This is a genomic window from Desulfosudis oleivorans Hxd3, from assembly GCF_000018405.1.
In the GTDB taxonomy this organism is placed as follows: domain Bacteria; phylum Desulfobacterota; class Desulfobacteria; order Desulfobacterales; family Desulfosudaceae; genus Desulfosudis; species Desulfosudis oleivorans.
This window is the reverse complement of sequence record NC_009943.1, coordinates 287333-344399: the sequence shown is the minus strand read 5'-3', so window position 1 is coordinate 344399 and position 57067 is coordinate 287333. Positions and strand designations below refer to the sequence as shown.

Annotated in this window: 54 protein-coding genes and 1 tRNA gene (1 of these 55 only partly in view); 14 read left to right on the top strand and 41 right to left on the bottom strand. The window is 51.4% G+C overall.

The window, feature by feature from the left end; all coding sequences use genetic code 11:
- Positions 1–98 precede the first annotated feature (98 nt).
- Positions 99–947, bottom strand: coding sequence for an AmmeMemoRadiSam system protein B (gene amrB, locus DOLE_RS01505; protein ID WP_012173728.1), 849 nt, complete (start codon positions 945–947; stop codon positions 99–101).
- Positions 948–987: 40 nt separating this feature from the next.
- Positions 988–1656 carry a hydrogenase nickel incorporation protein HypB gene (gene hypB, locus DOLE_RS01500; RefSeq protein WP_012173727.1) on the bottom strand — a complete coding sequence of 223 codons (669 nt, stop codon included), beginning with the start codon at positions 1654–1656 and terminating at the stop codon, positions 988–990.
- Positions 1657–2217: 561 nt separating this feature from the next.
- Between hypB and DOLE_RS01495 the strand changes: the two genes are divergently transcribed.
- From DOLE_RS01495 to DOLE_RS01480, 4 genes are all read left to right on the top strand, one after another.
- Positions 2218–2997: an FkbM family methyltransferase gene (locus tag DOLE_RS01495; protein ID WP_167320826.1), complete on the top strand. Its 780-nt coding sequence runs from the start codon at positions 2218–2220 to the stop codon at positions 2995–2997.
- Between the two features lie 28 nt (positions 2998–3025).
- Complete coding sequence (locus DOLE_RS16930; RefSeq protein WP_012173725.1) at positions 3026–3820, top strand: thioesterase family protein; 795 nt, start codon at positions 3026–3028, stop codon at positions 3818–3820.
- A 36-nt stretch (positions 3821–3856) separates the two neighbouring features.
- Positions 3857–4888, top strand: a complete 1032-nt coding sequence (gene nagZ, locus DOLE_RS01485) for a beta-N-acetylhexosaminidase (protein WP_012173724.1) — start codon at positions 3857–3859, stop codon at positions 4886–4888.
- Positions 4889–4983: 95 nt separating this feature from the next.
- Complete coding sequence (locus tag DOLE_RS01480) at positions 4984–5232, top strand: hypothetical protein (RefSeq protein WP_153304327.1); 249 nt, start codon at positions 4984–4986, stop codon at positions 5230–5232.
- 141 nt (positions 5233–5373) lie between these two features.
- Here the strand turns inward: DOLE_RS01480 and tsaD are convergent, their stop codons facing one another.
- Positions 5374–6384, bottom strand: coding sequence for a tRNA (adenosine(37)-N6)-threonylcarbamoyltransferase complex transferase subunit TsaD (tsaD, locus tag DOLE_RS01475; RefSeq protein ID WP_041280288.1), 1011 nt, complete (start codon positions 6382–6384; stop codon positions 5374–5376).
- A 410-nt stretch (positions 6385–6794) separates the two neighbouring features.
- Complete coding sequence (purM, locus tag DOLE_RS01470) at positions 6795–7835, bottom strand: phosphoribosylformylglycinamidine cyclo-ligase (RefSeq protein WP_012173722.1); 1041 nt, start codon at positions 7833–7835, stop codon at positions 6795–6797.
- A gap of 374 nt (positions 7836–8209) precedes the next feature.
- Here purM and DOLE_RS01465 point away from each other — a divergent pair, with 374 nt between their 5' ends.
- From DOLE_RS01465 to DOLE_RS01445, 5 genes are all read left to right on the top strand, one after another.
- Positions 8210–9379 carry an aminotransferase class I/II-fold pyridoxal phosphate-dependent enzyme gene (locus DOLE_RS01465; RefSeq protein WP_041280715.1) on the top strand — a complete coding sequence of 390 codons (1170 nt, stop codon included), beginning with the start codon at positions 8210–8212 and terminating at the stop codon, positions 9377–9379.
- Between the two features lie 9 nt (positions 9380–9388).
- Complete coding sequence (locus DOLE_RS01460) at positions 9389–10705, top strand: homoserine dehydrogenase (protein WP_012173720.1); 1317 nt, start codon at positions 9389–9391, stop codon at positions 10703–10705.
- A 22-nt stretch (positions 10706–10727) separates the two neighbouring features.
- Positions 10728–11333: a bifunctional phosphoserine phosphatase/homoserine phosphotransferase ThrH gene (gene thrH / locus DOLE_RS01455; protein WP_012173719.1), complete on the top strand. Its 606-nt coding sequence runs from the start codon at positions 10728–10730 to the stop codon at positions 11331–11333.
- On the top strand, positions 11334–11645 hold the full coding sequence (locus tag DOLE_RS01450; protein ID WP_012173718.1) for a DUF167 domain-containing protein: 312 nt from the start codon (positions 11334–11336) through the stop codon (positions 11643–11645). It begins immediately after the preceding gene.
- Positions 11646–11710: 65 nt separating this feature from the next.
- Positions 11711–11787 (top strand) — tRNA-Met (locus tag DOLE_RS01445).
- Positions 11788–11815: 28 nt separating this feature from the next.
- Here the strand turns inward: DOLE_RS01445 and DOLE_RS01440 are convergent.
- The 18 genes from DOLE_RS01440 to DOLE_RS01365 form a co-directional block, all read right to left on the bottom strand.
- Positions 11816–13012, bottom strand: coding sequence for a tyrosine-type recombinase/integrase (locus DOLE_RS01440; protein WP_041280287.1), 1197 nt, complete (start codon positions 13010–13012; stop codon positions 11816–11818).
- Entirely contained in the window at positions 13012–13293 is a 282-nt protein-coding gene (locus tag DOLE_RS18710; RefSeq protein ID WP_083766497.1) for a helix-turn-helix transcriptional regulator, read from the bottom strand. The genes DOLE_RS01440 and DOLE_RS18710 overlap by 1 nt, the downstream gene beginning before the upstream one ends.
- A gap of 142 nt (positions 13294–13435) precedes the next feature.
- Positions 13436–15100, bottom strand: coding sequence for a hypothetical protein (locus DOLE_RS01435; protein WP_041280286.1), 1665 nt, complete (start codon positions 15098–15100; stop codon positions 13436–13438).
- Between the two features lie 9 nt (positions 15101–15109).
- Positions 15110–15436 carry an HIRAN domain-containing protein gene (locus DOLE_RS01430; RefSeq protein WP_012173715.1) on the bottom strand — a complete coding sequence of 109 codons (327 nt, stop codon included), beginning with the start codon at positions 15434–15436 and terminating at the stop codon, positions 15110–15112.
- Positions 15426–15695: a MerR family transcriptional regulator gene (locus DOLE_RS01425; protein ID WP_041280285.1), complete on the bottom strand. Its 270-nt coding sequence runs from the start codon at positions 15693–15695 to the stop codon at positions 15426–15428. The genes DOLE_RS01430 and DOLE_RS01425 overlap by 11 nt, the downstream gene beginning before the upstream one ends.
- Positions 15696–15801: 106 nt before the next feature.
- Positions 15802–15969 carry a hypothetical protein gene (locus DOLE_RS18360; RefSeq protein WP_012173714.1) on the bottom strand — a complete coding sequence of 56 codons (168 nt, stop codon included), beginning with the start codon at positions 15967–15969 and terminating at the stop codon, positions 15802–15804.
- Positions 15970–15995: 26 nt separating this feature from the next.
- Positions 15996–16187, bottom strand: a complete 192-nt coding sequence (locus DOLE_RS01420; RefSeq protein ID WP_012173713.1) for a hypothetical protein — start codon at positions 16185–16187, stop codon at positions 15996–15998.
- Between the two features lie 73 nt (positions 16188–16260).
- On the bottom strand, positions 16261–17217 hold the full coding sequence (locus DOLE_RS01415; protein WP_012173712.1) for a DUF932 domain-containing protein: 957 nt from the start codon (positions 17215–17217) through the stop codon (positions 16261–16263).
- A gap of 116 nt (positions 17218–17333) precedes the next feature.
- On the bottom strand, positions 17334–18173 hold the full coding sequence (locus DOLE_RS01410; RefSeq protein ID WP_012173711.1) for a PD-(D/E)XK nuclease family protein: 840 nt from the start codon (positions 18171–18173) through the stop codon (positions 17334–17336).
- A gap of 86 nt (positions 18174–18259) precedes the next feature.
- Entirely contained in the window at positions 18260–18883 is a 624-nt protein-coding gene (locus DOLE_RS01405) for a Rad52/Rad22 family DNA repair protein (protein WP_012173710.1), read from the bottom strand.
- A 409-nt stretch (positions 18884–19292) separates the two neighbouring features.
- Entirely contained in the window at positions 19293–19748 is a 456-nt protein-coding gene (locus tag DOLE_RS01400; protein ID WP_041280284.1) for a hypothetical protein, read from the bottom strand.
- A 303-nt stretch (positions 19749–20051) separates the two neighbouring features.
- The gene (locus tag DOLE_RS01395) at positions 20052–20795 is read right to left on the bottom strand and encodes a DUF5131 family protein (RefSeq protein ID WP_012173709.1); all 744 of its coding nucleotides are present in this window, start codon (positions 20793–20795) and stop codon (positions 20052–20054) included.
- A complete protein-coding gene (locus DOLE_RS01390; RefSeq protein WP_012173708.1) occupies positions 20792–21913 on the bottom strand; it encodes a three-Cys-motif partner protein TcmP in 1122 nt (373 codons plus the stop codon). The genes DOLE_RS01395 and DOLE_RS01390 overlap by 4 nt, the downstream gene beginning before the upstream one ends.
- Before the next feature lie 129 nt (positions 21914–22042).
- On the bottom strand, positions 22043–25012 hold the full coding sequence (locus DOLE_RS01385; RefSeq protein WP_012173707.1) for a type I restriction endonuclease subunit R: 2970 nt from the start codon (positions 25010–25012) through the stop codon (positions 22043–22045).
- Positions 25009–26250 carry a restriction endonuclease subunit S gene (locus DOLE_RS01380; protein ID WP_012173706.1) on the bottom strand — a complete coding sequence of 414 codons (1242 nt, stop codon included), beginning with the start codon at positions 26248–26250 and terminating at the stop codon, positions 25009–25011. The genes DOLE_RS01385 and DOLE_RS01380 overlap by 4 nt, the downstream gene beginning before the upstream one ends.
- Entirely contained in the window at positions 26250–27959 is a 1710-nt protein-coding gene (locus DOLE_RS01375) for a type I restriction-modification system subunit M (RefSeq protein ID WP_012173705.1), read from the bottom strand. Before DOLE_RS01375 ends, DOLE_RS01380 begins: the two co-directional genes overlap by 1 nt.
- Before the next feature lie 358 nt (positions 27960–28317).
- Entirely contained in the window at positions 28318–30075 is a 1758-nt protein-coding gene (locus DOLE_RS01370; RefSeq protein WP_083766495.1) for a tetratricopeptide repeat protein, read from the bottom strand.
- A gap of 24 nt (positions 30076–30099) precedes the next feature.
- Positions 30100–32130, bottom strand: coding sequence for a radical SAM protein (locus DOLE_RS01365; protein ID WP_012173703.1), 2031 nt, complete (start codon positions 32128–32130; stop codon positions 30100–30102).
- Between the two features lie 669 nt (positions 32131–32799).
- On the opposite strand from DOLE_RS01365, the gene DOLE_RS01360 reads away from it, so the two are divergent.
- A complete protein-coding gene (locus DOLE_RS01360) occupies positions 32800–33525 on the top strand; it encodes a TerC family protein (protein ID WP_012173702.1) in 726 nt (241 codons plus the stop codon).
- Between the two features lie 36 nt (positions 33526–33561).
- Here the strand turns inward: DOLE_RS01360 and DOLE_RS01355 are convergent, their stop codons facing one another.
- The 7 genes from DOLE_RS01355 to DOLE_RS18530 form a co-directional block, all read right to left on the bottom strand.
- Positions 33562–33792, bottom strand: coding sequence for a hypothetical protein (locus DOLE_RS01355; protein ID WP_041280281.1), 231 nt, complete (start codon positions 33790–33792; stop codon positions 33562–33564).
- 10 nt (positions 33793–33802) lie between these two features.
- Complete coding sequence (locus DOLE_RS18110) at positions 33803–33979, bottom strand: hypothetical protein (protein ID WP_012173701.1); 177 nt, start codon at positions 33977–33979, stop codon at positions 33803–33805.
- 14 nt (positions 33980–33993) lie between these two features.
- Positions 33994–34845, bottom strand: coding sequence for a 3-hydroxybutyryl-CoA dehydrogenase (locus DOLE_RS01350; protein ID WP_012173700.1), 852 nt, complete (start codon positions 34843–34845; stop codon positions 33994–33996).
- Positions 34846–35147: 302 nt separating this feature from the next.
- Complete coding sequence (locus tag DOLE_RS01345; protein ID WP_012173699.1) at positions 35148–35426, bottom strand: hypothetical protein; 279 nt, start codon at positions 35424–35426, stop codon at positions 35148–35150.
- A gap of 70 nt (positions 35427–35496) precedes the next feature.
- On the bottom strand, positions 35497–35748 hold the full coding sequence (locus DOLE_RS01340; protein ID WP_012173698.1) for a hypothetical protein: 252 nt from the start codon (positions 35746–35748) through the stop codon (positions 35497–35499).
- A gap of 47 nt (positions 35749–35795) precedes the next feature.
- Positions 35796–37691: a SurA N-terminal domain-containing protein gene (locus tag DOLE_RS01335; RefSeq protein WP_012173697.1), complete on the bottom strand. Its 1896-nt coding sequence runs from the start codon at positions 37689–37691 to the stop codon at positions 35796–35798.
- A gap of 246 nt (positions 37692–37937) precedes the next feature.
- Positions 37938–38546, bottom strand: coding sequence for a cytochrome c3 family protein (locus DOLE_RS18530; protein ID WP_012173696.1), 609 nt, complete (start codon positions 38544–38546; stop codon positions 37938–37940).
- A gap of 514 nt (positions 38547–39060) precedes the next feature.
- Here DOLE_RS18530 and DOLE_RS01325 point away from each other — a divergent pair.
- On the top strand, positions 39061–40146 hold the full coding sequence (locus DOLE_RS01325; RefSeq protein WP_012173695.1) for a flavin monoamine oxidase family protein: 1086 nt from the start codon (positions 39061–39063) through the stop codon (positions 40144–40146).
- A 471-nt stretch (positions 40147–40617) separates the two neighbouring features.
- Here the strand turns inward: DOLE_RS01325 and DOLE_RS17785 are convergent, their stop codons facing one another.
- Positions 40618–42237 carry an ADP-ribosylglycohydrolase family protein gene (locus DOLE_RS17785; RefSeq protein WP_012173694.1) on the bottom strand — a complete coding sequence of 540 codons (1620 nt, stop codon included), beginning with the start codon at positions 42235–42237 and terminating at the stop codon, positions 40618–40620.
- A 495-nt stretch (positions 42238–42732) separates the two neighbouring features.
- Between DOLE_RS17785 and DOLE_RS01315 the strand changes: the two genes are divergently transcribed.
- Both DOLE_RS01315 and DOLE_RS01310 read left to right on the top strand, forming a co-directional pair.
- On the top strand, positions 42733–43326 hold the full coding sequence (locus tag DOLE_RS01315) for a hypothetical protein (protein ID WP_012173693.1): 594 nt from the start codon (positions 42733–42735) through the stop codon (positions 43324–43326).
- A 135-nt stretch (positions 43327–43461) separates the two neighbouring features.
- Positions 43462–44016 carry a GNAT family N-acetyltransferase gene (locus DOLE_RS01310; protein ID WP_012173692.1) on the top strand — a complete coding sequence of 185 codons (555 nt, stop codon included), beginning with the start codon at positions 43462–43464 and terminating at the stop codon, positions 44014–44016.
- Between the two features lie 3 nt (positions 44017–44019).
- Here the strand turns inward: DOLE_RS01310 and DOLE_RS01305 are convergent, their stop codons facing one another.
- The 11 genes from DOLE_RS01305 to DOLE_RS01255 all read right to left on the bottom strand — a co-directional run bounded on the left by DOLE_RS01305 (position 44020) and on the right by DOLE_RS01255 (position 55671).
- Complete coding sequence (locus DOLE_RS01305) at positions 44020–44988, bottom strand: FtsZ/tubulin family protein (protein WP_012173691.1); 969 nt, start codon at positions 44986–44988, stop codon at positions 44020–44022.
- Between the two features lie 92 nt (positions 44989–45080).
- Complete coding sequence (gene dnaE, locus DOLE_RS01300) at positions 45081–48734, bottom strand: DNA polymerase III subunit alpha (protein WP_012173690.1); 3654 nt, start codon at positions 48732–48734, stop codon at positions 45081–45083.
- Positions 48735–48949: 215 nt separating this feature from the next.
- Complete coding sequence (locus DOLE_RS01295) at positions 48950–50275, bottom strand: MBL fold metallo-hydrolase (RefSeq protein ID WP_012173689.1); 1326 nt, start codon at positions 50273–50275, stop codon at positions 48950–48952.
- Between the two features lie 11 nt (positions 50276–50286).
- Positions 50287–51255 (bottom strand): hypothetical protein, encoded by a 969-nt coding sequence (locus tag DOLE_RS01290; protein ID WP_012173688.1) that lies wholly within the window; start codon positions 51253–51255, stop codon positions 50287–50289.
- A 1-nt stretch (position 51256) separates the two neighbouring features.
- Entirely contained in the window at positions 51257–51892 is a 636-nt protein-coding gene (locus tag DOLE_RS01285) for a hypothetical protein (RefSeq protein ID WP_012173687.1), read from the bottom strand.
- Entirely contained in the window at positions 51889–52311 is a 423-nt protein-coding gene (locus DOLE_RS01280; RefSeq protein ID WP_012173686.1) for a Lar family restriction alleviation protein, read from the bottom strand. The genes DOLE_RS01285 and DOLE_RS01280 overlap by 4 nt, the downstream gene beginning before the upstream one ends.
- Before the next feature lie 55 nt (positions 52312–52366).
- The gene (locus DOLE_RS01275; protein WP_012173685.1) at positions 52367–52873 is read right to left on the bottom strand and encodes a hypothetical protein; all 507 of its coding nucleotides are present in this window, start codon (positions 52871–52873) and stop codon (positions 52367–52369) included.
- 35 nt (positions 52874–52908) lie between these two features.
- Positions 52909–53517: an FtsZ/tubulin family protein gene (locus tag DOLE_RS01270; protein ID WP_167320825.1), complete on the bottom strand. Its 609-nt coding sequence runs from the start codon at positions 53515–53517 to the stop codon at positions 52909–52911.
- On the bottom strand, positions 53510–54067 hold the full coding sequence (locus DOLE_RS01265) for a BTB/POZ domain-containing protein (protein WP_012173683.1): 558 nt from the start codon (positions 54065–54067) through the stop codon (positions 53510–53512). The genes DOLE_RS01270 and DOLE_RS01265 overlap by 8 nt, the downstream gene beginning before the upstream one ends.
- A gap of 57 nt (positions 54068–54124) precedes the next feature.
- Positions 54125–54673, bottom strand: a complete 549-nt coding sequence (locus tag DOLE_RS01260; RefSeq protein WP_012173682.1) for an FtsZ/tubulin family protein — start codon at positions 54671–54673, stop codon at positions 54125–54127.
- The gene (locus DOLE_RS01255) at positions 54670–55671 is read right to left on the bottom strand and encodes a PD-(D/E)XK nuclease family protein (RefSeq protein WP_012173681.1); all 1002 of its coding nucleotides are present in this window, start codon (positions 55669–55671) and stop codon (positions 54670–54672) included. Before DOLE_RS01255 ends, DOLE_RS01260 begins: the two co-directional genes overlap by 4 nt.
- A gap of 526 nt (positions 55672–56197) precedes the next feature.
- Between DOLE_RS01255 and DOLE_RS01250 the strand changes: the two genes are divergently transcribed.
- Positions 56198–57067 carry the 5' portion of a type I restriction-modification system subunit M gene (locus tag DOLE_RS01250; RefSeq protein ID WP_012173680.1) on the top strand. 1557 nt of this gene lie beyond the right edge of the window, so 870 of the gene's 2427 nt are visible here — the first part of the coding sequence; it begins with the start codon at positions 56198–56200; the stop codon falls past the right edge of the window.

Below are 57067 nucleotides of genomic sequence, written 5' to 3'. Positions count from 1 at the left end.
TACTGCCTCCTTGCGCTTAAACTCGCTATCAAAATCGAGGTCAGCTGTTTTTCGTCGATTTCGATACCGATACCGATTTCGATAGCGATGGTGTTCATCTAAAAGAGAATCCCGGCATACCCCACAAAACTGTCGCCCGGGCTCTTGTCGTAGCTGGTGGCATATTCGGTGAGCATGGCCGTATCGGTGCCCATCTCCAGACCCGCGGCCAGAGCTGCTGCCACGGCCCCCGCGCAGCAGGCATTTTGGCTGGAGAGAGCCTCGTCCAGCACCCGGTGGGGATCCAAAGTCAGCATGCGGTCGATGATGCGCCGGTCCTCGTTGGCCCGCACCTGCCGGTGGGCCGCCTCGCCCAGGCCATAATGGGAAAGGCCGAAGTGTGCCCCGTAATGGGTCAGGTCGGTGGAGCCCACCACCTTGACGGAAAGGCCCAGGTCCCGGGCCGCCTGGACCGTGAACCGGCCGATTTCAACAGCCATGGCATCGGGCGGCACCCCCACGGGCACGATCTTCACATCGCCAAAAAGATACCTGATAAAGGGTAGTTGAAGTTCAATCGTATTGTCCGGGGCAAAGTGGTGAACGCTCTCGGCCTGAAAGGTGAACCGGTCCATCAGTTTTGCGGCCAGGGCCTCGTCCACGGCCAGCATGCCCAGGGGTGTGGCCATGCTGCCTTCCGACAGAATGCGGGGGGAGGACTTGGGGTAGAGGTGATGGCCGTAAATGACAATGGTGTCCGGTACCTGGCTGCCCTTTAAAAGGGCCAGGGCCCGGCAGGCAATGCCGCCGGAATAAATCCATCCGGCATGGGGCACGATGGCACCGCAGGGCTCCCTGTCCGGAGGCGTCAGGGTTTTTTCAGCCAGAAAGGCCTTGATCTGGCGCCTGCACTCCGCCGCGGTATCGGGATACCAGCTTCCGGCATATGTTGCGGGCCGAATGTCCATGCTGTGTTCGCCTTGGTCTTTTTTTCGAATATTCGGCGGCTCAACCCTTTTTGGCCGCCACTTTTTTTCGAATCCACTGAAGCCACGGCTCCAGCCCTTCCCCGGTTTTGGAGGAGGTGCGAAATACCGGCATGTCCGGATGAACCTGAAGGATATTGGCCTCCGCCCTGTCGATATCGATTTCCAGGTGGGGCAGCAAATCCACCTTGTTGAGCAGGGCCACGTCGCACACACGGAACATCAGGGGGTACTTGAGGGGTTTGTCCTCTCCCTCGGTGACACCCAGCACCACGGCCCGGGCATCCTCGCCGATGTCAAACTCGGCCGGGCAGACCAGGTTACCCACGTTTTCCACGATCAGCAGGTCCAGGCCGGCCAGGTCGAAGTTTGCGGCCGCGTTTTCGATCACATGGGCCGCCAGGTGGCAGTCTCCGCCGAATTCGTCGGTATTGACCTGCACCACGTCAACGCCTGATTTTGCCAGGCGATCGGCGTCGTTGGTGGTGCAGATATCGCCCACGATAACGGCGCACCGCACGTCCGGCATCAACAGCTCCAGCGTCTTTTCCAGCAATGTGGTCTTGCCCGCGCCCGGCGAACTCATCACATTGAGCACAAACACATTGCTCTCGGCAAACCGGCGGCGGTTCTGGTCCGCCATCATCTCGTTGACATCCAGAACCCTGCGGACAACCTTGATCTCTTTCATGGCGGAACCTCGCTTGATGGGATATTGAAACCGCGCATCATCTTATGTGCGTGTCTCTACTTTAAATGACCCGCCCACGAATGTTCAAGAGATTTTTTCTACCACGGCAATATTGGTGATAATGATGGTTTTCGGGTTTCGATTTCGATCCCGATCCCGATTTTGATTTAAATGAAACCGCATCTCTTATTGAATGTTATCTTCGGGAATATCCTTTTTAAAAATTGCTCTGTCGAAAAAGCAGAAGTTATAAACACACTGATGTTAAAACCGCTATTTTACTGATCCATAACATAAAACAGGCCCTTTTAAACACCGGGGCGCAGTTTTTCAACCGGACTATAGTTCGTTTTTATATTTTTAATTTCGAATAGTTGTGGTTGTTATCAACATTTTATCAACATCCTGTTGATTTCATGTTTCTTGACAGAACGCCTTGGCCCGGCTAGAAACCATTTATGACATTCGACAGTATGCGGAAAGCTGCCACTTTATTCAATAATGGAGACTGCTGTGGTCAATTTTACCTATCGGCACAAAACCGGCAAAAGACGCTTCTCAATGGAAGGCCCCAATGAGAAAGACTATATCATCAACTACATTGATGAAAAAAAATCGTTCTACGAAATCGACCTGCTTGAATACATGGACTTTATCACCCGGCACGAAAACCGGTCCGGTGCGGTCTGCATTGATGTGGGGGCCAACATCGGCAACCACTCGGTTTACATGGGGGCCTTTATCGGGAAAAAGGTGGTGAGCATTGAACCCAATGCCAGGCTGTACAAAGCGCTTTACCATAATCTTGAAAACAACGTCGCCGATTATCATGTGATTGAGTGCGCGGTGGGGGAGCAAAAAACCGAAGGCCGGCTGGTGTTTCCCGTGGATTCGGAAGGCAGCATGGGCCTGGCCCGGTTGGAATCCCCGGAAGATTCTGCCCCGTCGGAAAACCGCCTGCTGAAGGGCGACACCGTGGCTGTTGACACGCTGGACGTGGTGGTGTCCCGGCATGTGGATAATCACGACCGCATTCTGCTTATCAAAATAGACGTGGAAGGCAACGAACTCTCCGTGCTCAAGGGCGCCGTCCACACCCTCGAACACCATCATCCCCACCTCTTTGTCGAGGTGTGCCGTCCGGAGCTTAAAAACGACCTGGACCGTTATCTTGCCGAACGCCACTACCTGCCGATTTCCCGGTGGGCCGGCACACCGGTGTATCACTATGTCTACCGACCGACCCGCGGGCAGAGCGTCAAAGCCTCCCTGTTCCGGTTAAAATATGTGCTGATCACCCGGCACATCAAATCCATCAAGCGGCGTCTGCACTGGCCTTAACCGCCCCCTGCCTGTAAGGAGATTGATCATGTATTCGTTTGACCGGGACATCGCGCTGGAGCAGCAGGCCCGGCAGCTGTTTTCAGCCACTGTGACGCCCAACTGGTCGGTAAACCGCAACCCCGACGGCGGCTACCTCATGGCCCTGATGGCCAACGGGGTTTTGCAGCACGCGGAAAAGCAGTGGATCACGATTTTTACGGCCAACTTCGTGTCCCGGTGCGTTCCCGGACCGGTCTCGCTGGCAGTGGATTTGCTTGGGACCTCCTCCCGGTTTGAGCGGTGGCAGGCCTCACTGGAACAGGAGGGAGACACAAAGGTCTTTGCCCTCTGCACCCTGACCGACAACGCTGTTGAAGACCCGGAAACCCGCTACGAGGCCGACCCGCCGGTGCTGGCCTCCCGCCAGGATTGCTTGGAATTTCCAGCCGTTCCCGGCTACACTATTTTTGAGCAGATGGATGTGCGGCTGGATCCGGCCTGCACCGGGTGGCTCACTTCAGGGGCCCTGACCGACCGGTCTGAACAGAAAGGGTGGATCCGGTTCAAGGATGACCGCCCCTTTGACATGCTCTCGCTTTTGCTGGCCGCTGACGCCTTTCCGCCGCCGGTGCTGGCCAGCCACGGCATGACGGCCTGGGTGCCCACACTGGAAATGTCGGTCAATATCCGGCAGAAACCCTCCAGCCCATGGCTCAGGTGCGTGTTCCGTTCCCGTTTTATTCACAACGGCATCGTGGAGGAGGATGGCCAGGTATGGGATGAAAACGATCGGCTGGTGGCCGTTTCCCGCCAGGTTTCCCAGTTCCGTAAAAATACCTGATCCAAATGGGCTGACAGCCCGGTTACAGGAAATCAGATGGCAGCAACCGACAAACGCCCTTTTTCCCTCTCCGGCTTTTCCGATGACATGCTGGCTGGCCAGCGGCTTGTGGCCGGATTTGAGGGAACAACCCTCAACGACGACCTCAAATACCTGATCGACACCCTCAAGGTGGGGGGTATTATTCTGTTTGCCGTGAACCTGGAGCACCCCGATCAGATTCGCGACCTGTGCGCTTCGGCCCAGGCCCATGCCGCGGCCTGCCGCCTGCCGCCCCTGTTTGTGGCCATCGACCAGGAAGGGGGACAAGTGGCCCGGCTCAAACCGCCCTTTACCCGGTTTGAGGGCAACCCTTCAATCACCACGGATGACCAGGCCCGGCACTTCGCCCGAATCACCGCGTCCGAGCTGGCCGGCATCGGGGTGAATATGAACATGGCGCCGGTGCTGGACGTGGCCGACGGGGTTACCGACAGCGTCATGGCCGGCCGGGCCTTTGCCGGCGGCCCCCGGGAAGTGGCCCGGCTGGGCGGCGTGGTCATTGAAGAGATGCAGAAAAACGGCATAATGGCCGTGGGCAAGCACTTTCCCGGCATCGGCCGCACCACGGCCGACTCCCACATCGACCAGCCCTGGCTGGCGGCCGATCCCGCAGAAATGGAAACCACCGACCTGGTGCCGTTTAAGACGGCCATCGAACGGGACGTGGCCGGCATCATGCTTTCCCATATCCGCTACACCGCCCTGGATCCGGACCTGCCGGCCAGCATGTCGACACCTATTGCAAAAACCCTGCTGCGGGAAAAATTGGGATATGAAGGCCTGGTGATGACCGACGATCTGGACATGGGCGCCATTCGCAACCACCATGTTATGGATCAGGTGGTGCGATGCGCGGACCGGGCCGGCATCGACATGGTGCTGGTCTGCCACAAGGGGCCGGACAGAAAAAAGGCGGTTGAGTCCTTCAGGGAACTGCTGGAAACATCGGACACGCACAGAAAACAGGCCCTGTGCTCAGTGGAGCGGATTCTGCGGGCCAAGGCCCGTTATCTTTGCCGCATTTGAATAACACGAAATTCAGGGCAGTACACTTTTCTTAACAGCAAGCCCTTTCTCCACACCGATTTGCACTCCTGAGGAACCTGCCAGACAGGACATCAATGGTAAGCCCCGCCCGTTGCAGCGCAGCCGAGCGCGGGCGCTTTTTTCAGGAACAAGCGGGCAGGCTGTCTGAGTTCACCGCAGGTGAACGAGTTCCTGCCCGCGCTGAAAAAAGCGTTTGCGCGAGGGAAGCCACGCCTGTGGCGTGGCGAGCCAGAGGCCAAGCTGCAGGGCATGTTTCTTTTGGTACTTTTCTTTGCGCCAAAGAAAAGTACACGGAAAAGCAGGAGAAGAAAAATAATCGTTGAGGACACCGCCGTAGATACAATTCGATTTCGATACCGATACCGATAGCGATTTGGATAAACCCGGGGGGCTGTCCTGCCATGATTAAAACCGTTTTTGGACACTACTGAGCCCGGATATTGCATGAAACATCCGGGTGACGGCTAAGCCACCCGGGAATAGACATCGGCGGACAGGTCCACCGGCTCTGCTCCGGCGGCCAGTTGAAAAAACCCGGCGGCCCCGATCATGGCCGCGTTGTCCCCGCACCAGGCCGGCGGCGGAATATGGACAACAAGCCCCTCCTGCTTTGCCGCGTGGCGCAGCTTTTCACCGATGCGGCGGTTGGCCGCCACCCCGCCCACCAGGGCCATGTGCCCGCACTTTTTCACCTTTGCCGCGTGAACCAGCTTGTAGCACAACACATCGGCCACCGCCTCCTGGAACCCGGCGGCAATATGAGGCGATTCAGGGGCCAGGGCGTCGCCGGCCTCCTGAATAAACCGCCGGGCCGCGGTTTTGATGCCGCTGAAGCTGAAATCAAAGGCCGCCTTGTCCAGGTAGGGCCGGGTGAATGCATATTTTGCGGGATCTCCCTGGGCGGCCAGGTTGTCGATGACCGCGCCGCCGGGATAGCCCAGCCCCATCATCTTGGCCACCTTGTCGTAGGCTTCGCCCGCGGCATCGTCCCGGGTCTGGCCCATGAGGGTGCTGGTCACAGGCCCGGTCACATGGTAAATGGCGGTATGGCCGCCGGAGGCCAGCAGGGCCACAAAGGGAATGGCCGGCGGGTCATCGGTCAGAAACAGGGAGGCCAGGTGCCCGTTCAGATGGTTGACGCCCACCATGGGCACATTCGCGGCATAAGCAAAAGCCTTTGCAAAGGAAAACCCCACCAGCAGTGCCCCCACCAGGCCGGGTCCCTGGGTGGCGGCCACGGCGTCAATGTCGCCGGTTTTCAGCCCGGCCTCGGCCAGTGCCTGGCGAACCACCGGCAGAATATGCTCAATGTGTTTCCGGGAGGCCAGTTCCGGCACCACACCGCCGTAAGGACTGTGCAGGGCCACCTGGGACGACACCACCGAGGAGAGCACCCGCCGGCCATCCGCCACAACAGCGGCCCCGGTCTCGTCGCAGGATGTTTCAATGCCAAGAATGGTTCGAGGTAATTTCATATCCGGTTGTCCATGTCGAAATCGGGATCGAAATCGAAAAAGAAAAGCAAAAGAAAACCGTTGCAGGAACACTATTTACCCGGCCGGCCCGGCGGGCGACGGATACCTCAGCCGCCCTTGCAGGATGAACTCTGCCGGGCCTTTTCCACTGCCTTGAGGTAGTCGGCAAAGGCCTTGCGCAGCCGGTCAAGAAAACCGGGTTTGGCGGGTCTGGGTGTTTCGGTCATATTCTGTTGTCCCGGCACAAAAGTCATTGCGAGGAAGCGGATATGCTACATCCCTGTCATTGCGAGGAGCGAAGCGACGCGGCAATCTTTTCGCTTATGGACAAGATTGCTTCGCTGTGCTCGCAATGACACATGGGCGTTGAAAATTGCTTCGCTTTGCTCGCAATGACGTTTAAAAATCTTTTACACCAGTTGCACCTGGGGTTCATCCGCTTTTCTGGGGGTGATCTCACCGATCAGAAACGGCTTTTCCCCCACGGCCCGAATGCTTGCCATGGCATCGTCGGCTTTTTTCGCGGGCACCACCACCACCAGGCCGATGCCGTTGTTAAAGGTGCGGGTCATCTCGCGGTCTTCGACCTTTCCTGCCTTTTGCAAAAAAGAAAAGACCGGAGGCACGTCCCATGATCCTTTTCGAATGGTGGCCACGCAGGCCTGGGGCAGCACCCGGACCACGTTTTCGGCCAGACCGCCGCCGGTGATATGGGCGATGCCGTGAATCGGAAAGAGCTTGAGCAGGCTGTGAACCGTCTCCGAATAAATGATAGTGGGGGTCAACAGCTCCTCGGCCAGGGTTTTGCCCAGATCGTCGATATGATCGTCAATCTTGAGCTTCAGCACGTCAAAGCATATCTTGCGGACCAGAGAAAAACCGTTGCTGTGCAGCCCGCTGGAAGCGATGCCGATAATGGCGTCGCCCACGTGAATGTTGGACCCGTCAATAATGGCGTCGCTCTCCACGATGCCCACGGTAAAACCGGCCAGGTCATACTCGTTGTCTTTGTAAAAACCCGGCATTTCAGCGGTTTCACCGCCGATCAGGGCGCATTTGGCCTGTTTGCATCCCTCTCCGATGCCGGTGATCACCTGGGTGGCGATCTCTGTATTCAGCTTTCCCACGGCCATGTAGTCCAGAAAAAAGAGCGGTTTTGCGCCCTGGACGGCAATATCGTTGACGCACATGGCCACAAGGTCGATGCCCACGGTATCGTGCCGGCCCGCCATAAAGGCGATCTTCAGCTTGGTGCCCACACCGTCGGTGGAGCTGACCAGCACAGGATTTTTCAGGTCCGACAGGTTCAGGGAGAAAAGCCCGCCGAACCCGCCGATGTCGCCCATCACCCCCTGCCGCCGGGTCTGCTTGGCGATTTTCTTGATGTTGTCCACAAGCGCGTTGGCTTTATCAATATCCACGCCGGCATCCGCGTAGGTCAGAGAACTCATAGCTGTTTCCTTCTGCTTGTCGGGTTTGAAACCATGAATGCTTCTACTGATGCAGACACTGCAAAAGAGGGTCTCATACTATCTTCGGCCCGGCTGAAAGTCAAATCCAATTTCGCCGGATTCCCGCCGTTTCCACGCGGCCCGATGGCGGCCGACGCCTGTTTTACAGGTGCCGCGGGGCCATAAATAAATCCAAATTAGTGCCTATATATGTAACATGAAGGACCCCATGTGGTGTTTCCAATCCAGAAATGCGGAAAAAGGCCATTTATGGATGAAAACCAGAATATTTTTGACATGTGTCTGTGCCTTGTGTATTTTATTAAAGTTTAACCTTTTACGCTGCAAGGAAGGCGGAAAATCAGGCCATGGACATGACAAAAAAATTTGGGCGGCTGGACCGGCTGCAACCCTATGTTTTTGCTACGGTAAACGCCATCAAGATGGAGGCGCGCCGGGCGGGCAGGGACATCATCGACCTGGGCATGGGCAATCCCGACCTGCCCACGCCGAACCACATTATCGAAAAGATGGTGGAGGCGGCCCGCAAGCCCCACAACCATAGGTATTCAGCCTCCATGGGCATTCGCAAGCTGCGCCTGGCCATTTCGGACTGGTATAAACGCCGGTACGACGTGCCCATCGACCATGAGGAGGAGGCCATTGTCACCATCGGCGTAAAGGAGGGATTTTCCCACCTGATCCTGGTGACCATCAATCCCGGGGACCTGGTGTTTACGCCCAACCCCACATACCCCATTCATCCCTACGCCACCATCATCGCCGGTGGCAACGTGCGGGGCATTCCCGTGGGGCCGGGCCAGGATTTTTTAAAAAACCTCATTGACGGCACCCGGCAGAGCTGGCCCAAGCCCAAAGTGCTGGTGATCAGCTATCCCCACAACCCCACCACCGAGGTGGTCGACCTGAACTTTTTCAAGGAAATTGTGGCCTACGCCAAAAAATACGACGTGATGATCATTCACGACTTTGCCTACGCCGACCTGGTGTTTGACGGATACGAAGCGCCCAGCTTTCTCCAGGTGGAGGGGGCCAGGGACGTGGGCGTGGAGTTCTTTTCCCTGTCCAAAAGTTACTCCATGGCCGGCTGGCGCGTGGGGTTCTGCGTGGGCAACCCCCACATCGTGGCGGCACTGCGCCGCATCAAGAGCTACCTGGATTACGGCATTTTCCAGCCCCTTCAGATCGCCTCCATCATTGCGCTGAACGAAGACCAGCAGTGCGTGGCCGATATTCGAGAAACCTACCGGTCCCGCCGGGACACCCTGGTCAACGGCTTAAATCGCGTGGGATGGGAGATTGAAAAGCCCAAGGCTACCATGTTCGTGTGGGCCCAAATTCCGGAAAAACACCGGCACCTGGGGTCGGTGGAGTTTTCCAAAATGATGATCCGCGAGGCCCAGGTGGCGGTGTCACCGGGCCTTGGATTCGGCGAGTACGGGGACGACTATGTCCGGTTCGCCCTGATTGAAAACGAGATGCGCACCAACCAGGCGGTAAGGGGCATCAAGAAAATATTGTAAGGATTGATAATGAAACAGATCAACATAGGCATCTTGGGCTGCGGCACCGTGGGCAGCGGCACGGCCCGTATCCTGCTGGAAAAACAGAAGCTGATTTCAGACCGCACCGGCATCAATGTTCACCTGAAAAGCATTGCCGACATTGATCCCACCCGGGGCAAAGACCTGCCCCTGGCAGACGGGGTCATGACAACCGATGCCGGGGCCGTGGTGGACGACCCGGAAATTCAGATCATCGTGGAGCTGATCGGCGGCAAGACCCTGGCCAAGGAGCTGATCACCCGGGCCATTGACAACGGCAAGCACATTGTCACCGCCAACAAGGCCCTGCTGTCGGCCCATGGCAACACCCTCTTTCCCCTGGCCGCACAAAGAGGGGTGGACCTGGCCTACGAGGCCAGTGTGGGCGGGTGCATGCCCATTATCAAGTCGATCCGGGAGTCCCTGGTGGGCAACGCCATCGGCTCCATCCGGGGTATTTTAAACGGCACCTGCAACTACATTCTCTCCCGCATGACCGCCGAGGGATGCGCCTTTGACGAGGTGCTGGCCGACGCCCAGGCAAACGGGTTTGCCGAGGCCGATCCCACCCTTGACGTAGACGGGTTTGACGCGGCCCACAAACTGGCCATCTTAAACGCCATCGCCTTCGGCATGACCATCAACCTGGAGGACGTCTATGTAGAGGGCATTCGCCGGATCACGCCCATGGACATCGAGTTTGCCGCGGACTTCGGCTACACGGTCAAGCTGCTGGCCATCAGCAAGCAGACCAACGGCGCCGTGGAGGCGCGGGTCCATCCCACCATGATCTCCCACGATAATATCCTGGCCAGCGTCAACGGCTCGTTAAACGCGGTAACGGTTTCCGGCGACTGCGTGGAAAATGTTCTGCTTTACGGCCACGGCGCGGGGAAAATGCCCACGGCCAGCGCCGTTGTAAGCGACATCGTGGACATCGCCCGCAACCTCGTGTTCGGGGCCCCTGGCCGGATTCCGGCCCTTGCTTACCGGCCCGAAGCGATTCGCACCATACCGGTGCTGCCCATCGACCGGCTGCACACCCGCTACTACCTGCGATTTACCGCGGAAAACCAGCCCGGCGTGCTCTCCAAGATCGCCGGTGCCCTGGGCAGCCACAACATCAGCATCAAGTCGGTCAACCAGAAGGGCCGGTTTTACGGAGACCACACCCCCCTGGTGATGATGACCTACAAGGCCTGCGAGGCGGACATGAAAAAGGCCCTGGCCGACATCGCGGCCCTTCACATCGTGGCCGACGATCCCATCGTGGTCCGCATCGAAGAGGACAACGGCGGTTTATAAAGCAGAAAGGCGCTGAACATACATGAACATTGTCTGCTGTGACCTGGAAGGGGTGTTTGTTCCGGAAATATGGATCAACGTGGCCAAAAAGACCGGCATCGACGAACTCAGGCTCACCACCCGGGATATCTCCGACTATGACGTGCTGATGAAAAAACGGCTGGCCATTCTGGCGGACCATGGCCTGAAGCTTGCCGATATCGCCGACGTGATCGCCACTATTGACCCCCTTGAAGGCGCCCTTGAGTTTCTCACCTGGCTGAGAAAACAGACCCAGGTCATCATCGTGTCCGACACCTTCACCCAGTTTGCCGGCCCCCTGATGGAAAAGCTGCTTCTGCCCACCCTGTTCTGCAACACCCTGACCATCGGGGATGATGGCGCCATCGTGGACTACAACCTGCGGCAGAAGGATGGCAAGCGACAAACCGTGCTGGCCCTTCGCACGCTGAACTACCATATCACGGCCATGGGCGACTCCTACAATGACACCGGCATGCTTGCCGAGGCCGACCTGGGCATTCTGTTCCGGCCCCCGGAAAACGTGGTCCGGGAGTTTCCCCAGTTTCCCGTGGCCACCGATTACGACACGGTGCGGGAGCTGCTGGCCGATTCCCTGGCAAAATAGATGATACCCGTCAAAGAGCACGCCCACACGCTTTGCTTTCCCCTGCTGGTGGCGCCCCGCTCCTCGAAAAACATGGTGGTGGGGGCCCACGACAACGCCCTGAAGATCAAGATTACGGCGCCCCCGGTGGATGGCAGGGCCAACGAGATGTGCGTGGCCTTTCTCTCCCGGCTTCTGGGCATTCCCAAAACATCGATCACCATTGCCGCGGGCGCGGCCTCCAAACGAAAAGAGGTGTGCCTCGCCCTGTCTCCAAATGCCGCCGGAAAGCAGGAAGCCGCAAGAATAAAGGCACTGCTGGCCGGCTATTGACGGGTTTTCCCTAAAAACCCCTTGACAGGCCCATGCAGGTGGTATACAAACAGCAGATTAGATGATGCGGGGTGGAGCAGTCCGGTAGCTCGTCGGGCTCATAACCCGAAGGTCACAGGTTCGAATCCTGTCCCCGCTACCAAAATAAAAACAAGGGGTTAGAATAAAATCTAGCCTCTTTTTTTATGCCTATATTTGTCCAGTGGTACAAGATTGGTACACCCTTCGTCCGTTTTTACCTTTATCTCACCTGCACTCCCGGCATCCTGTTTTTGCGTTACGGATAGGCATCCAACGTACTTCATGAACGCATGACCGTCTGAACGGGTTTTCTCCGGTACCCAGGCATAATACCGCTGGAAAATCATCTGCAACGAGGAGTGTCCAAGCATGTTCTGGACCCAACCAATATCCTCACCGGCAGAAAGCATCATGGTAGCGAAAGTATGCCTTGTCTGAATGGGCGGACGATATTCAATACCCGCCTTTTCTAGTGCGGGAATCCATACCTCCTTCCGGATGTGATCCGGGGTCATCCGTCTTCCGTCAATGGTCAGAAAGATATGTTTATTTTTACCGGTCAGTTTCCGTTGCTCCGATAGAGCCTCAAGCACCTGCGGAAGACACTTTATATAACGCTTTGACTTTTTGGTCTTCGGGATGCCGTCCTTTTTATACACATACGTTTTACGGATAAAAATCCGTGGCTCTGGTTGCATATCTTCAAGAAAATCTGACCAACACAGACCATTTTGCTCTCCCGCCCGCATGCCCGTAAAAAACGCTACAATCAAATACGGTTGATACCAGGGATGCACTGCGTCTAGAAGTCGATTGACCTCATCATAAGAGAAAGGATGAATCTCCGGTGCTTCTTCTGAAAGTCGTTTTATCTTCCGCATCACGTTATCCTGAATAATCCCTTCCCTATCAGCATAATCAAAAACAGATTTCATTGGCACTAAAATGTTGTTCGCTCTTTTGGCTCCAACCTTCAACCCGCTTCTGAATTTCAGCACATCTCCGTAGGTGATTTCAGCTATTGGCATGTCTTTGAAATTAGGCAGGATATGACCGTTCATTGATGACACGTAATCCGGCCACGTAGAATACCGAACCTCTTTCTTGTGTATGGAAGCCCATTCTTTCGCAACCTCCCCGAAAGTGATGACATCATAGTCCACCTTTTCAGGTGCATCCAGTTGTCCGTATTCAACGAGGTTTCTGAGGTAAAAATTCCGAAGGTCCCTAGCTGTCCGCTTGTCAGTTGTATTCAATGATCGCTTAAACACTTTGCCATTATGCTTTTTACGGAAATAAAAGGTGTTGTCACGCTTCTGCAAATACCTGTCTTGTTTTTTCGCCATCAGCTTATCCTCCAATCATTATCGGAAGACAGCCTTGGCTTTACCCCACCCACATGCTTTTGACCTTTTTGTTCCTCCTTTCTCCATTCTGTGAAGGTTTTCTGAAAATGTTCAATCTCTGTACGATAATATAATACCCTGTCTGAGCCTGGGGCAACAAAGTAACTAAACAAACCCCGCCTTCGCCAGTTTTTTATTGTATTGGCTGATACCCTAAAATGTCTGGCAACCTCCTGCTGCGTCCATAATTCTCTACCCCATAAACTTTCCTTTCTTTTCATAATATTTGCACCTCACTCAAGTGGAATATGCTGATCCACAGCTTGTGACCCGAGGTGTTTGGGCCTGGTAGTTTTACGAGATTCCGCTCAAAGTTTGGCGTAGTGCCTGTCCCGGCAAGGGGACACGATGACGTGCGTGTCATCAAAACTTGGGATTGAAACCCGTTTGCTTCCTGTATTCCTCAGTCATCACCTCCCGTGTAAATGTCCCGTGCTGTTGCTGAACAATAACGCTGTCGTATACCGGCAGGCCGAGAATGCCGTTGTCCATCAGCCGAACCAGAATGGCGTTCATTATTATCGAATCGATATTTTGTAGCCTGATGCCCACGTCTGAAAAGAGATGGTGGGCAATGGCAGGATGGGTCTGTTTGAAGCCACTGACAAGGCTTGCATACGGTTTTTCTCGGTCCGGCGGTGCCAGTCCCCTGTTTTCCAGTTCGTCGCGTATGGCACCGCAAGCATCCCTTTCCGTGGAGTTTATGGCAATAAGCCCCACCGCCTTATAGATGTCCCGCATTTCATGGCCTTCGCATTCAAGATACGGGTCGTCCGTGTAATCTATGCCCTCCCTGTGGTAGAGCATGCGAATGTGAAAAGCGGAATAATCGATTTCAACGGTCGGTTCACCGTCAATCAGAACGTTCTTTCGCATCGGTCTGCGGAGCATACTCTGATGAAGGGCTCCATAAGCTCGTCCACCGTATTCCCAGGATTCACGATTGAAGATGCGTCGCAGGTGCTCGTGGTCGAGCACGAACACCAGTTCATCAACGCCAATGTCTTGGAGCGGAGATTTGACATCCAACACTTTTCGACGTTTATCTAAGGGAATCCGGCCAATCTCGATACTGCGTTTGTAGAGGTCTTTTTCAAAAAAATGGGCTTCAGACCAGAAACGCTGTAGAAGCACGTCCAGCAAGACTTTCCCGCGTTTCGTATTAGTAATGGGAATGGGGTTGTTTATTGGTATCCTGTCTCTGGTAGATTGGATTATTCGATACGGGTTTGTATGGAAAGGTAATAGATGTTTGGTAAATGTGGGTATAGGAGTTGTATATTTATATTTACTGTGACTATTGTTTAGTATGACAGATTGTATCCAGGTTTCACTTTTACTGATGTTCTGATACAGATTTTCGACCAGCCAGCGATTGTCAACGATGGAATCGCCGGTCAGTCGTACCGAGATAAAGTTCCTGTCGATGAAACCGTTGTAACGTTCCAGGTCGTCCCTCATCTGCCGGGTTTGGTGTGTTTCCCGGTATGGACGGTCTTGTTTCTCTTTGTTGCGAAGGACGATGACCTCTTTTTCTTCCGGCGGGTTTAGGGCCAGGCCGAAATAATGTGTCACCCTGTATCTACGACACCGTGCCCAAAGCAGTTCAGTACCCCACATACGCGTTTGAAGGCCGTATCTATCATCGTCTGGGTCCTTGTAGTATGAACTCTGCTCGATGTATCCGAGCCGTTCCAACGCATCGATGATGGGAATAAGCCGGTCGTAGGTGTAATGATGCTGACCATATCGCCTATCCCGTGTATAACGATTTTTGTTGCGGGAATACCTAACCGGCCTGTCGAGATGGTGAGCGTTTATGAGGTTCAACAGGACAGCCCGTAAGGCCTTTGTTTGTCGGGTCCGGCTGGACACCTTCATGAAGGAAGCGACCTCCTCGAACATCGCGTCTACAAAGGCATCCAGCCGACGGCTCGATGATTCCATCGGTCTCATTTTTACCGCATCTGCCAACCAATCTTTCCCATCACGGTGTCTATCGTTCGTTTTTTTTGACAACTGTTTCATGGTTCTTGTTTATTCAGTGGCCTCCACTATACGGACCGTCAGTCCGATATTTTTATAAGCCTCATATTCATTGCGACAGATGAACTCGGCCAGAAAGGCTTTGCCGGCATCCATCTGCGAGGCGATGTCCTTAGCCAGCCACCGGGGCAGATAGCCCATCTCGTAAATGCCGAAGAGACTGACCCGCACCGCATTGGGGTCGTGGGGATTTTCTGGTTCTCGGACCAGGGCATAGGTGCCGATGTCAGGATACCCCCACTTGCGAATGTTGGCTTGGCAATCATCAAAGGTGACCCCGGTCAACCGGGTTTGAATGGGCGAAAATTTATTCTTCATGGCCGGCCTCCTCCTGGTATATTTTGGTTGCCGCTGCATTTTGGGCTGCGGCGGATAGGGTGAAACCCTCTGCCAGGTTCTCCTGGATTTTTTTCAACAGGCGGATGTCGTTCGAGGTGTAGCGTCGATAAAACCGTTCACCGACTGAAATCCTGGCCGGCTTCGGGATGTATTTACCCTCCCAATCCCGCAGTTGTCGCTGGCTGATGCCTGTCATTGCCGAAGCTTCTCCAATTGAATAAGTGTGTTGGTTTCTCATTGTTTTGTCCTCCGATTATTTTTATTAAGGAGAAAAAACACATCTCCTCTACTATAATGAGGTCAGTTTATTCACGTCAGTGTCATAATCGGGGGGGCAATGGGAATCACCACTTTTCGTTGATAATGTCCCAATACTCGTCACCCTCATCGTCCAGTTCGTTCTGGATACGGTCCTGTTCCCGTTTTTCCCTGGCGATGTCCTCGGACAGGGGACCGATAATCATCCAGTCTTCCCAATCAATGCCGTCAAAGTCGTCACAGAAATCATCCATGTGTTGTCTCCTTTCAAGCCGGCGGATTAATAGCCGCACTGGCTGCAAATGATTTTGAATTTTTTGCCGTTGTAAATTGTGATGTCATTTCCGAGGTGGGAGCCAAAAGTGACGTAATGCCCACACTCCAGGCGGAATTTCCTGCCCTCCAGCACTCGCATCAAAATTTCTCCCAACTGCTCGGGTTCTCCATAACAGGCTTTCTTTTCTTTTGTCATGTTGTTCTCCGTAAAAACAGAAAGCCCAGCCACCTTTTGATGACTGGGCTTCCGGGTTGATTGTTGATGAAGGTCAGGGCCGAACCAAACTTAAAATCTGACCACCGGCCGATTCCAGCCGATAGGATTGCAAAGTGTCCAGGTGTTTGTCCTGGGCCGCCCGTGTGAATGCATTGATGATGTGAAACATCGTGGCACCTTGCTCAAGCAGATAGGCTTTACAGACCACTTCGGTTTCCAAATGGGCCAGACCGAACTGCCTGGCAAAGGTCTCAATAGAACGGATAGGATTTTCAACAGGAGATTGCCGGGACAGCTTGAACTGTTCCTGCTTCCGGACGGAATCCTCGATAACACCGGCAATGGTTTCGGGAAAGTTTTCCAGCCCCCGGTTGCTGATATGTTTAAAGCGGGAAAAGGTCGATGATGTCTTTGAAATGAGCCCGTTGGTGCAGACCAGCCGATAAAAGAACGCCTCGATGCTAAAGGCAAGCAAGCCGACTTCACTGTTTGCAAACGACACGCCGGGCACGATTTCATCCAGTTTGCCGTATCCGGGATTCACGCCAAAGGCTCTGGCATACTCTGGAATCCTGACCAGGAACATGCCGTCATCAATAGCGTACTGAACCTGCGTGTCTGGGTCGAAGCCGTGCCGGAGCAGTTGCGAAAGCACATCCATGTTGTCCAGGGGCTTATACCGCTCGGTAAACACGGCTCTCAGCCGATGCCCATCAAACCGGCAGAAAAAGGTTTCCCGATTCAGTCGTTCCTGTTCAATCCAGAAATTCAGATTTTCGGCCTGCAGGTTGGCCGGGCAGCGGGACAGATAAGAAAAAGGCACCCGGAGCCTGTTGGACAAGAGCCGCTGGGCACCGGGCAAGATTTCCGTTTGCTGTCCTGCAATCCACATTCTGGACAGACTGTCGAATTCCATCTCCTGCACCGGCACCACCTCGTCATAATGACCGGCAGATGCTTCGTGAACTTTTTCGATTACCCTTTCCAAAGTCGTTGTTGTTGTCTTCATGAGTTCTCCTTTCATGGACGTTTTGACACAGGGGCCTTCCCCTGAAATAAAATGCCCCCCTGAAGCCGTGACGGGCTCACAGAAGGGCGTTCTCGCTTTTCTTGTGCCTTGGGTTGTTACCACTCTCTGCACGCGTTAGAATAAGCACAATCACCGCACATCCATGACGGCTGCGGCAGAAAGATGCCGGCATCAATTCCTGCCAGGACGGCATTGGCAATCTTGGCGAAGCGTTTTCGCTGTTCCGCGTTACGTGTGGTGTTTACCTGCTCCAGCTTGGGTTTTTTCAGTTTCCGCAGGATATCGAAGCGGCATTTGACTTTCGCCTTGGGCAGGACGTACCGGTTTGAGGCGAGCAGCGTTGCGTAGGCCGTCATCTGGTTATCGTGATTTGCGGTGCCTTGTGCCATTGGCCTGGCCGCTGTTTTGTTGTCAACCACCACAATTTCACCGGACTCATCCCGAAGCACCAAATCCAAAATGCCCGCCAGCTTGTATTCCGTGGCGTGCCCTTCTTCCGTGTAAAGCGTGCTGGTAAGGGGCAGTTCAACAGCGACAATCTGTTGAGCGGTCTGGGCGGTCTGGACGGTGTTCTCATGGAAAGCCCGCAACATGGCGTGGCCCATTTCGACGGCTGCCTTCCGGTCCGGCAGGTCCTTTTTGAAAATGACCGGAACATCCGTGTTGTCCAGGTCCAGTTCCAGACAGGTCTGAAAACGCTCACAGATAGCCGTCACACTCTCTTCATGGCCATGGTTCTTGAGGGTCCGGTAATACATTTCAATAGCGGCATGTATCGCCGACCCGAACGGCAAAGCGATGTTGACTCGTTCAGGTTTCCGGTGCTCGACATACTGGAAACGATATTTAAGGGAACAGTTGCAATAGGTGAATATCTGGTTATGGCTGATATGTATTTCCTGGTTAAAATCCTGTAACGCCAGATTTCTTGACATGACATTTCCTTTCTGTTTGAAAACGCAAAAAGGGAAAGACCCGTGCCGGCCTTTCCCTTTTCATGCGTGGGTTGATGATGGGGATGTCAGTTTGCCAGAAGCTGTTTTATAACTGACGACGCATCCGCCTTTGACAGGTGTTGAGCCACAGCCCCGTACATTGTCAGGCACTGCTGATTGAGGTCCTCCAGTGTACGGCCCTGGTCCTCATTAAGCCGTATCATGTACTTATACTGGTTGCCGGTGATGCGGCCGTTGCCGCCACCATTGCCGTTGGATGGCCCCTGTGAGTGGTCTCCATTGTCGCCGGCGGCAAGGGGCTTACCTTGCTGCTGTCCGTTGCCGCCATAGATATGAAGGCCGACACCCAGCAGCGTGGCCGCCTTTTTCAGGGCATCCGTTGTGGCGGCTTTCAGGTCATCGGAAAGGGAGAGGATCTCTCCAGTCTCCCTGGCACGGGTAATCCGGCTTGAACCGAATTGGCTTTTTACGACGCCACCCGCCTTCAATTCACCGATTACAATGACCTCATCGGTATCCTTCAGGATTTCGTGATGAAGAATAGTAAACGACCAATCCGCGTCAAAAGCATCGTTGAGCCTTTGAATGACGACATGACCTTCGATGTAGGCCAGCATCTTGCCAAAGTTGCCTTCACGCTGTTTGATTTGCTCCGGGCCAAATGGTTTTTCGAGGATTTCTCTGTTCATGGGCTTCTCCTTTGAGTTTATGGTGGTTAAAACGCAAAAAGCCCGGCAAGCATCAGGGCTCACCAGGCTGACATCGGGAGGCTTTCCTTGCCCCCAACACAAAAGGGCAGCCCCGGCGGTAAAACCGGCGACTGCCCTCTCTACTGGCTTGTTTTGTTGATTATGATATTTGCATCACATCAACAGGAGTGATGTTTAAAAGGGAACGCCTGATAAACGGACATCCCCAGGATACAAATGACTGGGATGAAACAGTGAGGATTTTTCCGTACGTACGGAAATCATTTTGTAGGGTGATGTCCACAAATTATGGACACCACTGTGACATAGAAGACCGCCTTTGATTGTGGATAAAAATTTTACGCTAAAACGGGTTACTCGGTTTTCTTCAGCTTGTCTATTTTTTGTTTCAATTCTTTGGTGACCGCTCGTAATCTTTTGCAGCACCTAATACGAGCAGCCGGAATAATGCAACTATAAACATTGCAGTGCTTATCAAAATGTTGGCACTAGCCAATGTGCCAAACAAGGTTGTCCCTACAGCTATTATACTGAAAGCGTCCGTAAAAATTTTGGACAGTATTGATGCAAACAAAACGGCACAAGCAAAATAAAAGGCTGCGGAAAACAAATAAGTGATTGTTCTAGCACGCAAGGAAAGAAGCCCCGCAGTCATTACGATAACTCCACATATTATAAATAACGCAAAAAGGAATAGACCGGTTTTAAATAATTGGAATTCAAATAATATACGCATCACAAGACTAACTAAAAATGCAGAAACTTGTATGAGTACAATTAATGCGACAAAACGCTCTTTAAAATCAGGGCTTTCCAGCTTTTTCATTGCTGATTGCATGTCCATTTGACCCTCCTTTGTTATAGGATGAGATTAGATATAGGTGGAGTTTACTAAACCATCTTCAACTCCACCGAATAAGCCTACAAGATAGATTATCCACCCTAATTCAACCCCTGAATTTGCTAATTCTATCAATAAGATTGAAATAGTCAACAATTATCTATCTTTATGTGTGTTTAGTATCTTCCATGTAGTAGTTATCTTTTATTGAATTATCCAAATAAATAGTATACTGACTCTGGGGGCATAAAAAATTATATCGTAAATCGTTCTAGCCTCATACACTAGGTGCCTGTGGCGATAAATTTAAACAAGTTGAGTTCTATGACCACGATAAATTTTTCGGTTTGTTCTTGGATAGTTATTCCATGTTCGGTTTTCAAGCAACCTACCCGCTCGCTTTTTGTTTATACCGCCCCATTGTTTAAAGAAGAATGGTACTTTAGCTTGGAGACAGAGTTCTTTAATCTCGAGCACCCAATCTTCTTCCATCGGGCGTGATTTTGGCCCTGACTCGCCGCCGACGATAACCCAGTCTATTCCATTAAGATCCAAATTGGGTAATGGACCGAGAAGTGGTTCCAATGATAAAAACCTCACTGCCGCAGGAATATCCTTAAGATGGTCCAATCGGAATAGGTTTTCTGTTGATTCAACAGTAACACCAAGCCATACGTTTTTGGCCCATTCAATTTGAGCGGCGATGTCTTTCGCCCGCATAGACCTTTTGGTTAATACTTGGAATGTGTGCCAGGGTGCTTTTGCCATTGAATCGAAGAGCGAAACAACAACATCATCATCTGCCTTTTCGTGAAAAGTATCACTCATCGAGTTGACGAAGATGGTAAGCGGCTTTCTGTGTTGTTGTGGAAATTCAAACAGCTCCCTATGAATTGTGAACTTGAATCCATTCTTATATTTTGGGTTTCCCATCGCCTTAAGCCTACGGGCCATTTTTTCTGCATAGCAATTCTGGCAACCGGAGCTTATCTTTGTGCATCCGGTGAAAGGGTTCCAAGTGGATTCAGTCCATTCAATTTTGCTTTTCATTGAAAAAAGCCCCTCTTATATATAAATAATTCTGGATTGTTGGTCAGTGCAAATCTGCCTTCGTAGTTTCTGGCACCAATTCGTCCCGACTTACGACATTGTTTAATGACTTTGTTGAGATGTGTGTCTCTCCATATTTCCGAAAGATTTTGTTCTAGCAGGTCTTTCCATTTTGTCGGGCCGGAAGAAAGAATCTTGATAACCCAGTCCTCAAGGGGTTTCAGATCTGGCTCAGGTCTTATGAGGAACTGTTGCTTTGGGTCGTCTTTTGCTCTGGCATAGTATCCGTTTTCTGGGCAGGCTTTCCAGACACAATCTTTCATAAGGTTTCTACCTGAATCGTGATTGGTCAGATGCATGAGCATATATCTTGTTGCTCCATTAGGGCCAAGCATACGAATGTGGGTTGCCCATTTTGCTCCTGTATTTTTGCGAATTAAGTTAATACAGGCATTCGCTTGTTCGTCAAATGCCATTCCAACCAAGCCATGCCATTGCTCTCCTTCAAATATCTCATTGAGCGTGTTAGCCATGCCTGGTTGAGTTTCACCTTGGGCAATAGCCATACTTAACTCACGCCAGATTACGTTTACAAAAAGTTCAACGCGGTCAAACGCCATCAATTTACGAAGAACCGCACCAGGTACTTTGAAGCCATACGGGTCAACGAAAATAAACGCAGGGGCCAATGAATTCCCAGATTCGTTCAGATGCTCCAGAATCGACTGAAGAGTGTCAAAACAATTCTCTGTAATAGTATGGACCTGAACCTGCTTTGGAAGCGGTCCCAAACGATTAATCTCATTTTGCAAGGCACAACAGTTTTGGTCGTCTGCTTCAATGAAAAACATTTTTATTTCGCACCCTGACAAATGAGATTCCCTGTGTTTGTGATTCAAAATACAACCAAGTGCTACCAGTGGAGATCCTTCCTGACCGCCTTTATGGCGACCTCTGCCAGCATGTGTATCAAAGTAGCATATCCGGCCAGACCATCTACCTAATTTGGGGAACCAACCATTGAGGTAATTCTGAATTATTTTATGCTTCACGTGCTGTAGATTTGAATAGTCTGACCAGTATTCCGGGTTTGTGTCCTTTGCGGTGCATGTGCCCATTTTAATCCCCCTATGCGTATTAGCCCCCTTCTTTTTATCAGCATACCCACCATAACATCATACAGAAGCATAAAAGTCATATTGCCTTAGGCTGGAAAGATATTCTTATCATATTTATGAAGCAAGCAATCAAACCCGCTGATGAACGTCTGTTCTGCTATCCCTCAGGTACCCTTCAAACCATTTTGATTTGAACAGCGGGTTCACTTTCTCATCACTGAGCTTTTTGTAAAGGTTGAGCTTGGTGTGGACAAAATCCAACAGCAGTTCATCCACCACTTTGTCAAACTTGTATCGCATATTTTCAAGTGTGTTGTCACCGGTCATTACTTCCCGCAGGTCATCCCGTTGCTGAAGCTTCTCCTGCATTTTTCCGATATCCACCCTGTCATCATCCGTCAGTTCAATGCCATAGGTGTCGTTCAGTGTCTTAATAATGTTTGACAGCAGGTCTTTCTCATCATTCGTGTGCTGGGGGGTGCCGAGGCTGATGCCCTTGGCTTCACCGTCTGTCTTCTCAAGGCGAATCCAGCCGGATGAGGTTTCTTGCATCCGAAACGATGCCAGGTCAATGGCATCCTGAATCTCATAGGGCAGTTGGCCTTTCCGCTTCGGCAGTTTGCGGTTCAGGTTGCGGCAGAATACATACAGCTTCTCCAGCTCGACATCCTGAAAAGTTATAATCTGAGAGATGTACCCGTAAAGCCGGATGAAGCTTTGAAGGGCAGAGCGAAAGTCCTCTTTTGTGTTGTCGTCCGGAATAGCCTTCCATCGTTTTACAACGGTGTCCAGAATGGGCTGGAGTTTTTCCATCGGCTCAGAGGGATGGAAAAAGATTTCAGCAAAGGCGTCCACCTCCTTGGATATAAAAAGGGAAAAGCCCTCGATCTCGGCCTGTAAATCGTACAGCTTGTCAGGGTCTGTTTCTTCTTCCAGGAATACGGTCTGGTAATAATCCTGAAAAGCCAGCCTAATCGCTTCAGTATCATTGACAAAATCCAGAACCATGGTGCTGCTCTTACCCCGCATGGTACGATTTAAGCGGCTCAATGTCTGAACGGCATTAACACCGCCAAGTTTTTTATCAACATACATGGTATGAAGCATCGGCTCGTCAAATCCGGTCTGGAATTTGTTGGCGACAATCATGATACGGTAAATCGGGGTTTTAAATGCCGTGACGATCTGGCTGGAGGGCAGTTCATTAAGGCTGGTCTCGGTGTGTTCGTCCCCGCTGTCCGGGTCTTTGACCGTGCCGGAGAATGCCACCAGGGGTTTGAAGGGGAGGTTCATCTCCTTCATCAGCCGTTTAAAGTTCAGATAAAACCGGAGAGCATGAAGCCGGGACCGGGTAACAACCATGGCCCGGCCCTTTCCCTGGACGGCATTGGCTGTTTTTTCCAGAAAATGGTCCAGCATGATACGGGACTTCATTTCGATTTCGTGCGGATGTAAATCCACATAGGACATGAGCAGCCGAAGAGCTTTCTTTTTTTCGTACTCTTTGTCACCCTCGACCTTTTTGGCCAGCTTAAAATACCGTTTGAATGTGGTGTAGTTTTCCAGCACATCCAGAATAAAATGCTCCTCGATGGCCTGCCGCATGGAGTAAGTGTGAAAGGCGACAAACTTGCCGGCAGAATTTTTTCTGCCGAACAGTTCCAGGGTTTTGCCCTTGGGTGTGGCGGTAAAGGCGAAAAAGCTGATGTGCGGCTGCCGGCCACGGGAAGTGATTTCTTCGACAATCTCATCTTCCAGGTCAAATTCTACCGTGTCTTCTTCTTCAGCTTCCTCCAGGTTGACGGACAGCACTTTTTTCAAATGCTTGGATGTTTCGCCGGATTGGCTGGAATGAGCTTCGTCGATGATAACCGCAAACCGCTTTCCCTTCAGTTCGGTCATGGTTTTTGAAATCACCGGGAACTTCTGGATAGTGGTGATAATGATGCTTTTGCCCTTTTCAAGGGCCTCTTTCAACTGGCCCGATGTTTTGTCTATGGGTTGGACCACACCCTTGACCTGCTCGAACTGCTTGATGGTGTCCTGAAGCTGCTTGTCCAGCACCTTTCTGTCAGACACCACCACGATACAGTCAAACATTCTGGCCGTGTCTTTGCTGGTTTTGTAAAAACTGGCCAGATGATGGGCCAGCCATGCAATAGAATTGGATTTGCCCGAACCTGCGGAGTGCTGAACCAGGTAATTGTTACCGGCTCCATCTTCCCTGACTGCCGCCAGTATCTTTCTGACGGCATCAAGCTGGTGGAACCGGGGAAAGATAAACACTTCATGCTCCTGGCTTTTAACCTTGCCGCTGGCCTTATCGTAATACTGCTCCTTGACCTTCTGGATATGCAGGTAGTTCTGGATTAAGTCCAGCAGGGTATCCGGCTGAAGAATATCTTCCCACAGGTAAGCGGTTTTGTGTCCGCCGGGGTTTACGGGGTTTTCCGTGTCAAGGTTGAACGGCAGGAAGGTCGTCTTGTCCTGCTGGAGCCGGGTGGTCATAAAGGCTTTTTCGTTGCCAACAGCGAAGTGGACCAGGCAGCGTTTGAATTTGAACAGCTGCTCTCTGGGGTCCCGGTCCTGCTTGTATTGCTTGATGGCATTTTCAACAAACTGGCCTGTCAGGGAGTTTTTCAATTCAGCGGTGATAATGGGCACACCGTTTAAAAATAGGGCAATATCCAGGCTGTTCTCGTTTTTGACACTGTATTTAAGCTGCCGGATAATGGCAAACCGGTTGTCCTTGTAAACCTTCTGTGTTTCAGGGTTCATGCCGCTGGTCGGTTTGAAAAAGGCCATCTTGAACGTACAGCCTCTTGTCTTAAACCCTTTCCGTAAAACGCTCAGGGCACCGGACTTGGCAACTTCAGCAGACAATCGGGAGAGTATCTTCTGGTCGGTTTCTGATTTGAGGTACCCCTGAAGTTTCTTGTACTCCTTGGGCTGAGACGATTGAATAAACTTGAGGACTTCAGCAGGTATCAGGCAGGCTTCCTTGTCGTATTCTTCCGGCTTTCGCTTATGGTAGCCTGACTTTAGCAGGTGCTGTTCAATGTGTTCTTCGAAATCCTGTTCCAGATAACCAGGGCTCATGGGATGACCTCGTCTCTTACATCGATTTTTCCGGTAACCACATCGGATATTAGAGTGGTGCGGTATTCTTGTAAAACGGCTATTTGCTTGTGCAATGTATTTATACCATGATCAATCGTTTGCGAAAATTTAGAACAATACTGAAGAATGTCTTTCTGTTCTGGTATCGGCGGAATAGGAACTTTTTGTGATTTTATCATGCTTCCCGTTATCAGTGGCTGTGCATTTTGATTAGCCAATCTATTTAAATCCAAAACCCCAAGAAACAATGAAAGGTAATCAATGAGAAAATCCTTAATATTAGAAAGACGAAGAGCATTATCAGTTATCCAGGCGGGTGGATTAACCAAATGAACATTTCCACAAAGAGCTCCGACCCGTCCGATTGCTATTGTTGGCTCCTGAATATTCGTCTTGCTTGTATACCCCATTACTCCATTACCACCAATTACCGGAATGTTCTTCTGATCAGAAGCTTCAGTTAGAAAATCATTGTTTGATAGGAACTCTCCGCTGCCAATTCTTAAATACCATCTTAACGATGCTGTTGCCCAATGCTCCGGCACCTTACCTAGCCACTCAATCCCGGTATCCTTCATCTTGGTCTTGGGGTTCAGCCCTTTGGTGACAGCATGGCTGATAAGGGCTGTCCGCTGCTCCTGGAGCAGTTCAACCAGCTTCTGTTTCTTTTCAATCAAGGTGTCGATGAGGCGGGTTTTGTGGTCGAGGTAAGAGGCGATATGATTTTGTTCTTTTGGCGATGGATATGTAAGCTTGACATTACTGATGAATGTCCAATCTGCTCTTGGCATCTTCGCACCAAAGGTTGAGCTGTTGACCAACTCAATAAACCATTGTGACCGTAGCTTTTGTTCAAGAAACTCGGGAAGGACCTCATTGTCAAGAACTCGGAGGACAAGGAATTCTCCGACACAGACACCGGATTTGTTCGGCCGAGCTACTTTAGCAAGATACGGACGAAGCTTCCCAAACAAAATATCATTGGAACAAAAACACTTTGCTTGGCTTTCAAAAGTAATTTCATTGTCTTGAGGGCTTATACGACCGGTCCAGCTTTCAACATTCTCAAGAGCAATATAGATTTCATCTTGTTTTTTTGTGTTTGTCTGTTCGTTCACATTCTTAGCCAGAAATTTTAACCGCTTTACTTCCCACTGTTCCGGCACTTCGCCTATCCACTCAACCCCGCTGTCCTTATACTTCGGATACCGTTTCATCAGGACAGCACCTCGCTCAGCAATCCATCTGTCTCTTTCTCCAAAGCAAGGATGTCGGCCTTGATTTCATCCAGGGACCGCAGGGGCTGATACTTGTAAAAGTATTTCGTGAAATTGATTTCATAGCCGACCTTATCCTTGCTGCGGTCCATCCAGGCATCCGGCACATGGGGCAGGACTTCACGCTTGAAGTATTCGTCGATATCCACCTTCAGCGGTATCTTTTCATAATCCCGTAAAGAGGTATCTGGCTTGGGGTTGCCGTTCTTGTCCTTAACGATCTTGTCTTTCTTCATCTCCGGTCGTTCAACCGTCACCTTGGTAAAGCCGAAGTCCTCGTTGTCAAAAACCTTGCAGAACTCCCCGTCTTTAAAGCCGGTGTAGATATCCGTTATCTGCTGTATCTGTTCGGTGGTGATGAAGTTTCTCTTGCTGCCCAGACTTTTCCGCATTTTCTGGGCAAAGGAAACCGCATTGACAAGCTGGACCTTACCTCGACGATGGGCAGGCTTGCGGTTGGTGACAATCCAGATGTAGGTGGCGATACCGGTGTTAAAGAAAAGCTCCGTGGGCAGGGCCACAATGGCCTCCAGCCAGTCACTTTCAATAATCCATTTGCGGATGTTGCTTTCTCCTGACCCGGCATCTCCGGTGAACAGGGGAGAGCCGTTGTGAATGATGGCGATACGGCTGCCGGTGGGCTCCATTTTTGAAATCATGTGCTGGAGAAACAGCATGGCCCCGTCACTTACCCTTGGCAGGCCGGCATGGAAACGACCGCCGGGGTCTTCCGCTTCATTGTTAATAAAGGACTGTTCCTTTTTCCAGCTGACACCGAAAGGTGGATTGGAAAGCATGAAGTTGAACCGTTTATCCCTGAACTGGTCATTGCTGAAACTGGTGCCCAGCTTGATGTTGTCCGGCTCACCGCCTGTCATCAGGACATCCGATTTTGCAATGGCATAGGTCTGCTCGTTGAGCTCCTGGCCGAACAGAATGACCTCCAGCTTGGGGTTGATGTGTTTCTGGATATGCTCTTTGGTGATGGTCAACATGCCGCCTGTACCACAGGCCGGATCATAAACAGAACGGACAATGCCCTTGCCCTTGAGTTCTTCCTTCTGCTCGGCAAATAACAGGTTGACCATGAGGCGGATGACCTCACGGGGGGTGTAGTGCTCTCCAGCAGTCTCATTTGACATTTCTGAAAAACGGCGAAGCAGTTCCTCAAAAATGTAGCCCATCTCATGATTTTTGACTTTGTCGGGGTGAAGGTCTATCTCGGTGAACTTGTCCACCAGCATGAACAGAAGCTCGTTCTTGGCCAGCTTGGCTATTATCTTCTCGATGCTGAAGTTGTCGATGATTTCCCGAACATTCTTGCTGTACCCGTTGATGTAGTTGTTAAAGTTGGCTTCGATATTGCCGGCATCCTGGGTCAGCCGCTGAAGGTCATACAGGGAGACATTGTAAAACTTCAACCCTCCGGTAGCCTGCAAAACAACAGCAGACGGGTCATCCAGCTTCTTCTGGAACTTTTTGTATGTGTCGATGATTTCGTCTTTTTTGCCGTTTAAAACACAGTCCAGCCGGCGGAAAACGACAAACGGAAGAATGACATCGCCATACTCATGCTGCTTGAAAGTGCCTCGTAGAATGTCATCTGCGACCTGCCAGATAAAATTAGCCTTGTCCTGGAAGTTGTTCACTTTGTCTGTTGCTCCTGTATTGGTTTATTGGCCTGACTGCTCCCCATCCCTTTATTTACACCCATATTTGTTTCATATCAACAGCATTTCCCCATAGTTTCAGCCTAATTACCGGAAGTTTGTTTGAAGGATAGACGGAACGGGGAGAGAATAAGTGCAACAGAATTGTTACACTATAAAGTTTTGTAATTACGCCTGTTTTACACTTTTAACCGTTTTGTGACACTTTCAGGTGTCATCTGTAATTACAGTGTCACGGGTATCTATGACGCACACTTTTCGGGTAACACAAGTTTTACACGGGTCACCCGATAAATTGAGGCCTTTCGAACTTCATCACTGAAAGGCTTTATTTGTCTTATTTAAAATCCCTGTGAAATTTTTGTATCTCCTTTTGAACAAACGCATCTGCCTTCCGTGCCGCCTCCCATTCAGGGTACCGTCTCATTTTACCGAAGTCATATTGACCAGACCACAGTTCTTGTAGCCTACGGTCCATCATTGCATTAATTCTTCTATCAAACTCTTCTTTCCGGTCAGGATCGAATTCAATTGCCTTATGATAGAAATCTGACGCTATAGAATACCGACCTAAATCAACGGCCTGAAGTGCCTGTCGTATTGCTGGCTCTGCCTTAGCTCTTTCCGTACTTTTTTCTGTTTGTTGAGACAGTATAAAAAACATTACACCACACATAAGAACAGTTGCAGTCGATATATATTTTAATTTTTTTGTGACATTTACTCTCATTAATCCTGCACTTTTTTTTAGTTTTAAAACGCCCAACAATATTAAAAAAATTAATGCAATAAAAATTAAAAAGAGTGCAATTACGTTTCTTGTCTTTTTACGGCTTTTTGATATTTCCTCTAGGGTAAACTTCGACCAAATATTACATTCCTCATCTTTCGATACCTCTAAAACCTTTTTAAGTAAAGGTATCGCTTTTCTATCTTTGTCTTGATAAATGTAAAGTTGTGCATAATTACACAATACAACAGGATCATTTTCCTTCAATTCAAGTGCTTTTTTAAAATCCAATTCAGCTAGCGAATAGTCTCCCTTTTCCATATAAGATATGCCTCTATACAAATAGAGGAATATATCTTTTTTGTCAGTATTCAAAGCCAACGTATAATATTTTATAGCATTTTCATATTCCTTAAGCCCCCTGTAAACGTCGGCCATCCTTATATTATTATCATAGGAACCCTCGTTACTTTGATGAGCGATCATTAAATATTTTAGTGCATCTCTGTCATTGTCGGTTTTATGATATGCCCAACCCAAAGCTGATAGTGCCTCCCAGTTATTGCCTCCCAATTCCAAATATTTTAAAAATGGTTTGATAGCATTTTTGTATTCTTCTTTATTAAACAGGAATTTTCCTTTCTTTAAATAGGCATCCTTGTTATTGGGATTTAACTCAATAGCTTTTTCTATATCAGCAAAAGCAAGGTCATTTAATCCCATTTTCCAGTATGAAACACTTCTCGCTATATACAGATTTGCTCTATTGTCATCAAGCTCTATCGCTTTCGTATGGTACTTTAGAGCCTCTTTAAAATTTCCCTTTTGTAAATAACATAAACCCAAATTTGAATATCCGGTTGGGGATTTAGGGTAATATCTCAAATATAAACTATATGCTTGAATCGCTTCTGTATAGTTTCCTTTTTCAAAAAATTTTCCTCCATCGATAAAATTTACATCATCCAAATTTTCTACTTTTGTAATAGACGTCTTGGGTTCAGCCTGGAAACCAGAACCGTTCAAACTATCTCGCCGATCACCTTCTGAAAAGCCTATCAGTCCCGATCCACTTGTGTTCGCAATGCTTAACACTTTGTCTACGGTTATTCCATGGGCTATATGCCCTAAATAATAGACTATAACATTGTTATCCTCAGAAATTTTTCGAGCTACAATATTTTGACCGTCTTTTGTCATTATTACTCCTGTCTCTATTGTCGTCTTCGGTGCTATGAACTTATAGTCCATCTCTTTTTCTGGTGTTTTTGAAGAATCAAGAAATTTACTATCCGCACACAAGAAGGCTGAATTGAAAGTTAAAATAGAAACAACGAGCAGAATTGATATTGTCATACGGTTCATATCCAAATTATCCTCGCTTAAGCTTTATGGTTTTCTCTCCTGTTGTTTATGGGCTTCTATTATTTTCAACGCTACTGTTTTCCACTCAATCATTGGATCGTCTTCGTATCTGTTGAAGATGGACACTAGCTTATCCGGTGTTTGCCCCTGTTCCAGTCTTTCTAACTCGCCCTTGGAATCGGCCTTGATACGGGTTCCTATCCAACCCAAGTACTCCATTGTTCCAAGCCAGATTTTATCTGACACCAAAGGTCGCAAAGCTTTTATCAACGCATCCAGATTTTCGGTATCGAGCATCGGCTCCATACTGACCGAAGTCTGAAATCCTTGATTGCGGGCGTATGCCAAGCATTCCTTTCGTTCCTCATAGGTCGGGGCATTGGGTTCCCAGAAGCCAAGGATATCATCGTCCATTGCCCCAATGGTAAAACGAAACAGAATTGTGTCTTTGAAAAACTCACAGGCCGAGCAGAGTCTTTTGATACAGTCAAGCCGGGGCTTAGACATAATCAGCACTTTGTTTCCGGCTCGTAAAAGTTTTCCCAAGACAAGGAGCGTGGCGTCGAGATTGCTGGGAAGAATGTCGTGCGTTGATGGAAAGCCAATCAGCCCTGCATGTAATGTTCGTTTTTTTGTAACATGATGCTCCCTTATTTTCATTTTAGACCAGTGATTTGGGGCTATTTGATTTCGATTGGCGGCAAAGTATCGTCCATAGCAATAGATACAGTCATTTTCACAGCCACTACAAAAACTGACGTTGTTTTCTGGCTTTGTCCAATCGCTATGTCCGCCTTTACGCTTTGATTTCCGCTTCTTTTTCTTGATGGCCTGGATGCTTTCTCGGAACTGTTTTACGGTCTGTGGCGTCTCAACAGCCTTTTCCACTAACTCCTTTTTTTGATTTGTATCTTTGACTTGGGTAAGCAGGACCTTTTGGCTGTGTCCAAGTTTTCCGTACGTCAGGAAAAATGCTTTGCTTTCCTTTCTGAAAAAGTGATCGTCTACGGCCACCTTGACGGCATCGTAAATCCAGGTCTTTTTGGGAACATCGCCGGTGCCATTGTTCAGCCTCTCTTCGAGTTTGGCGAACGACTGTTTTCGGATTTTCTCTTTCTTTCGGGCTTTTTCATAGGTGCCGTAAAAGGTCCGCACCAAATACCGACCGGCTTGAAGCATCGCCTCGTGTATGTGCTTGGCGAAGATGCCTCGAAGGTGGTTGAAGGCAATGTCCACCAGGTGTTCGTCGGCTACGGTTTCCTCTGGAATAACTGGAACCAGTGCTTCCTGGCTCAATGCTTCAATCAGGATGCCGGCCGTTTTCTCGATGTTATGATGAAGGTCTCGGAAGCCTGCTTTGCGGATTTCCAGTTGTATGGACTCCACTTGGTCCAGGGTGTATTCTTGATTCAGGAACCACTGGTTCATCCCCTTTGTTCTACGGCCCCGGTAGTTGACGGCATCTTTATCGGTGAGCACAGCATTCATTCTATTGCTGATGAGGGCATCACGGAACCGCTCTACTGTTTCCGGTTTTGCGGTAAATAGGTTTTTGCACCCGCTTTTAGGGCGGCTCCCACCTTGGCCATAGCCGATGAAGGCGTGGATTTCGTCCCCTGGGAAATCGTAAGTAGCCTCGGACGCAACTTCAATAGCATTTGCGTTGTCGGCCCCGTGAATCCAAATCACCGTCGTTTTACCTGGTGCCTCGACAACAGCACGTATCGCATCCAAATAACCCGGTACCATTTCAGCATCGGCAATGACATTCAAGTCCAAGTTGCCCTTTCCCATGCCACGAGGGTATTTTTTCGAGTCGGGTTTGTGAAAATGGGTATTGATGATGGCCGAGCATCCGATTTGATGTGCCACCATCTCTGTAATGGGTCCCGTGTTTTCGTCGTCCTTGGGCTTACCGTCCCGAATGCAAGCGTGGGGAGCGATGAGCAGGATGTCGGTAGAGCCCTTGATAATCTTGATGTGATCGGGCTTTACAGAAGATTCAGGTGAGGCCATGATTGCTGATGGCTCTTCACGTCTGGTTTTGTAGGCCATAGCACCCTCGGCATTATGACTGCGTTGGTGGTTATGGAACAGAGTGACAACTACTTCTTAACATATACGACTATCTAACTATAAACCTATCTCTTGTAGGTGACGTTTATTTTATAGTATAGTCCTATACAATAATATAATAGGGCTTTTGCCAAGCAATTTTTGAATAAAATGGGGGAGAGCCAGGGGCTGGGTTAGAGGTAACAGGAATAATCTTCCGCAGACTGGAAAAAGGTGGGGCAGTTGTTCACCCGCCAACGAAATCATCGTCAACAGTGAGGCACACTTTAATCATTTTAGAATTTTTGACCGCGATGGGAAAGCTCTCAGGAGATGAATCGACCCTGGATTTAGGCAGGATGCCGAGTGCTGGCACTGGGTCAAAACTGGTACACTGGGACCACATCCTATTTCGCTTATTTCATCAATTTCATGCTGAGCAAATGAGCTTAAAGCACTGTGGGTGGGGCAAAGCGTTGACTGTCTTGGGTTTATGGGATTTACTATTATTAACGGTTATCGGACTCATAACCCGAAGGTCACAGGTTCGAATCCTGTCCCCGCTACCAAAATAAAAACAAGGGGTTATCGTTTACAACGAGCCCCTTTTTTGGTTTCTGAAAAGACAACCCCCCGACTATACCCACCACAGAAAATAAGGAAAGGCCCATGGAACACCTGGCAGACCCCAATATCTGGCTGGCCCTGACGGCGCTGACGGCCTTAGAGATTGTTCTGGGCATTGACAACATCGTGTTTATCGCCATTCTGGCGGGCCGGCTGCCGGAAGATCAGCAGGCCGCGGGAAGGCGCGTGGGCCTGGCCCTGGCCCTGATTACCCGAATCCTTTTGCTTTTTTCCCTGACCTGGATCATGCGGCTGACCGCGCCCCTGTTTTCGGTGCTGGACAACCCGGTGTCGGGCCGGGACATCATTTTAATCGCCGGGGGTTTGTTTCTGCTGGCCAAGAGCACGGTGGAGATTCACGCGGCCATCGAGGGAGAAGCGGACAGGCACGCGGAACGAAAGGGCGGCATCGCGCCCTCCTTTTTTTCCGTGGTAACCCAGATCATGGTGCTGGATATCGTGTTTTCCCTGGATTCGGTGATCACGGCCATCGGCCTGGCCCAGCAGATATGGGTGATGGTCACGGCCATCGTGATTGCCGTGGGGGTGATGATCGTGATGGCCGACATGGTGAGCGCCTTTATCGAAAAGCACCCCACGGTCAAGATGCTGGCCCTCTCCTTTCTGCTGCTGGTGGGCCTGGCCCTGATCGGCGACGGGGTGGACCTGCACATTCCGCGCGGCTACATCTATTTTGCCATGGGGTTTTCCGTGTTCGTGGAGGTCTTGAACCTGCGGATTCGCGGCCGGAAGAAAAGTGCGGCATGAGTCAAAAGCCAGAAAGAGGCGGCATGGCACCAGCGATCACGCTTCGATCACCACGCCGCAATCTTCACACCGGTACCTTGACGGGCCGGTGGTATCGGTCGCAACCGGCTCAAACGCATAATGCTTCCGGCCGGATGATTCAAAACACTCCGGGCAGTAACCGTCTCCCAGCTCCTTGACTTCGATGGTCAGGTGGCAGTGCCGACACCGCACCCGGGGCCGGTTCTCGGGTATCAGGGCCAGGTTGGTGTGATTACAGCGTGTCATGGATCAACCGCTACTCTTTTCCCGCCTTTTCAATTTTCCCCAGCAGGGCGTCCCGCTCGTCTTCCAGGTCGAGAAGGGTGCGCATCGTAAGGGGCTTTGTGGAGTGGGCCGGCATACGGGCACGGGCCTCTTCCAGTTTTTCTTCCAGGGCCGCCAGTTGGGCTTTGAGCTCATCAATAGTCGGCATAAAACCGGTTCCTCTTACTTATATTCGTAGATACCCCTGCCGGTTTTGCGGCCCAGCCAGCCGGCGGCCACGTAGGACTTGAGCAGCGGAGAGGGCCGGTACTTGGGGTCGCCGTACCCGTCCTGAAGCACGCCCAGAATGGCCAGCACCGTGTCCAGGCCGATCAGGTCGGCCAGGGCCAGGGGACCCATGGGATGGTTCATGCCCAGCTTCATAATCTGGTCGATGCCTTCGGCCGTGGCCACGCCTTCGTAAAGTTCCCACAGGGCCTCGTTGATCATGACCATGAGCACCCGGTTGGAGACAAATCCGGGCACGTCCCGGCACTCCACCGGTATTTTGCCCATGGCTTCGGCCACCGCGCGCACCGTGGCCGTCACCTCCGGGGTCGTGGCCAGGCCGTTGATGACCTCCACCAGCTTCATCACCGGCACAGGGTTCATAAAATGCATGCCGATCACCTTTTCCGGCCGTCCGGTATGGGCGGCAATGCCGGTGATGGGAAGCGAGGATGTGTTGCTGGCCAGAATGGCGTGGCCAGGGGCCAGCCGGTCCAGGGCGCTGAAAATATCGGCCTTGATCGACATTTTTTCCACCACCGCCTCTATTACCAGGTCGCATTCGGACGCCGGGTCCAGGGTCACCGCCGGTGTGATCCGGCCCAGGATGGCGGTCTTGTCGTCAGCCGTGATTTTTTCTTTTTTAACCATCCGGTCCAGGCTGCCGGCAATGGCGGTCATGCCCCTGTCCACCAGGTCTTCGGAGATATCGTTCATAAAGGTGGTATAACCGGCCTGGGCCGCCACCTGGGCGATGCCGTTGCCCATCTGGCCGGCGCCGATAACCATTATGGTTTTAACTTCCATTGCCAACACTCCTTTTCTGTTTACAGTGCGCTCCAGACGTGTGTATGCCGGGCCTGTTGTGTGACACCGGCAGCCTTCAGGAAACCTCGAAAAACTAAATTCACCGCGGAGACGCAAAGGCAAACATGAACGCTACATATAAAGGAGAAAATATAACTCTTTGCGCTCTTTGCGCCTTTGCGGTGTAAAAAGAATCCCCGCTTTTCAGCAATAGCCGTCAGGTTTGAAGACGCCCCGCTTTGCGTACGCCGCAGTGACGAGGAATGCGGCGCAACGCAGAAATTGGGCTTTTTACAAAGCCGTCAGGGTTTGAAGACGCCCCACTTGACCGGTATCCACCAGGTGATACCGAAAACAAGGGTATAGACCACGGCGGCAGCGGGCGAATAGCCGGCTTTCATGGCCACGGGAATGGCCATGGCCAGTTCCAGGGGGTGGCCGATGACCCACAGCAGGGTAACAACGACCCAGAGGCCGTACAGAAGGCCGGAAAAGGGCGCGGCCGCGCCGAAAATGATAAAAGCCCATCCCGCAACAGCACCGGCCATGTTGGCATACCAGAAATTTTTACTATTCAGCATCTGCTCCGTCCTCTGAAAATTTGTAAATCAAGGGTTGTCAAACGCCGGGCCTGACAACGGCGCCGTCGAATCAGGTAAAAAAGGCCCATCGCACAAAAAAATAGAACAGGGCAAACAGAATGGCGGTAACGATATAGCTCTTCCAGTCGGTGGGTTTAAGGGCCTTGCCGTCGGCCTGAATCTCCCCCACACGCTGGTTGCATTCCGGACACCTGGTCGCGTTCAGCGGCATCCTGGCAAGACAGTCCGGGCACTGTTTATAGGAACGATAGACGGGCTCGTCGCCCCGGCCCTTGCCTGACGATGTTCGTTTGCCAAACATCACGCACCTCCCTCTGCCCGTGGCTCATTATGTTCCGCCTGAAGCGCTTACCTCAGGAACGCCTCGTCAATGGTGATGTCGCTTTCCTGGCGCATGGTCTTCAGCCAGGACATGAACACCTCGTTTTTCTTCTGCGCGGTCAGCCGCTTGACAACAGCGTCCCGCTTCTCTTCGAATTCCGAGGCCTCGGGTGCCTTTTGGTCGTTTAACACCACAACGTAATAACCGGTTCTCCCCTCCACCACATTCGGGGCAACCGGCTGATTTTTGGTCAGGTCAAAAGCGGCTCTGGACAGGGCCGGCTCGTTGCCGATATCGGGAACAGCGCCGGTTCGGCCGAAAAAGCCGGTGGCCACGATCTCGGCCTGCGTGCCGGCACAGGCCGCCTCCAGGGGCTGGCCCGCCTTTACCTTTTCAAGCACGCTTTCGGCCTCGGCCTGGGCCGCCTCTTTCCGCATCTGTTCCCGCAGATCTTCTATCACGCGGGCCTGAACGTTCTCCAGCGGGGGCACCGCGGCCGGCATCACTTCCGTCACCTGAAAAAGAAAATGCGTATTGCCTTCGGTAATCACATCGCTGATCTCTTTTTCAACAAAGTCAAAGGCCTGGCGTACCATGGTGCGGCCGGCTTCAACATCGGCCAGGGTATCGTTCTGCGTAATGGCGTCGGTAGTGACGGCCGTCAGGTTCCGGGAGGCGGCGGCCTGTTCAACGCTGTCGGTGTCCAGGGCCATGTCAAACAGGGTCAGGGCCTCCTCATAGGCGTACTCTCCGGCCTTCTGGTCCAGCAGCTGCTTTTCAATGTCCGCCCGGACCTCGTCCAGGGGCGTGGTGAATGCCGCGTTGACCTTTTCCACCTTGATGATGTGCCAGCCGAACTGGCTTCTCACCGGCTCGCTGATCTCTCCCGGCGCCATGGAAAAGGCCTTTTCCGAAAAAGGCGCCACCATGTCTTCCCGGGTAAAGGCGCCCAGGTAGCCGCCCTCGCCGGCGCTGGGACCCTCTGAATACTGCCTGGCGGTTTCAGCAAAGTCCTTGCCCCCGTCCGTCACCATAACGTAAATATCAGCGGCTTTCTGCCGGGCTTCCTCCACCCGGGCCTCGTCCGCGTCCTGTTCCAGGGAAATCAGGATATGCCGGGCCTCCACGGTCTCTTCGTTCCAGTAGAAATCCTGGTTGGCCTGGTAAAAATCGGCGATCTCTTCTTCGGTCACCTTTACCTCGGACAGGTAGCGGGCGGGCGCCACGCGCACATAGGTGATTTTCCGTTTTTCCGGTGTTTTGTATTGATCCTTGTGTTCCTCATAATAGGCGGCCACCGCCGCTTCGGCGGGATCAACGTCGGTACGGCCCTCTGCCGCAAACACGGCGGCCGTGATCTTCACCCGGGCGTTTTCCCAGTCAAACCACTGCCGGGCCTCGTTGTCAGACACCAGAACGCTGTCGGTGATCAGGGTGCGCAACTTGTCGACCAAAAGGCCCTGTTTCTGGCTCTGCTCAAAGGCGGCGGCGGTCATGCGGTTGCTCTGCAGCAGCCGGTTATACCGGGTCTTGTCAAACCGGCCGTTGTTCTGAAAGGCGGGAATGCTGCTGATGGTTGCGGCCAGCTCGCTGTCCGACACGTTCAGGCCCAGTTTGTCCGCCTGCTGCAGAATGATCTTTTCCGAGATCAGCTGGTTCATGGCCTGCTCCTTGAGGTTGAGCATCTTGAGCAGGTCGTCGTTTAAGGCACCGCCGAACTGCTGGCGGTAGGTATCCAGAAGCCGCTGGTAGGTGTATTGGAACTCCCGGCCGGTAACAATCTCCTCGTTGACCGTGGCCGCCGTCACCTCCTGCTGCTCCCGGAAATTGCCGATGCCCAGAAAAATAAAGGCCAGAATGACCAGGCTTAAAACCCCTTTGATGATAATGGATGAGGCTTTTTGTCGCATGAATTGAAGCATAAAATACAAACTCCTTTACGTGTATGGCCGGTGGCTCCGGCAGGATGCGGCGGACCCGGCGAAGTTTATCGTCTACTGTTCATAAGCGATCACCGGTTTTTTTGCAAGTATTAACATACAGATGTGGCCCTGACGGAACAAAAAGGACAGCAGGAGGCCCTGCTGTCCTTTTTTGCTTTTTTTTCCTGGCAAACCCGTTGTGAACCGGAAGCAAAACCGCGCCGGTTCTTCATCAGATGCCTGCTGTCAGGGCTTGATATGACAGTCCGTGCATTTCACCGGGCCGGCGCCGCCGGCCTTGTGGCAGTCGATGCAGTTGATGTGGATTGCGCCGTAATAATACTCCAGCTGCATGGCGTCCCACTCCGCCGGGGAAATTCCGGCCGGTTTTCTCGGGGTCTTGCCCGGCTTGTCATGGCACTCCATGCATCCCTGCACCGAATCCCCGACTTTCAACGCCAGAGGCTTGCCCTCCTTGTCGTGGTGACAATCGCCGCAGGCAATGCCGTATCCGTCGGGCTTGGCGGAAAAATGTTTGGTGTGGGTGAACATGACGATCCCCATTTTATGGGGGTCAAAGGCCTTTGTGTTCTTCATTTCAATAACGTCACCGGCCTCACCGGCGGCAGGGGCCGCAGGGGCCGGTTTTGCCGGGGCCTCGGCAACGGACGGAGCTTCCTGTTGGGCCGGGGTCGCCGGTGCCGGCTTTTCCGCTTTCGGCGCCGGCCTTGAAACAGGCTTTGCGACATACCCCTTCGGCGGCTTGCTCTTGCTGTCAGGGGGCTTACCGCAACCGGTAAGAACAAATGAAGACACCACAAAGAAAATTCCGAACATCAGTAAAAACCGTTTCATAAACACTCCTCCTGTAAACCAAATCCGGTCATGTATTTTGATCTGCCCCGTGTGTTCCAAAGCACCTTTGGGACAGGTGACTTCCGGCATTCCATATCATAAGACGCAAATTTTTTCACGCCGCGGGCGCGCCGATTGATCTTTTTGCCTGTTTTAAAATGCCCAATAAAAATTTTATGCCGGAGACACTACCGCATTTTTCTTTTCAGAACAAGCCGGTTGTCAACTTTGATGCTCTCGTAAAAAGTCTGTTTGGGATGGCAAAGTAAAAAGTTCAATATCAAGGCGCCGCAAATCCCGAGGAATGAGGCGTACTTGTCGTACGCCGCAGTGACGAGGGGTGCAGCGCAACGCAGATATTGGGCTTTTTACGAAGCCATCAACTTTGACATCTTTTATTCAGGCTTATGTGCCAGACCGCGAACCCCTTGATTTTTTGATTTTAGAGGCGCATAACGCATCAAGGGACCTGTTGTGCGAATAAAAACCGGAAACGCGAGCATTTACAATAAATATGTCTGCCGAACAGGAAAGCGTCGATACCATTATTATAGGGGGCGGTCTCAGCGGGCTTTACACAGCCTTTATGCTGACCAAAAAGAAAAAATCATTTGTTTTGCTTGAGGCCCGGCCCCGTGTGGGTGGCAGGATTTTAAGCCCGGCGCATAACGGCTTTTTTACCGACCTGGGGCCTTCCTGGTACTGGCCCGCGAGAAACCCCAGGGTAAACGCGCTGGTAAAGGCGCTGGACCTGGCCGGATACCCCCAGTTTGAATCAGGCCTGTGCCGGTTCCAGGCACGGGACGGCCAGACGGAGACCATTCCGGGATATCCGATGAACCCGCCCGGATGGCGGCTTGACAACGGCATGATATCGCTTGTCAACGGCCTCTGCTCCCGGATTCCCGGGGATCGCATCCGGCTCAACCATCCGGTTTGCAAAATCAAACGGCTGGACAATGGTGCCCGGGTTACGGTCGGCTGTCTTGACCAGGTGCCTCAATGCCGGCTGGAGGCATCCAGCGTTATTCTTGCCTTGCCGCCCCGTCTTGCCGCCGGTTCCATTTTGTTTACACCAGACCTGCCCCACGACCTTACCCAGGCCATGTTAAGGGCAAGCACCTGGATGGCGGGACAGGCCAAATTTTTCGCGCTTTATGACAAAGCGGACTGGCGGCGGTCCGGCCTTTCAGGCCAGGGGTTCAGCCTGTGCGGCCCCCTGGGGGAAATTCATGACGGATCCGGCAAAACCGACAGCCCTTACGGACTGACCGGATTTGTCGGCATTCCGGCATTGCGGCGCAAGGACAGCCAGACCATGATCCAGGCCATCCTTGGCCAGCTTGCTCTTCTTTACGGCCACACAGCCGCACAACCGGTCAGCGTCTACTACCAGGACTGGGCGCAGGAACCATTTACCGCCACCGAATATGACCAGCGGACGGCCCACAACCACCCCGAGTTCCTGCCACCTTCCGGAAAAACAAGCACCTGGAACAACACCCTCCACTTTGCCGGCTCAGAAACAGCAGACGATTTCGGCGGTTACCTCGAAGGCGCCCTGTCCAGCGCCGAGCGGGCTGTTTTAAGTTTGGGGTAAAAGCATCTTTTGACATACAGGCTCGCAAGTAGAAATTTTTTTGGTCTTATCTTTCCATTATGTCAAATTTCATGCCATACGACTGACGGAATTTGTGCATTGGTAAAAAGTCTAAAATTTGTGAAAATACTGTACGGCCTTGGTTCATGGGAACATCCTTTCGTTTTAAGGTTCGAAAGGATTATGTTCCACAAGCGTCAAACTTCAAGTCGACAACAGTCTTTTGGGTTATTATTGTCAAACATTATAAAACCTTATAAGCTTTTCTGAAAAATTAACCGGACACTACTGACATATGGTATCAAATAAAAAAGGCAGCAGAGATTCCTGCTGCCTCGGATGTTGTGGCTCCCCAGCGCACCATCGAATTTAATAATTAATATTTTGGAATAATTATATTTTTGATTTTTAGTTTAGAAAAATGCCCCCTAAAATACCCCCATATTTTTCTCTATAATTTTTTTAAACCGTTTACTGGCCCCGCGCCCAGGAAATAACCATCTTCTTTTGTGGGTCTGTTTCGGGAGAGGCATGATGGGCGTCTGCCACATCTCGCCTGAGTTCCTGTATGCCCCGCAAAGCACTTTTACCGGACGCAAGGCCATGCCTGGCCAGATAACACCCAACTACCGTGCCGGTTCTTCCCTTGCCACCCCAGCAATGCACATACACAGGTATTGAGGCATCAATTTCCCGGCCAATATGATCCAGAATGCCGACCATTTCATCTTCTGTGGGGATATTCTGATCCTTTATTGGAAACCGGGCAAACGTGACGGCTTTACCCGCTGCAATCGCCAGAGACTGCATAAGCGGTTCGTATGAGATGAACGGCTTGCCGGCGTGGTCCTTTTCATCGGGCTCCATCAGGCTGACCACATGCCGGATACCGTGGTCCAGCAGGCCCTGCAATGTTTTTCGGGCCTCTTCTTTATTCAGACCACCCGGATAACACCCGGCCATCAGTTTACCGGGGACAACCCAGTAACAACGGTCAAAAGGAACGGTATAGTGTTCAACATCCTCTTCTTTAGACCGGAAGTATAGCCCGCTGCCCGGGTATTTATTCCACCACCCGTCACCCTCTTTAAAACCCGTATATAAGTCGTCGGCAAGCTCCGTGATGACGTCTTTTAGTTCCAGTTGATCCAGATACCGCTGGGGAATGGCGGATACCCCTAGCAGGGCGCCCATAATGTTTCCCGTGATAGCGCCGGTGCTGTCGGAATCGCCGCTGTGGTTCACCGCCAGGGTGACGCCCCTTTCAAAATCATCACCGCCCACCAGCGCGCAGTAAATTCCTATGGCAAGGGCCTCTTCGGCAATCCACCCTTCCCCCAGGGTCTCTACGGTTTCAAAGGAAGGTTGTTTACGCCGCCAGGCAAGAAGAGCGGCCCCGATTGCATCCCGGCATTCTTCACAGTCTCTCTGCTCCGCAAGGATGGCCTGGGTGGCTTCAATTGCCTGGATAAGGCTGTATCCATCGATAATGTGCCGGATGATCTGGGCCAGGCATCCGGCCGCAAGATAGCCCGTTGGGTGGCCATGGGTAAGGGCCGCCACCTCGCAGCCCGTTTCAAAAACTATCTCCAGAGCCTGGGTCAGTCCAACCGGGGCGATCCGCATAACACCGCCGCACCCTTTGCTGTCATTAATCGGTTCTTTCATGCTGCCCTGGCGAGAAGACCGTAATGCGGACAGACAGGAACTGCCCGGCGCTCGTTCGCTGTGTAGTTCCGGGATATCCATCAGCCAGCTGACATCCCCATCCTTATCAACACTGCTATCTTGGGTCATCAGCCAGCGTTGATATGAATAATAAACAACGGCGGGTGGATAACAAACCCCTTTATGCCGCCACCGGGTAACAGACCGCAGCATACCTTCGGCCGTAAACAGGGTCATCTGGGTATCATCCGTGATAGCACCGGTTTTACCGGAGACAGGGGCGTAATCTACTATCCCGGACGGGCCGAACCGACGAAGGATGTCGTCAAGCGACATAAACTCCACAGGCGCACCAAGGGCGTCACCCACCGCGCCGCCCAACAGGCAGCCCTCATAATGCTCAATCTTATGTCTATTCTCCATTTTTTCCTTTTTCCTTAATTCATACCCGTAACTTAAAAATGCCGTTCAGCGCATCAAATGAAAAGGAGCAGACAGGCCGGTACATTTGAATAGTCGGTTTTTTACAATACTGAGGCTTTGGGGCATACTTTTTCTCCCATCCCCTAAATATTTGATTATTATTGCCATATCAAACTCTCACAAATTATTCAATCAGCAACGAATCTTATTTTATCCCCAAACCGCAGGGAACACATGATCCACTATTACGGCTGTTACAGCAACAAGAGCCGGTGACAACGGAAAAAGGCGGGCCAGCAGCTCCCGCACCAGCCCTTGCCGGCCGGCAACTCTGGTTGCAACGCCACCGTAACTCAGAAACGTTCCATAAAACGGAACGCAAAACCACTTTCCTAATGCTCCGTTGAGCGCCCACCTTCCCTGCAAACAAAGCTATCGTTCCGTCCTATGGAACAGCCATGGTCTATTCTGGCTTTACAAAAAGGGGGCAAAACCATGACACTTGGAGAAAAACAGACCATCATAGAAAAAGAGGTGCTTCTTCCCAAACAGTCAAGAAAAGAAAAGGCACGGGATCTTCAGCTGCTTCAGGAAAACCTTGAATTGATCCTCAAACACCAGGATATGATTCTTGCTTCTCCGGAACTGTTTCATTCCGGCCCGGTTGATGCCGTCATCGGCCTGATTTACATGGGCGGCCACCGGGCGCCCATCGGCGTCCTTTTGCGGTTGTGGCAGCAGGACCTGTTGATGGCCCTTTGCCCCCACTGCGCGGGCAGGCTTTACATCTTCTCGGCAGGCGGGTCCCCCCTGTCCGGCATCAATCGGGCCACCGGCATCTGCGCATCCTGCAAACAGTTTGTCCGAACAGGACTTCCCTCCATTGGCATGGTGTTAAAGGCATTAAAAGAGCTCAAAGCCAGCCTGAACCGGCAGCGGATACTTCGCACCAGGGGCCAGTATTTCAGCTTCAAGGATGGCCTGGCCGGGGAGCCGGTGCCGGATGTCATTCTTGAACCGGGCATCACTCCGGTGAGCTTTGAAGAACTTTTGTGCCGGCTCAAACAGCATGACACGGAAAAGCAGTAATTATCATAACCGCAGGCCTGCCCGGACGACCCCATAGCAGAGGGTCTCTGAACAAACAAGTCAATACTTTATTTGTTATGGCGGGCGCAACCCGGCATCCAGTATCAAAAATGACGTCCCCGGAAAGGAATCTTTATGGCAAAACTGACACTTCACAGTAACAGCATCGTTTTAAGAGGGCGCATGATCAGAATTGCAAAAAAAGACGATCTTGAAGGCATTATGGCTATTTTTAAAAGCTGGCCTAAATCATATGACTATGAATCAGCGCAATCGTATTATAAAAATTTTTTTGATGGAAAGCATGATGCAGACGTTGTTTTTGTTTTAGAAAAAGAAGGCGAAATAGTTGGGACTGCCGGTTATTGTTTAGAGCAATCGGAAGGAGTTAAGGGTATTTATTGGCTTAATTGGCTGTATACATCCCAACACCACAAATGCAAAGGATATGCTTCCACTCTTCTTGATTTTGTCATAGAGCAACTTAAAAAGAAAAATGCTCGAAAGCTGTTTGTTAATACCAGTAGCCATAAATTTTATAAAAACGCTATCAGATTATATGTAAAATTTGGCTTTGAGGAAGAAGGGTGTCTTGAAAAATTCTATTCAGAGTCTGAGCACCAAATCATTTTTGGCCTTGATTTTAAAATGATTCAGAAGATTCCGTTTGATTCCAGTTTAAGCGCATAGTCATTATCCGGCATAAACCGTGACCAGCACCTCGCCTTTTTTCACGCTGGGCGTCACGCGGTGCGCCCAGGTATACTCCGCATTATCAAAAGGGCGAAGGGCTTCGTGCAGCAGGTCCGCGGCCTCTGTCAGATCTTCGAAGGAGAGATCATCTTCGTCGTTGGTTGTGATGAAGGCGAGGAGCCCTGTTTGCACGGCGGACGGGGGAATGCCGGCATAGACTTGCTTCAGCGCCTTCCGCATGGCTGTTGCCGGGCGATTTTCGCCGACCGCGGTAGCCATGCCAAATCGTATGCCCCCTGTACGGCTTAAAACGGTTTTGATGTCGTCAAGATCAAGGCCCACAAGCCCCGGATAATAGACCGGGTGACAGAGGCCAAAAATCGCGTACGGCATTAATGCGGTTGTGTCGGCTGGTGTTGCGGGGACGTTCACAATGACGTCGTTTGGCTGCCGGGTCCATACAGGTTGCCGGGCATTTGCCGGCGCGGCCGGGGCCAGGCAAAAGGTTACGGTCATGTTGGAAGATTGTCTGCGCCATTCGGCAAATTGAGTGCGCAGTGCTTCGGGTATACCCCTTTCCGTGTCGGCGACAATGAGTGCCAGGTGGCTTTCGGCCAACAAATCTGTGAGAAGGGTGCGGGTTGCTTCCGGCAGATACAGGTTGGTGTCTTCTGTGTCGTGCGTGTCCACAAAGAGGTAGTCCACGTTGCGGTCGATGTGGCCGAACCGGTGGACCATCCGTGAAACAGCATACAGGCCGGGTCTGCCCATGCAGAAGACTGTTGTTTTGAAAGAATCATCAGGATGAGTCATAGGAGCAAGCCTTTTTATTTCTATGGGCCGGGGCGATGGCGCCAGCGAGTCGGTCGGCGAGGGTGCAGATAACGACAATGGGAGAACGGTTCCGGCGCATGCGGCCAGAGCGTTCAGAAGAAAGTCGCAGCGACTTATAGTTCGGGTTGTGGTCATGGTGTAGTCCTTTTTTTATTTTGAATATCCCGCTATGATGTTCCATAAGTAGGAACGGGACAGGTTTTATACCTGCTGACCTTCTCGGGTCCTTATTGTCTCAGGTTCCACTTTGTCAGACATGGGTCGCAAAAGCACATGGAATGGACGGCAGCGCCGCATTGCGGACAGGTAATCTGGTTGATTACCCCGGTCTCTATTTCTTCGAGGGGATCAGGATCAATTACATATTCTATGTCGGGGGGATGATGGCCGCAAAAAGCACAGGGCTTCAGCTTCCGGGTATCATCTGTTCCATGACCGGCACGTTGGTTCCATTGGCCGATGGCGGCGATTTCAACCTGCACACGGTCAGCGGTTATTCCTACGGTAGTAACGGGACCGACAGCCCGGCAGTACCCACAACGCAGTTGACATGCAATTTCCATGTCCGTGCTTGTTTTTAAATCTTCTGGCGGTGCATATTCCATGCGCAGCCATGTCTGGGCGTGGCCGCAAAAAGGACATGCCAGGCTGCGGGGCAAGTCTTCTTTTTTGCCCTGCGGCAGCCCGGGAAAAGTAATATCGGTCAACGGGATTATCCGCTCAGCCTGCAATGGACTTATTCTAACTTCATCACATTCATAGCGACCTTCCACGATGACCGGCCTGCCCGGCAGCAAGGCGTGCCGGGCAGACTCGTAAATTTCAGCCGGAATGACGACTTCGATTGCCGCATTGTTGTCTTCCAGCTCCGCCAGGGCCATGGGACACCCATCTTTGCCCTGCTTATACTCAACCGCTTTCCAGATACCATCGACAGCGACCCGGCCGCCTTGAGGATTTTCGTAAATGGAGCACAGGGGGGTAGTAGTCGGGCGCTTCAATTTTGCATGACAATATGCCGGGGGCGCCGGGGTTAAACAGATTCCCATCGCCCTTTTTTCAAGGGCCCGCCGAAGGTGTGGGGACCATTCGCCGACCTCCGGCAGAGCCGGGACAGCCGGCTTTCGGGGCTGTTGTAGATCGAGTGACGGCTTCAAAATCTCATCAAGAACTGCCATCATTTGCGACCGGGTGGCGCCGGTGCTGTCAAACGCACCGGCTTTGACCAGGTTTTCAAGAGCTTTTCTATCCTGCAGTAGTTCCGGACGCCCGGCCGACATGCGGTTACAGAAATCAGACAGGGATACAAATGGACCGGCGGCGGTGCGCTCGGCAATAATTGCGTCTATCAGTCCTTTGTCTGTTTTCTTGACGCATGCCAGACCGCATCGTATCTGCCCGTTGACCACTGTAAATTGTCTGGCACTTTGATTGACATCCGGCGGCAGGACAGGGATGTTGCTGTCGCGGCATTCACCAATTAAGCGGGCGATCCTGTCTACACACCCGAAACTTATGTCCAGCCACACCGCCATGAATTCAGCTGGAAAGTGCGCTTTGAGACATGCCATCTGCCAGGCAATGAAGGCATAGGCGATGCTGTGGGCTTTGTTGAATCCATAGGCGCCAAAGTATTCGAGTTGTTCAAACAGTTGCAACGCCGTGGCTTTGTCAATGCCTTTGGCGGCGGCGCCGTTAATAAACCGTTGGCGGTGATCTGCAATTTTTTCGGCTATCCTTTTTCCCATCGCCTTGCGAAAATCGTCGGATTGTCCCGGCGTGTAGCCTGCCAGCACCTGGACCGCCTGCATGATCTGCTCCTGATAGACCGGCAGGCCACAGGTCTCTTTTAAAATCGGTTCCAGTTTCGCCGTGGGATAAGTTGTGTCTTTCAGGCCTTGTTTTCTTCCAAGGTAATCTGCAACCATGCCATTTTCCAAAAGGCCTGGACGATACAGGGCGATCAGCACGGCAACTTCAGACAGCGATCGCGGCCGGGCTTTTACCAGCAGCTCTTTCATGCCGGTGCTTGCAAGCTGAAACACACCGAAAGTGTCTCCTTTGGACAGAAGCTGACAGGTGGCGGCGTCCGTGGTGTCTATCCGGGAAAGGTCCGGCGTTTGCCGGCCCTGGTTCTTTATCAGTTGCAAGGTATCGCTGATAACCGTCAGGTCCCTCATGCCCAGCAGGTCCAGCCTGGCCAACCCCATGGTTTCCAACGACCGGGCGTCAAGCTGGGTTATCATTTCACCTTTAAAACGATATAAGGGCGTGTAACAGGTCAACGGTTTATCGCTCAAGACAATCCCGGCGGCGTTCATAAGAATATGGAACGGCAACCCTTCCAGCTTCCGGATGACGTCCATCAGCTCACCAAACTCTGGTTTTGAATCGATCAGTGCCCTCAAGGCCGGCTCTTTTTTCAGGGCGTCGTCCAGACTTCTGGCGCCAGGCGGTATCAGCTTTGCGACTTTGTTCACGTCGTCCAACGGCATAATCAGCGCCCGACCCACCTCCCGGAGAGCGGCCCTGCTTCTCATGGTGCCTAAAGTTGCGATACAGGCCGCATAGTCCTCCCCGTCATCCCGGTTGTATTTGTCCATCAGATATTGGTGTATTTTTTCCCGGCCGTTAATGCAGATGTCCACGTCGATATCCGGCATGACGTTTCGTTCCGGGTTCAAAAACCGTTCAAACAGCAGACCGTGCTCGATGGGATCAACACCGGTGATGCCCAGGCAGTAACAGACCAGGCTGCCGGGCGCAGATCCCCGGCCCGGGCCGGTGAGGATACCGTTGTTTTTAGCATACGCAATAAAATCGGCTATGATCAGAAAGTAGCCGGGGGCCCCCATCTCATTGATTACAGCCAGCTCATACGCTAACCGCTGTTGATAAACCGATTTATCGGCGTGGCTGCTCTGCTTGCAAATGTGCTGCCATCGTTTTTTCAGGCCGGCCATGGCGCTATCTTCAAGCATGTCAGCCATGGTCTTGCCCGGTGGTGTTTCAAGCACGGGAAAATGCCGGGCGCTGAAGTCAAAGGCCACCTGGCACCGCTCTGCAATGGCTACGGTGTTGGCCGCGGCCCTGGGAAAGGGCTCCAGAAAAACGCACATCTCCCCGGTGGACTTGAAGTTGAGCTGGTTGGTATCAAACTTAAGCCGGTCGGTATCGTGGATGGTCTGGCCTGTCTGAAGACATAAGGCAATCTCGTGGGCACGGCTGTCTTCAGGGTCCAGGTAATGACAGTCATTGGTGCCCACCAGGGGGATGGAAAGTCGCCGGCTCATGTCCAGCAGGGCGTTGTTGACCGTTTCCTGTTCGGGCAGGCCGTTGTTCTGGACTTCCAGAAAAAAATTTCTGTCCCCCAGCATATCGCAATACTGCCGTGCCGCGGCATCGGCTTCGTCCTGCCTGCCCCTGCAGATCAGGTGGGGTATTTCTCCTTTCAGGCAGGCAGACAGACCGATCAGGCCTTTGGCGTGTTTTTGTAGCAATGCTTTATCAATCCGGGGTTTGTGAAAAAAACCGTCCTGCTGGGCGATAGTGGCCAACCGGCAGAGGTTGCGATAGCCTTCCATGGTTTCGGCCAGCAAAACAAGATGGGACAGGCCGGCGTGGTCTGCCGGTGTTTTGTCGGCGATGGTCCGCGGCGCCACATAGCATTCACAGCCGATTATGGGTTTAATGCCCGCCCTGACGGCTTCCATGTAAAATTGAATAACGCCGAACATGGTGCCGTGGTCGGTGATGGCCACGGCCGGCATCTTGTATTCAACGGCCCGCGCAACCAGATCGTCCGGGCGAATTATCCCGTCCAGCAGGCTGTAGCAGGTGTGAACATGAAGATGGACAAATTGATCTGGGACGGTCGTCATGGCGGCTCCTTTGGACTTAACTGTTTAATCGATATTTACGCAGGGGCGAACCTTGTGTCCGCCCTTTGACCGGGCAGACACGCAGGTCTGCTCCTGCCATTCAATGCGCAGCGATCCTGTTTAATCAAATTATAGATTTGGGTTGTTCCAGATGACGGAACGATAAGACGCTTTTGAAAAACAACTGACACCGGGCGAAGGGTGAAATATTCGCTTTAAATCTCCCAAACATCCCCGTCATTTAATACCTTGACCCTGGCCGGGTCGATGAACTGATCATAATCATCCGGGTGGAAGGTGTGGATGGGGATAAGGAGTCCGGGATTGACGGCTTTGACCAATCGGCCCAGGTCCTTGATGGTGGCATGGCCGCTGGTGTGGATGTGTTTGATCTGCCCGTCGGGGATATTTTTAGTCCGGAGAAAGGCGGCAAAATTTTTTTCCGGGTCTTTCAGGTAGCCGGACCACATGGACCACATGCAGGTGATCTGATCGGCCCCAAGGCCTTTAGTCAGAGTCGGCAGGGTCCTGTTGGGTTTGGCCAGAACAAGAAATTTGTCAGGGTTGTTGAAAATTTCCTCCGGCTTGACGGTGCCGCCCTTGTTGTTAAGTGTAATAACAAACCCCTTGTGCCCATTTTCTTCTAATGCGTGAACGTGCCATGGCCACGACAGAAGACGGACTTCATCCCAGAAAAATTGGGGAATGTTTCTTGATGTGTTCTTTAAAAGATACAAAATGTAGGCAGTATAATAATCCATCACCAGTTCACGGCCTGTTGCTTGAGCTGCCCGGCAGGCGCTGACAACCCGGTCCACATTCTGGGAGGAGCAGAACAAAAGTACCAGGTTAGGGTCATCTTTAATTTCGTTGATCAGGGCTTCTTTAACCGAAGACTCATCGGGGTAGGCGTATTCCGTGGGGCCTCTGCCCAGGGATGATCCCTCCATCAGCATGGCATCCACGTTTTTCGGTGGATTTTTAAGAAGATTTTCAAATGTCCGGTATTTATAGCCGTGGGCGCGGAGATCCCCGGTAAAAAACACCTTTTTGCCGGCGGCTTCCACTTCCACGGCCATGGCGCCCGGTGCGGAATGGTCCACTGGATGCGATTTGATGGTAAAGGGGCCGACAGTAACCGGCTGCCAGTGCGCCTTGATGATTGTCAGGCGGGCGGGGTCAAGCTGATCCGGAAAAAACAGGCGGATAGCGCCGATCAGGTCGGCCGTGGTCTGGCCGGCAAATATCGGAATGTCGGGTTTTACAAACTGGCTCAGGCCGAAATGATCCCGGTGGGCATGGGTCAGCACGATACCGGCAAGGTTGCATTCAGACTTGTCATACAGGCCCGGCACCCGGGGCAGAATGTCGTCCGCCATCAGTTTTTCTATCGGCCGCTTGACCGTATTCTCATCAAACTCCGTTCCATTCGGGTTGACCAGGGGCATGCCCATGTCCAGCAGCAGGCCTTGCCCTTCAGCCCGCAGCTCAACACAGGTCCCGCCGATCATGTGGGTGCCTTTGTGGGGAATTATTTGCATTTTTCCCCTATTTAATTAATGGGTATGATTTGTTGGACCTTGTACGTCGCGTCATTGTAGTAGGCAACATGTGGAAGAATAGAGTCGTTGCCCATGCATAATGGTGTCCATGGTGAAAGTGTCTTTTTGGCCTGCTCAAATTCATCTTTATCTTTATGGGCGATTGTTAGAACAGCCTCAATTTTTAAATTTTTAGGAAGACGACCATTAAAGCCAAATAGCTTATACCATTCTGGCCCTGACTGTGAACGCAACACCATTCTGAGAGTACTCGCATATATAATACTCTGCTTGATAGCTTTTATTAGAGCAGCGTTTGGCATACCCGGTTTTTTCAATTCCCACACAGAAAGCCTTGCATTTCTTCCACCTTTTCCTCTTCGAGCCAGTATGTCCATATTTCCACCACGACTCTCCTCAGGAACACCTGAAGAACCTTTTATTGGGAGAGGGACCTGGAGAGGGCAATCTGCAAAGAAAACGGGTTGAATATTAGAAATTCCTGACTTACTCGGAAACTTTTTCATGCTATTTATAATCTCTGTCTCAACAAGGTGCTCACGAGAATGTGGCGTCGGATTTTTAATTGCCTTGAATAGTTCTCTAAAACGCTTTGCGCGTGCACTATCCCATGGGATTTTACCTGCATTAAACTTAGAACGAAAATTTTTATCAAAGTCTCTTTCGGTCCAGTTTACATGCTTTGGCTCAATGCTAAGCTGGACCGCTTGTTTCCCATTTGCCTGAATCACTGCTACTTCCTGCCCAAAGAAACGGAGCGAAAAGTAAGCCGGAGCATTTTTTATTCTTGATACACTCGTGTACACTCGGAGAGGGTCCCACTGGTGAAACCTCTTTCTTGCTTCTTCCGTCTTTGCTTTGTTTTTATTAACGTCATTTACCCAACCAGCGATCCTTTGCTCAAAGGAAGCTTTCTTGCCGTTCCATAATTTTTCTACGTCTCGAACTAAAGTTTGCATGTTAACCCTCCTGTTCAAAATTTGGTTGCCGCAACAATGCACCCTTAACCTCTTCTCCGCTTACCGCCACTATATAGCTGTTTTTCTGCCTCGACAGTTTTTCCATGGCTGTTTCTGAAAACCGCACATCTTCCAACGCACTTGCAAAAATGATGATCAAGCCCCTGTCAGCCCTTCTGTATTGCCCGGCTTTTAAATAAGGATTCATATCCAGGGTATCCAGGAGGCAAGGCGTTTTTATGCCCTCACCGGCCAAGTTTTCCACTATTGTCCTTGTTGCTGTTTTGTACCCGTAGGTCGTGTATGGCCGGGGGTGGACGGTCAACTCCGGGTCGCCAAATGCGGCCAGGTAAAGCCGGAGCCTTATATCACTGTCTTTAATGGAATAAATTGTTTTGATCATTTTCGATATTTCTACCGCATACGCACCCAACCCCTTTTGTATATAAATAAAGAGCTGGCTGTAGCCCCTTGCCAGGCTGTGGCAATCTATCATCCCCTGGACCCGTCGGGATTGCCTGAATCCACCCCCAGGTATTTCCGGGGCGCTGGTGCTGAGTTTTTTCTTTAAAGCCGGCCAGGGTTGCAGTTGTTCGGGATCTGCTTGAATTTTATATTCCATAATGGTGTCAGTCACGCTCGTTTATTCCAGAGCACCATCAGATCGTCTTTATCATTTGCCGGGCCTGTGGCGCCGCAGTCGGAGCAGAAGATTTCAACGAGTATGGGTGCAGGTTCAGGGTCGCGAAGCACTTCCGGCTGTTCCCCGCAGAAGGGGCAGTTTTTAAGATTGGGAGGTGCATCCTTGTGCCGCCCGAGGCGTTGGTTCCACTGTTCAAGGACTGCGGCTTCAGATTCGGCGTGCTTTGCGGTTGTTTTTACCATGAGGGAGGGGCCTTCGGCGTTACAGGTCTTGCAGCACACCTGATATATAGTTACTTCCTGCAGATCCCCAGTCCCCCCGAGAACAGGGATGGTCTCTGAACGCACAGATATATCCGCTTGCCCGCAAAACGGACAGGGCTTAACGCCGGTAATTGTATCTTTTTCAGACATTTGATACCCCCCTCTAAAGGTGTCGCAAGCCGTTTTTCCTCCCGACCCGATTGTTTCATGAAAGTTTTTTGCTTTTTTTTCGCCAATAATAGGCGATCCCCCTTACATCCTCTGCCTTCGGGTCTTCGTCCTCCCATAGATCCATACAGACCAGGGCCGGTTTGTCAAGGGTTGCCTGTTCAAAATTCGGGTCGTTCTGGAGTTCCTGGCTCGTCTCGTGAGAGAAGGCCATGAAATCGCCATCATCATCTACAATATACCGTTCAGACCTGGAATCATACTTAAATAGTTCACCATAATAAACAGGTGAAAACCCGTCTGCGTCTTCTTCGGCCTCAAAATAGTGGCCCACAGCCCTTGACGGATCCATATCCCTGAACCGTTCCTGCCACATGCCGATTATACCGGCTGTTTTGTCTTTATTTTTGCTGAACCTGCACTCCGTGAGCGTTATTTTTTGAACGTGGGCAATAACCCTCCCTTTATTTTCGCCTTCAAGGGTTTCAACACTGAATACCCCTTTTTTCTGGTTAAAATACACCAGTACTTTTGTTTGTTCCATGCATCTTTCCTCTCTCAGTGACTTATGGCTTTTATTCATAATCCCTCTGCCTGATACAACAGCGGGATAAAACCGCTGATGGCCTGGCGGATATGCTCACTGCTCAAATCGAACAGTTCTTTTATGGTAAGTTGGAGTGACGCCAGCCGCCGAAGCCGGTTGTTGGGCAGGACGATTAACGCATCCGTAAATTGGCCCAGGACGGCCAGCCCCTTTTCGGCATTTTGCATTCGCTTTTTTGATTCAAAAGAAAAGGGCAGTGTGACCAGTGCCACAGTGATGGCGCCCAGGTCCCTGCCCATTCGTGCGATTTCAATGGCGGCGCCGGTACCGGTGCCGCCGCCAAGGCCGGCAACAATAAAAACCAGTTGGAAGGCCTCCAGTGCCGGCATGATGGTATCCCGGCTTTCAATGGCGCAGTCCCGGCCCAGGCGAACATTTCCCTTGGCGCCAGGGCCATCAAAAGATTTTACGCCGATGGGCAGAAGGATGTCCGCCTCACAGCGACTTAATGACTCCCGGTCACAGTTCACCGCAATATATTGTGCTCTATCAGGGTCATTGATGCCGGTGCGTTTCAGGTAGTTCACCATATTCAGGCCCGCGCCGCCGACACCAACGATTGCAATTGTCGGCCTATTCATCATCATCCGGATCAAAGCCGTTGCCGACTTCCCGCAGGGTTTCCGCTGCTTTTCGGGCAACATCAACGTCATCATCGCCAGCCAGTTTTTTCAAAAAAGCGGCCGGCGTGTATATATTTGCCGCCAGGTTGTAGCGGGTTGCCGGATCAGGATGGCGGATCAGGTTTTCGCAGAGCCAGTTTAAGTCGCACACTTTATACTTCCGCGCCAACTCTTTTAAATTAATGGCCAGTGCCCTCAGGATCTCGGCATCGCCGGTGGCCAGGTATCGTTCCAGATCGCTTTGGGTCATGAGTGCCTGGGCCTCATCAGAAAGAATAATGGCGCGCATGACTTCCAGAGAGGTATCGGCGATCAGGAGCCGGCGGGTTTCTTCGGACAGGTACTGGTTTCCGGAAATATCCTTGCGGATTTCGCTGGAAGGGGACTTGGCCAGTTCATGAAAAATCTCCCGCATAGCCGGGTCATCATCCAAAGTAAATACAAATTCTTCCAGATGCCGGTGCCCCAGCAGCACTTCACGGTTGTTGATAATAAGCCTGGCGTTCATGATAACCTCCTTTTATTGGTACAAGTTTTATCCGGTTGTAAATCCCGGACATAAAGGTCAGCCCCCTTGTTCAAGACAGGGGGCAAGCCTGCAAAACACCGCATCGTGCAACACGTCAAAGACCTGCGTCATTGTCATGGCGTTTAAGTTGCGGTTTCTCAAGTCATCGTTTTTAAACACATGAAGCCGGTAAACAATCGGCTCCAGCTTTTCTAATGTTTCATCAGCCCTTTGATTTCTTGCGCCCTCAAACAGAAACGGCAGAAACACAAAGCACTCCACACTCATCTGCCGCCTGCTGCCATATTCGGCAAGCCACAGGGCAAAACTGGAACCGGCCTCGCCCCCAAGGCCCGCAATCACAAACAGCCGCCGCCGGTGACCAAGCAGGGGCGACACCCGCTGCTCAAAATCGGCCCCGGTCTCCCGGCTGTTTACCGTGATCTTTCGAAAGGCCGCGCACCGGGCAAGAGCCGACACGTCGGTGTCCACCGCCATAAACCAGGACCGGTTCAGCTTTCTTTCCATCAGGCGGTTTGCGCAGTTGATCCCCGCGCCCCCGGCAACGGCAATCATAAAATCTGTTTCCCCGATTCCGGTGCTCATCTCTTCCCCATCATACAGCCATCCATAACAGACTGAGCCGCTTTAAGTGTTTTCAGGGTTTCAGCCATTTTGATGATGCCCTTATCATCTACTGCACGATAATCTTGATCCATAATCGCAACCGTCATGTATCGCCCGTTGCCAAAACGGCCTGGACGCCTTGCTTTAAGCCCATGCTCCGAGCATTTTAAAATGATTTTCTCGTACCAGTGTTGGCGAAGATGACGCCGCTTTTCCGCATTCTCTACAAAGATTTTGAAACAAAGATTTTCCTGCTCAAGTTGCAAATAGATCTCGTATTCGTCTGTCCCAACAAAATGCCACCAAAACCCGAGGAATCCACCCGCTGGATTGGGTACATAATCCCAGTTTCCATCCTGAAGTTGTTGCTGAACCTCGGCGTAAAAACCTTTCCAGGCGTTCCAGGACCATTGGGATGGCGGGGAAACAAGGTAGCTCTGTACCTCGTTTTCTTCCTGGCGTAGATAATCGCTGAAATCACGAAAAATATCGCTTTGAGACCTGGCCGCCAGTCCGGCTTCATCTTCAAAAATATCAAGCAGGTCCAGTCGTCTAAGAACCTGATACCCATGCTTTTCGACTTCACTGTAGTCGCTTTGATCGCCTGTCTGGATATACACTTGAATCACCTTGTCAGCAGCGAAACCAAGCTTTTTGAATACATACTCTTTGTATCTTGCCAGTTGATCAGAGTGTTGCTTCATGCCAGCCTTATCTTCAATCAGGATGGCCATTTCATGATTTATGATGCAAAGAATATCAATGCCGCCGTCTTGCTTTCGTATCTCAATACTTGAGAAGGCCGCGGGTGCTTTGGCCCCGGAACGTTGATAAATCGAGTCTAAAAGATTTTTGGCCACCTTATGCAGATGTGGATAGTGCTGCCTGTGGTTGTTTTCTGCCCAGGATAGCAGCCAGCACAAAACGGCATCCTGTGAAAGTTCGGATGTGGCAAAGTGAAACAGATTCGGATGCATGGCTTTCCTTTATATTCGGGTTAAGGTTTCGCATAACCGGCGGCATTTCACCTCTGCATGCCTGATTACAGCATCACCCTAAAACAGAAACGTTCCATAGCACGGAACATAACTCCGGCTTTTTACCCCCGCCCTGTGATCGCCCCCTTTTCCACAATCCGCACTATCGTTCCACCTTATGAAACGGCAATGCCCCATCCTGTTAAGTTGATTTTCACCATCAAGTTGACATCACAGGCAAAAGAAATCGCCCCCCTGTGAAAACTTTTTGTCGAAAGTGTGACCTTCAGCGGTTTGCCGGCGAAAAACTTCAACCGGATTTTGTTAAAAGATGCGAAAGAAGACTTGCCCCATGCATTTTTTTGCCATATTAATAGACAATTACTTAATTTTCACAGGGGGAACAAAGCGTGCGGATGAAAAGTTGCGGGCTATTCCGGCGAGCCTCAGAAATCAAATGAAATCCCGAAAAAGACATACAGCGGACCTGCGCACCCGGATAATGGTTTTAAAAGGAGTAGTTTAGGTGGCACTTAAAAAATCGGAGCTTTACAGTTCACTCTGGGCTTCCTGCGATGAGCTTCGCGGCGGCATGGATGCCAGTCAGTATAAAGACTATGTCCTGTTCATGCTGTTTATCAAATACATCTCGGATAAATATGCCGCCTCCGACGATTACGCCCCGCCGGTCACCATCCCCAGGGGCGCAAGCTTTCAGGATATGGTCAAGCTCAAGGGCAAGAGCGATATCGGCGACAAGATCAACACCCAGATCATTCAGCCGTTGATCGACAGCAACTCCCGCCTGGCCCGCAGCGACTTTCCCGACTTCAACGACCCCAACAAGCTCGGCGAAGGCAAGGCCATGGTGGATCGCCTGACCAACCTGATCAGCATCTTCCAGAAACCGGAACTGGATTTTTCCAAAAACCGGGCCGACCATGACGATATTCTCGGCGATGCCTATGAATACCTGATGCGCCACTTTGCCCAGGAGAGCGGCAAAAGCAAGGGCCAATTCTACACGCCTTCGGAAGTCAGCCGGATTATTGCCAAAGTGATCGGTATTTCGCCGCAAAAAGCCGTTGCTTCCACCACGGCCTATGACCCGACCTGCGGCTCGGGGTCGCTGCTGTTGAAAGTGGCGGCCGAGGCGGGCAAACACATTACCCTTGAGGGGCAGGAAAAAGACGTGACCACCGCCGGTCTGGCCCGCATGAACATGATCCTGCACGACTTTCCAACCGCCAACATCCTCAATGGCAACACCCTGGCCTCTCCCAAATTCAAAGACGGCGAAAAGCTGCGCACCTATGACTTTGTGGTCGCCAATCCCCCGTTTTCTGACAAAACCTGGAGCACCGGGCTCACGTCCGAAAACGATCCCTACCAGCGC

Excerpts from the sequence above, each read along its gene's own strand:
- DOLE_RS01370 (WP_083766495.1), bottom strand. The coding sequence starts at position 30,075 with ATGAACCGTATGACAATATCAATTCTGCTCGTTGTTTCTATTTTAACT.
- DOLE_RS01465 (WP_041280715.1), top strand. The coding sequence starts at position 8,210 with ATGACAAAAAAATTTGGGCGGCTGGACCGGCTGCAACCCTATGTTTTT.
- DOLE_RS01305 (WP_012173691.1), bottom strand. The coding sequence starts at position 44,988 with ATGACCACAACCCGAACTATAAGTCGCTGCGACTTTCTTCTGAACGCT.
- DOLE_RS01405 (WP_012173710.1), bottom strand. The coding sequence starts at position 18,883 with ATGAACAGAGAAATCCTCGAAAAACCATTTGGCCCGGAGCAAATCAAA.
- DOLE_RS01450 (WP_012173718.1), top strand. The coding sequence starts at position 11,334 with ATGATACCCGTCAAAGAGCACGCCCACACGCTTTGCTTTCCCCTGCTG.
- DOLE_RS16930 (WP_012173725.1), top strand. The coding sequence starts at position 3,026 with ATGTATTCGTTTGACCGGGACATCGCGCTGGAGCAGCAGGCCCGGCAG.
- DOLE_RS01460 (WP_012173720.1), top strand. The coding sequence starts at position 9,389 with ATGAAACAGATCAACATAGGCATCTTGGGCTGCGGCACCGTGGGCAGC.
- DOLE_RS18110 (WP_012173701.1), bottom strand. The coding sequence starts at position 33,979 with ATGCCGACTATTGATGAGCTCAAAGCCCAACTGGCGGCCCTGGAAGAA.
- DOLE_RS01430 (WP_012173715.1), bottom strand. The coding sequence starts at position 15,436 with ATGAAGAATAAATTTTCGCCCATTCAAACCCGGTTGACCGGGGTCACC.
- DOLE_RS01265 (WP_012173683.1), bottom strand. The coding sequence starts at position 54,067 with ATGAACGCCAGGCTTATTATCAACAACCGTGAAGTGCTGCTGGGGCAC.
- DOLE_RS01395 (WP_012173709.1), bottom strand. The coding sequence starts at position 20,795 with ATGAAAAGCAAAATTGAATGGACTGAATCCACTTGGAACCCTTTCACC.
- tsaD (WP_041280288.1), bottom strand. The coding sequence starts at position 6,384 with ATGAAATTACCTCGAACCATTCTTGGCATTGAAACATCCTGCGACGAG.
- DOLE_RS01390 (WP_012173708.1), bottom strand. The coding sequence starts at position 21,913 with ATGGGCACATGCACCGCAAAGGACACAAACCCGGAATACTGGTCAGAC.
- DOLE_RS01310 (WP_012173692.1), top strand. The coding sequence starts at position 43,462 with ATGGCAAAACTGACACTTCACAGTAACAGCATCGTTTTAAGAGGGCGC.
- nagZ (WP_012173724.1), top strand. The coding sequence starts at position 3,857 with ATGGCAGCAACCGACAAACGCCCTTTTTCCCTCTCCGGCTTTTCCGAT.
- DOLE_RS01255 (WP_012173681.1), bottom strand. The coding sequence starts at position 55,671 with ATGCATCCGAATCTGTTTCACTTTGCCACATCCGAACTTTCACAGGAT.
- DOLE_RS01365 (WP_012173703.1), bottom strand. The coding sequence starts at position 32,130 with ATGGCCTACAAAACCAGACGTGAAGAGCCATCAGCAATCATGGCCTCA.
- DOLE_RS01340 (WP_012173698.1), bottom strand. The coding sequence starts at position 35,748 with ATGTTTGGCAAACGAACATCGTCAGGCAAGGGCCGGGGCGACGAGCCC.
- DOLE_RS01345 (WP_012173699.1), bottom strand. The coding sequence starts at position 35,426 with ATGCTGAATAGTAAAAATTTCTGGTATGCCAACATGGCCGGTGCTGTT.
- DOLE_RS01290 (WP_012173688.1), bottom strand. The coding sequence starts at position 51,255 with ATGCAAACTTTAGTTCGAGACGTAGAAAAATTATGGAACGGCAAGAAA.
- DOLE_RS01270 (WP_167320825.1), bottom strand. The coding sequence starts at position 53,517 with ATGAATAGGCCGACAATTGCAATCGTTGGTGTCGGCGGCGCGGGCCTG.
- purM (WP_012173722.1), bottom strand. The coding sequence starts at position 7,835 with ATGAGTTCTCTGACCTACGCGGATGCCGGCGTGGATATTGATAAAGCC.
- DOLE_RS18360 (WP_012173714.1), bottom strand. The coding sequence starts at position 15,969 with ATGGATGATTTCTGTGACGACTTTGACGGCATTGATTGGGAAGACTGG.
- DOLE_RS17785 (WP_012173694.1), bottom strand. The coding sequence starts at position 42,237 with ATGGAGAATAGACATAAGATTGAGCATTATGAGGGCTGCCTGTTGGGC.
- DOLE_RS01425 (WP_041280285.1), bottom strand. The coding sequence starts at position 15,695 with ATGAGAAACCAACACACTTATTCAATTGGAGAAGCTTCGGCAATGACA.
- DOLE_RS01260 (WP_012173682.1), bottom strand. The coding sequence starts at position 54,673 with ATGAGCACCGGAATCGGGGAAACAGATTTTATGATTGCCGTTGCCGGG.
- DOLE_RS18530 (WP_012173696.1), bottom strand. The coding sequence starts at position 38,546 with ATGAAACGGTTTTTACTGATGTTCGGAATTTTCTTTGTGGTGTCTTCA.
- DOLE_RS01480 (WP_153304327.1), top strand. The coding sequence starts at position 4,984 with ATGGTAAGCCCCGCCCGTTGCAGCGCAGCCGAGCGCGGGCGCTTTTTT.
- DOLE_RS01280 (WP_012173686.1), bottom strand. The coding sequence starts at position 52,311 with ATGTCTGAAAAAGATACAATTACCGGCGTTAAGCCCTGTCCGTTTTGC.
- DOLE_RS01435 (WP_041280286.1), bottom strand. The coding sequence starts at position 15,100 with ATGAAACAGTTGTCAAAAAAAACGAACGATAGACACCGTGATGGGAAA.
- DOLE_RS01275 (WP_012173685.1), bottom strand. The coding sequence starts at position 52,873 with ATGGAACAAACAAAAGTACTGGTGTATTTTAACCAGAAAAAAGGGGTA.
- DOLE_RS01385 (WP_012173707.1), bottom strand. The coding sequence starts at position 25,012 with ATGAGCCCTGGTTATCTGGAACAGGATTTCGAAGAACACATTGAACAG.
- DOLE_RS01380 (WP_012173706.1), bottom strand. The coding sequence starts at position 26,250 with ATGAAACGGTATCCGAAGTATAAGGACAGCGGGGTTGAGTGGATAGGC.
- amrB (WP_012173728.1), bottom strand. The coding sequence starts at position 947 with ATGGACATTCGGCCCGCAACATATGCCGGAAGCTGGTATCCCGATACC.
- DOLE_RS01360 (WP_012173702.1), top strand. The coding sequence starts at position 32,800 with ATGGAACACCTGGCAGACCCCAATATCTGGCTGGCCCTGACGGCGCTG.
- hypB (WP_012173727.1), bottom strand. The coding sequence starts at position 1,656 with ATGAAAGAGATCAAGGTTGTCCGCAGGGTTCTGGATGTCAACGAGATG.
- DOLE_RS01350 (WP_012173700.1), bottom strand. The coding sequence starts at position 34,845 with ATGGAAGTTAAAACCATAATGGTTATCGGCGCCGGCCAGATGGGCAAC.
- DOLE_RS01440 (WP_041280287.1), bottom strand. The coding sequence starts at position 13,012 with ATGGCGAAAAAACAAGACAGGTATTTGCAGAAGCGTGACAACACCTTT.
- DOLE_RS01325 (WP_012173695.1), top strand. The coding sequence starts at position 39,061 with ATGTCTGCCGAACAGGAAAGCGTCGATACCATTATTATAGGGGGCGGT.
- dnaE (WP_012173690.1), bottom strand. The coding sequence starts at position 48,734 with ATGACGACCGTCCCAGATCAATTTGTCCATCTTCATGTTCACACCTGC.
- DOLE_RS01295 (WP_012173689.1), bottom strand. The coding sequence starts at position 50,275 with ATGCAAATAATTCCCCACAAAGGCACCCACATGATCGGCGGGACCTGT.
- DOLE_RS01420 (WP_012173713.1), bottom strand. The coding sequence starts at position 16,187 with ATGACAAAAGAAAAGAAAGCCTGTTATGGAGAACCCGAGCAGTTGGGA.
- DOLE_RS01495 (WP_167320826.1), top strand. The coding sequence starts at position 2,218 with ATGGAAGGCCCCAATGAGAAAGACTATATCATCAACTACATTGATGAA.
- DOLE_RS18710 (WP_083766497.1), bottom strand. The coding sequence starts at position 13,293 with ATGAAAAGAAAGGAAAGTTTATGGGGTAGAGAATTATGGACGCAGCAG.
- DOLE_RS01315 (WP_012173693.1), top strand. The coding sequence starts at position 42,733 with ATGACACTTGGAGAAAAACAGACCATCATAGAAAAAGAGGTGCTTCTT.
- DOLE_RS01335 (WP_012173697.1), bottom strand. The coding sequence starts at position 37,691 with ATGCTTCAATTCATGCGACAAAAAGCCTCATCCATTATCATCAAAGGG.
- DOLE_RS01355 (WP_041280281.1), bottom strand. The coding sequence starts at position 33,792 with ATGACACGCTGTAATCACACCAACCTGGCCCTGATACCCGAGAACCGG.
- DOLE_RS01410 (WP_012173711.1), bottom strand. The coding sequence starts at position 18,173 with ATGTCAAGAAATCTGGCGTTACAGGATTTTAACCAGGAAATACATATC.
- DOLE_RS01415 (WP_012173712.1), bottom strand. The coding sequence starts at position 17,217 with ATGAAGACAACAACAACGACTTTGGAAAGGGTAATCGAAAAAGTTCAC.
- DOLE_RS01400 (WP_041280284.1), bottom strand. The coding sequence starts at position 19,748 with ATGGACATGCAATCAGCAATGAAAAAGCTGGAAAGCCCTGATTTTAAA.
- thrH (WP_012173719.1), top strand. The coding sequence starts at position 10,728 with ATGAACATTGTCTGCTGTGACCTGGAAGGGGTGTTTGTTCCGGAAATA.